General features: G+C 71.5%; 49 protein-coding genes and 2 pseudogenes (1 of these 51 cut by a window edge). 14 read left to right on the top strand and 37 right to left on the bottom strand.

The features are described 5' to 3' along the window. On the bottom strand, positions 1-40 hold the 5' end (the start) of the coding sequence (locus ACZ6CV_RS26010) for a TetR/AcrR family transcriptional regulator (protein ID WP_469253104.1). It extends 554 nt beyond the left edge of the window; the window shows 40 of its 594 coding nt (coding positions 1-40); it begins with the start codon at positions 38-40; its stop codon lies beyond the left edge, outside the window. Positions 41-208: 168 nt separating this feature from the next. Between ACZ6CV_RS26010 and ACZ6CV_RS26005 the strand changes: the two genes are divergently transcribed. Continuing rightward, positions 209-1,093, top strand: a complete 885-nt coding sequence (locus ACZ6CV_RS26005; RefSeq protein ID WP_469253239.1) for an alpha/beta fold hydrolase — start codon at positions 209-211, stop codon at positions 1,091-1,093. 119 nt (positions 1,094-1,212) lie between these two features. After that, positions 1,213-1,566 (top strand): hypothetical protein, encoded by a 354-nt coding sequence (locus ACZ6CV_RS26000; RefSeq protein ID WP_469253103.1) that lies wholly within the window; start codon positions 1,213-1,215, stop codon positions 1,564-1,566. Between the two features lie 22 nt (positions 1,567-1,588). On the opposite strand, the gene ACZ6CV_RS25995 is transcribed toward ACZ6CV_RS26000, so the two are convergent. Then, entirely contained in the window at positions 1,589-2,395 is an 807-nt protein-coding gene (locus ACZ6CV_RS25995; protein WP_469253102.1) for an SDR family oxidoreductase, read from the bottom strand. Between the two features lie 63 nt (positions 2,396-2,458). Here ACZ6CV_RS25995 and ACZ6CV_RS25990 point away from each other — a divergent pair, with 63 nt between their 5' ends. Beyond that, positions 2,459-3,244, top strand: a complete 786-nt coding sequence (locus ACZ6CV_RS25990) for a helix-turn-helix domain-containing protein (protein WP_469253101.1) — start codon at positions 2,459-2,461, stop codon at positions 3,242-3,244. Positions 3,245-3,274: 30 nt separating this feature from the next. On the opposite strand, the gene ACZ6CV_RS25985 is transcribed toward ACZ6CV_RS25990, so the two are convergent. Further along, a complete protein-coding gene (locus ACZ6CV_RS25985) occupies positions 3,275-3,904 on the bottom strand; it encodes a TetR/AcrR family transcriptional regulator (RefSeq protein WP_469253100.1) in 630 nt (209 codons plus the stop codon). A gap of 87 nt (positions 3,905-3,991) precedes the next feature. Here ACZ6CV_RS25985 and ACZ6CV_RS25980 point away from each other — a divergent pair, with 87 nt between their 5' ends. Then, positions 3,992-5,545 (top strand): MFS transporter, encoded by a 1,554-nt coding sequence (locus ACZ6CV_RS25980; protein ID WP_469253099.1) that lies wholly within the window; start codon positions 3,992-3,994, stop codon positions 5,543-5,545. 112 nt (positions 5,546-5,657) lie between these two features. Here ACZ6CV_RS25980 and serA read toward each other — a convergent pair whose 3' ends face one another. The 6 genes from serA to ACZ6CV_RS25950 form a co-directional block, all read right to left on the bottom strand. Further along, complete coding sequence (serA, locus tag ACZ6CV_RS25975; RefSeq protein ID WP_362373913.1) at positions 5,658-7,262, bottom strand: phosphoglycerate dehydrogenase; 1,605 nt, start codon at positions 7,260-7,262, stop codon at positions 5,658-5,660. Positions 7,263-7,556: 294 nt separating this feature from the next. Further along, positions 7,557-8,555, bottom strand: a complete 999-nt coding sequence (gene ilvC / locus ACZ6CV_RS25970) for a ketol-acid reductoisomerase (protein ID WP_469253098.1) — start codon at positions 8,553-8,555, stop codon at positions 7,557-7,559. A 104-nt stretch (positions 8,556-8,659) separates the two neighbouring features. Next, positions 8,660-9,187 carry an acetolactate synthase small subunit gene (gene ilvN / locus ACZ6CV_RS25965; RefSeq protein WP_055568881.1) on the bottom strand — a complete coding sequence of 176 codons (528 nt, stop codon included), beginning with the start codon at positions 9,185-9,187 and terminating at the stop codon, positions 8,660-8,662. A gap of 29 nt (positions 9,188-9,216) precedes the next feature. Further along, positions 9,217-11,064 carry an acetolactate synthase large subunit gene (locus ACZ6CV_RS25960; RefSeq protein ID WP_362373911.1) on the bottom strand — a complete coding sequence of 616 codons (1,848 nt, stop codon included), beginning with the start codon at positions 11,062-11,064 and terminating at the stop codon, positions 9,217-9,219. Positions 11,065-11,298: 234 nt separating this feature from the next. Then, positions 11,299-14,307 (bottom strand): putative bifunctional diguanylate cyclase/phosphodiesterase, encoded by a 3,009-nt coding sequence (locus ACZ6CV_RS25955; RefSeq protein ID WP_469253097.1) that lies wholly within the window; start codon positions 14,305-14,307, stop codon positions 11,299-11,301. A 387-nt stretch (positions 14,308-14,694) separates the two neighbouring features. Beyond that, entirely contained in the window at positions 14,695-15,648 is a 954-nt protein-coding gene (locus ACZ6CV_RS25950; protein ID WP_469253096.1) for a 2-hydroxyacid dehydrogenase, read from the bottom strand. 117 nt (positions 15,649-15,765) lie between these two features. On the opposite strand from ACZ6CV_RS25950, the gene ACZ6CV_RS25945 reads away from it, so the two are divergent. Together ACZ6CV_RS25945 and ACZ6CV_RS25940 are read left to right on the top strand one after the other, a co-directional pair. After that, entirely contained in the window at positions 15,766-16,791 is a 1,026-nt protein-coding gene (locus tag ACZ6CV_RS25945; protein ID WP_355811477.1) for an aldo/keto reductase, read from the top strand. Between the two features lie 88 nt (positions 16,792-16,879). Beyond that, positions 16,880-18,037: a PQQ-dependent sugar dehydrogenase gene (locus tag ACZ6CV_RS25940; protein WP_469253095.1), complete on the top strand. Its 1,158-nt coding sequence runs from the start codon at positions 16,880-16,882 to the stop codon at positions 18,035-18,037. Positions 18,038-18,041: 4 nt separating this feature from the next. On the opposite strand, the gene ACZ6CV_RS25935 is transcribed toward ACZ6CV_RS25940, so the two are convergent. The 16 genes from ACZ6CV_RS25935 to ACZ6CV_RS25860 form a co-directional block, all read right to left on the bottom strand. Then, a complete protein-coding gene (locus tag ACZ6CV_RS25935) occupies positions 18,042-18,275 on the bottom strand; it encodes a DUF6191 domain-containing protein (RefSeq protein ID WP_469253094.1) in 234 nt (77 codons plus the stop codon). A 129-nt stretch (positions 18,276-18,404) separates the two neighbouring features. Beyond that, positions 18,405-21,500: a helix-turn-helix transcriptional regulator gene (locus ACZ6CV_RS25930; RefSeq protein ID WP_469253093.1), complete on the bottom strand. Its 3,096-nt coding sequence runs from the start codon at positions 21,498-21,500 to the stop codon at positions 18,405-18,407. 70 nt (positions 21,501-21,570) lie between these two features. Continuing rightward, complete coding sequence (locus tag ACZ6CV_RS25925) at positions 21,571-21,756, bottom strand: hypothetical protein (RefSeq protein WP_469253092.1); 186 nt, start codon at positions 21,754-21,756, stop codon at positions 21,571-21,573. A gap of 195 nt (positions 21,757-21,951) precedes the next feature. Next, entirely contained in the window at positions 21,952-22,587 is a 636-nt protein-coding gene (locus ACZ6CV_RS25920) for a hypothetical protein (RefSeq protein WP_469253091.1), read from the bottom strand. A gap of 35 nt (positions 22,588-22,622) precedes the next feature. Continuing rightward, positions 22,623-23,201 (bottom strand): GNAT family N-acetyltransferase, encoded by a 579-nt coding sequence (locus ACZ6CV_RS25915; protein ID WP_469253090.1) that lies wholly within the window; start codon positions 23,199-23,201, stop codon positions 22,623-22,625. After that, positions 23,170-25,485: an MMPL family transporter gene (locus ACZ6CV_RS25910; RefSeq protein ID WP_469253089.1), complete on the bottom strand. Its 2,316-nt coding sequence runs from the start codon at positions 25,483-25,485 to the stop codon at positions 23,170-23,172. The genes ACZ6CV_RS25915 and ACZ6CV_RS25910 overlap by 32 nt, the downstream gene beginning before the upstream one ends. 256 nt (positions 25,486-25,741) lie before the next feature. Further along, positions 25,742-27,859: a phosphocholine-specific phospholipase C gene (locus ACZ6CV_RS25905; RefSeq protein WP_469253088.1), complete on the bottom strand. Its 2,118-nt coding sequence runs from the start codon at positions 27,857-27,859 to the stop codon at positions 25,742-25,744. A 221-nt stretch (positions 27,860-28,080) separates the two neighbouring features. Beyond that, entirely contained in the window at positions 28,081-29,595 is a 1,515-nt protein-coding gene (gene gatB / locus ACZ6CV_RS25900) for an Asp-tRNA(Asn)/Glu-tRNA(Gln) amidotransferase subunit GatB (RefSeq protein WP_469253087.1), read from the bottom strand. 16 nt (positions 29,596-29,611) lie between these two features. Beyond that, a complete protein-coding gene (locus tag ACZ6CV_RS25895) occupies positions 29,612-29,854 on the bottom strand; it encodes a hypothetical protein (RefSeq protein WP_355811454.1) in 243 nt (80 codons plus the stop codon). After that, positions 29,851-31,344 (bottom strand): Asp-tRNA(Asn)/Glu-tRNA(Gln) amidotransferase subunit GatA, encoded by a 1,494-nt coding sequence (gene gatA, locus ACZ6CV_RS25890; RefSeq protein WP_469253086.1) that lies wholly within the window; start codon positions 31,342-31,344, stop codon positions 29,851-29,853. Before gatA ends, ACZ6CV_RS25895 begins: the two co-directional genes overlap by 4 nt. Positions 31,345-31,348: 4 nt before the next feature. Continuing rightward, entirely contained in the window at positions 31,349-31,645 is a 297-nt protein-coding gene (gatC, locus tag ACZ6CV_RS25885; protein WP_010984178.1) for an Asp-tRNA(Asn)/Glu-tRNA(Gln) amidotransferase subunit GatC, read from the bottom strand. Positions 31,646-31,751: 106 nt separating this feature from the next. Continuing rightward, positions 31,752-33,911: a putative bifunctional diguanylate cyclase/phosphodiesterase gene (locus ACZ6CV_RS25880; RefSeq protein ID WP_469253238.1), complete on the bottom strand. Its 2,160-nt coding sequence runs from the start codon at positions 33,909-33,911 to the stop codon at positions 31,752-31,754. A 497-nt stretch (positions 33,912-34,408) separates the two neighbouring features. After that, positions 34,409-36,592, bottom strand: a complete 2,184-nt coding sequence (gene ligA / locus ACZ6CV_RS25875) for an NAD-dependent DNA ligase LigA (RefSeq protein ID WP_469253085.1) — start codon at positions 36,590-36,592, stop codon at positions 34,409-34,411. 30 nt (positions 36,593-36,622) lie between these two features. Next, positions 36,623-37,636: a methionine synthase gene (locus ACZ6CV_RS25870; protein ID WP_469253084.1), complete on the bottom strand. Its 1,014-nt coding sequence runs from the start codon at positions 37,634-37,636 to the stop codon at positions 36,623-36,625. Further along, positions 37,633-38,322, bottom strand: coding sequence for an SDR family oxidoreductase (locus ACZ6CV_RS25865; protein ID WP_469253083.1), 690 nt, complete (start codon positions 38,320-38,322; stop codon positions 37,633-37,635). Before ACZ6CV_RS25865 ends, ACZ6CV_RS25870 begins: the two co-directional genes overlap by 4 nt. 16 nt (positions 38,323-38,338) lie before the next feature. Further along, positions 38,339-38,884 carry an LOG family protein gene (locus ACZ6CV_RS25860; protein WP_469253082.1) on the bottom strand — a complete coding sequence of 182 codons (546 nt, stop codon included), beginning with the start codon at positions 38,882-38,884 and terminating at the stop codon, positions 38,339-38,341. Positions 38,885-38,935: 51 nt separating this feature from the next. Between ACZ6CV_RS25860 and ACZ6CV_RS25855 the strand changes: the two genes are divergently transcribed. Further along, complete coding sequence (locus ACZ6CV_RS25855) at positions 38,936-39,268, top strand: DUF427 domain-containing protein (protein WP_362373879.1); 333 nt, start codon at positions 38,936-38,938, stop codon at positions 39,266-39,268. Here ACZ6CV_RS25855 and ACZ6CV_RS25850 read toward each other — a convergent pair. Continuing rightward, positions 39,252-40,247, bottom strand: coding sequence for a GlxA family transcriptional regulator (locus ACZ6CV_RS25850; protein WP_362373877.1), 996 nt, complete (start codon positions 40,245-40,247; stop codon positions 39,252-39,254). The two genes, ACZ6CV_RS25855 and ACZ6CV_RS25850, sit on opposite strands and share 17 nt — an antisense overlap. 112 nt (positions 40,248-40,359) lie before the next feature. Between ACZ6CV_RS25850 and ACZ6CV_RS25845 the strand changes: the two genes are divergently transcribed. Next, a complete protein-coding gene (locus ACZ6CV_RS25845; protein WP_469253237.1) occupies positions 40,360-41,301 on the top strand; it encodes an NADP-dependent oxidoreductase in 942 nt (313 codons plus the stop codon). A 62-nt stretch (positions 41,302-41,363) separates the two neighbouring features. Here the strand turns inward: ACZ6CV_RS25845 and mnmA are convergent, their stop codons facing one another. Then, the gene (gene mnmA / locus ACZ6CV_RS25840; RefSeq protein WP_469253236.1) at positions 41,364-42,494 is read right to left on the bottom strand and encodes a tRNA 2-thiouridine(34) synthase MnmA; all 1,131 of its coding nucleotides are present in this window, start codon (positions 42,492-42,494) and stop codon (positions 41,364-41,366) included. 67 nt (positions 42,495-42,561) lie between these two features. Between mnmA and ACZ6CV_RS25835 the strand changes: the two genes are divergently transcribed. Further along, positions 42,562-43,269: an N-acetylmuramoyl-L-alanine amidase gene (locus ACZ6CV_RS25835; RefSeq protein WP_469253081.1), complete on the top strand. Its 708-nt coding sequence runs from the start codon at positions 42,562-42,564 to the stop codon at positions 43,267-43,269. A gap of 22 nt (positions 43,270-43,291) precedes the next feature. Here ACZ6CV_RS25835 and ACZ6CV_RS25830 read toward each other — a convergent pair whose 3' ends face one another. The 3 genes from ACZ6CV_RS25830 to ACZ6CV_RS25820 are packed head-to-tail and all read right to left on the bottom strand — an operon-like array spanning position 43,292 to position 45,048. Further along, entirely contained in the window at positions 43,292-44,461 is a 1,170-nt protein-coding gene (locus tag ACZ6CV_RS25830; protein WP_469253080.1) for a cysteine desulfurase family protein, read from the bottom strand. A gap of 48 nt (positions 44,462-44,509) precedes the next feature. Continuing rightward, on the bottom strand, positions 44,510-44,836 hold the full coding sequence (locus tag ACZ6CV_RS25825; RefSeq protein WP_469253079.1) for a hypothetical protein: 327 nt from the start codon (positions 44,834-44,836) through the stop codon (positions 44,510-44,512). A 59-nt stretch (positions 44,837-44,895) separates the two neighbouring features. Then, the gene (locus tag ACZ6CV_RS25820) at positions 44,896-45,048 is read right to left on the bottom strand and encodes a hypothetical protein (protein WP_355816389.1); all 153 of its coding nucleotides are present in this window, start codon (positions 45,046-45,048) and stop codon (positions 44,896-44,898) included. Positions 45,049-45,160: 112 nt separating this feature from the next. On the opposite strand from ACZ6CV_RS25820, the gene ACZ6CV_RS25815 reads away from it, so the two are divergent. From ACZ6CV_RS25815 to ACZ6CV_RS25800, 4 genes and pseudogenes are all read left to right on the top strand, one after another. Then, positions 45,161-45,793, top strand: a complete 633-nt coding sequence (locus ACZ6CV_RS25815; protein ID WP_469253078.1) for a TetR family transcriptional regulator — start codon at positions 45,161-45,163, stop codon at positions 45,791-45,793. Positions 45,794-45,886: 93 nt separating this feature from the next. After that, positions 45,887-46,732, top strand: a complete 846-nt coding sequence (locus ACZ6CV_RS25810) for an alpha/beta fold hydrolase (RefSeq protein WP_469253077.1) — start codon at positions 45,887-45,889, stop codon at positions 46,730-46,732. 63 nt (positions 46,733-46,795) lie between these two features. Further along, a pseudogene (locus tag ACZ6CV_RS25805) lies at positions 46,796-47,318 on the top strand (transposase); the annotation flags it as partial. A 411-nt stretch (positions 47,319-47,729) separates the two neighbouring features. Beyond that, positions 47,730-48,545 carry a hypothetical protein gene (locus ACZ6CV_RS25800; protein WP_469253076.1) on the top strand — a complete coding sequence of 272 codons (816 nt, stop codon included), beginning with the start codon at positions 47,730-47,732 and terminating at the stop codon, positions 48,543-48,545. A gap of 321 nt (positions 48,546-48,866) precedes the next feature. Here ACZ6CV_RS25800 and ACZ6CV_RS25795 read toward each other — a convergent pair. The 3 genes and pseudogenes from ACZ6CV_RS25795 to ACZ6CV_RS25785 all read right to left on the bottom strand — a co-directional run bounded on the left by ACZ6CV_RS25795 (position 48,867) and on the right by ACZ6CV_RS25785 (position 51,286). After that, a pseudogene (locus ACZ6CV_RS25795) lies at positions 48,867-49,634 on the bottom strand (IS5 family transposase). 22 nt (positions 49,635-49,656) lie between these two features. Continuing rightward, positions 49,657-50,544, bottom strand: a complete 888-nt coding sequence (locus ACZ6CV_RS25790) for a thioesterase family protein (RefSeq protein WP_469253075.1) — start codon at positions 50,542-50,544, stop codon at positions 49,657-49,659. Positions 50,545-50,611: 67 nt separating this feature from the next. Then, positions 50,612-51,286, bottom strand: coding sequence for a trimeric intracellular cation channel family protein (locus ACZ6CV_RS25785; protein WP_362373864.1), 675 nt, complete (start codon positions 51,284-51,286; stop codon positions 50,612-50,614). Between the two features lie 185 nt (positions 51,287-51,471). Here ACZ6CV_RS25785 and ACZ6CV_RS25780 point away from each other — a divergent pair, with 185 nt between their 5' ends. Next, a complete protein-coding gene (locus ACZ6CV_RS25780) occupies positions 51,472-51,681 on the top strand; it encodes a hypothetical protein (RefSeq protein ID WP_469253235.1) in 210 nt (69 codons plus the stop codon). Here the strand turns inward: ACZ6CV_RS25780 and ACZ6CV_RS25775 are convergent. The 4 genes from ACZ6CV_RS25775 to ACZ6CV_RS25760 all read right to left on the bottom strand — a co-directional run bounded on the left by ACZ6CV_RS25775 (position 51,647) and on the right by ACZ6CV_RS25760 (position 56,530). Next, positions 51,647-53,044 carry a M1 family metallopeptidase gene (locus ACZ6CV_RS25775; RefSeq protein WP_469253074.1) on the bottom strand — a complete coding sequence of 466 codons (1,398 nt, stop codon included), beginning with the start codon at positions 53,042-53,044 and terminating at the stop codon, positions 51,647-51,649. The two genes, ACZ6CV_RS25780 and ACZ6CV_RS25775, sit on opposite strands and share 35 nt — an antisense overlap. A gap of 125 nt (positions 53,045-53,169) precedes the next feature. Then, on the bottom strand, positions 53,170-54,411 hold the full coding sequence (locus tag ACZ6CV_RS25770; RefSeq protein ID WP_469253234.1) for an ABC transporter ATP-binding protein: 1,242 nt from the start codon (positions 54,409-54,411) through the stop codon (positions 53,170-53,172). 23 nt (positions 54,412-54,434) lie between these two features. Beyond that, a complete protein-coding gene (locus ACZ6CV_RS25765) occupies positions 54,435-55,532 on the bottom strand; it encodes an ABC transporter ATP-binding protein (protein ID WP_469253073.1) in 1,098 nt (365 codons plus the stop codon). Further along, the gene (locus ACZ6CV_RS25760; RefSeq protein WP_362373859.1) at positions 55,529-56,530 is read right to left on the bottom strand and encodes an ABC transporter permease; all 1,002 of its coding nucleotides are present in this window, start codon (positions 56,528-56,530) and stop codon (positions 55,529-55,531) included. Before ACZ6CV_RS25760 ends, ACZ6CV_RS25765 begins: the two co-directional genes overlap by 4 nt. Positions 56,531-56,544: the final 14 nt, after the last annotated feature.

Genomic DNA, 56,544 nt, shown 5'->3' with positions numbered 1-56,544 from the left:
CCAGCGCGGTGTCCATGTCGAACTGCTTCTTGCCTGCCACGTGGGGCTTCCTTGCCGGTGTGTCGGTGTCCGTGTCGCCCCTCATCCTATCTTGAACTAATCAGTTCAAGATGTGTTAGCGTCCGAGCCCCCGAGTCCCCCACGATCGACGGAGATCCTCGTGACCAACCCCGTCCCCGACCTGCCCCTGCATCACCTGGCGGGGTTCATGCACCGCTGGGTCGATGCCGACGGCGTCCGCCTCCATGCCGTCGACGGCGGCCGGCCGGGCGGCCCGGCCGTCGTCCTGCTCGCCGGTTTCCCGCAGACCTGGTGGGCCTGGCGCAAGGTCATGCCCGCCCTCGCCGACCGGTTCCGCGTCATCGCGGTCGACCTGCCGGGCCAGGGCCACTCCGAGCGGCCGGAGCGCGGTTACGACACGCACACGGTCGCCGCGCAGGTCCACGCCGCCGTCCGGGCCCTGGGGGTGTCGGCCTACTGGCTGGCCGCCCATGACGTCGGCGCCTGGGTGGCGTTCTCGCTCGCCCTCATACACGAGGACGGACCGCACGAGGACGGACCGCACGAGGACGGACCGCGCGGGGTCGCCCTGCTCGACGCCGGGATCCCCGGCATCACCCTCCCCGAGGCGATACCCACCGACCCGGACCGGGCGTGGAAGACCTGGCACTTCGCGTTCCATCTGGTGCCCGACCTGCCCGAGACGCTGCTCGCCGGCCGCGAACGGGAGTACGTGGCCTGGTTCCTGCGGATGAAATCCCTCTCCCCCGACACGTTCGACGACGCCGAGATCGACCACTACGCGGCGGCCCTCGCGGCCGACGGAGGCCTCCGCGCCTCCCTCGCCCACTACCGGGAGGCCGCCGAGTCGGCGCGCAGGAACCACGAGGCCCTGCAGCGGCGGCATCTGACCGTGCCCGTCCTCGGCATCTCCGGCAGCCACGGCTCCATCCCGGACATGGCGGCCTCCCTCAGCCCCTGGGCCGACCGCACCACGGGAGTCGTCGTGCCCGACGCGGGCCACTTCCTCCCCGACGAACAGCCCGAGGCGGTCGCCGCGGCCCTGGCCGGCTTCTTCCGCGACGGCGCCTGACGTCGCGAACACCCGCCCGAACGGTCACACCTGCGTAACCGCGGCCGCCCCCATGATCACCAGCAGGTACCGTCTCCCCGTCCGAACATTCACCCCACCTACGGGAGAACGAACACCCCATGAAACTCGGAATGTTGGCCCCCGCGATCGCCGTCACCGCCGTCACGCTCGTCGGCTCCACCCTCACCTTCGGCGGCACCGCCGTCGCCGCGACGAAGCCGGACTGCAGCCGGGGCATGTCCAATGTCGCCGCCAAGGAAGCGGTGAAGCTGCGCACCAGCCCGAAGACGAACGCCACCGCGGTCGGCCAGTGGAACAAGGGCAAGAAGGGCTTCCTCTGTCACGACGGCTACAAGTTCAAGGGCCAGACGTACAAGAAGTGCGGCAAGACGAGCAACAAGTGGGTGTACGCGATGCCGTACGGCACCAACAAGAAGGGGTACGTCCCCGTCACCTGCACCAACTGGTCGTAACCGCCCCCAAGCCCCGCTCCCCTCACGCCCGGGACGCGAGGTGCCGCCAGTCGTGCCACGTGTCGAGCCGCTGCCGATAGGCCGCCTCGACCACCGGATACGGGTACGTGCCGAGGAAGAGCCGCAGGGGCGGCGCGTCGGTGTCGACGAGTTCCAGGAGTACGGGGGCGGTGGCTCGCGCGTCCTGCGGCGTGCGGGCGGACGCACCCGCCCGGCGCGCGGCGCGGACGGGCTCGTAGGAGGGGAGCGGCTCGGTGTGCACCGCGGAGGCACCCGACCAGTCGGTGCCGTAGGGGCCGGGTTCGACCAGGGTGACGTTGATCCCGAACGGGGCGACCTCTTGGGCCAGGGCCTCGCTCATCCCTTCCAGGGCCCACTTGGAGGCGTTGTACAGCCCGAGCGTGGGGAAGCCGGCGAGGCCCCCGAGGCTGGAGATCTGCAGGATGTGACCGCTGCCCTGGGCCCGCAGGTACGGCAGGGCCGCCTGTGTGACCCACAGCGGGCCGAACAGGTTGGTGTCGAGCTGGGCGCGCGCCTGTTCCTCGGTGGTTTCCTCGATCATGCCGAACAGGCCGTAGCCCGCGTTGTTGACGACCACGTCGAGACGGCCGAAGACCTCGGCGGCCCGCCGCACCGCGGAGGTCACGGCGGTGCGGTCGGTCACGTCGAGACCGAGCGGGAGGACGTCGTCCCCGTAGGCATCCACCAGAGGCCGCAGGGTTTTCGGGTCGCGTGCGGTGGCGGCGACACGGTCGCCCCGGTCGAGAGCGGCTTCGGCCCAGACCCGGCCGAAGCCGCGGGACGCGCCGGTGATGAACCAGATCTTCATGCCGTCGAGCCTGCGCCGTACGCGCCCCGGCAGCCAGCACCCCCACGGGGTTACCCTCGCACCATGGCGGCCGACAACCTGCTGGGGGAATTCCTCAAGGCCCGGCGCGGACAGGTCACTCCGGGAGAAGCGGCGACGCCCACCGGCGGACGACGCCGGGTCGCGGGACTGCGCCGGGAGGAACTGGCCCAACTCGCCGGAATCAGCGAGCCGTACCTGGTCCGGCTCGAACAGGGCGTGGACCGGCACCCCTCGCCCCAGGTGCTCCGCTCCCTCGCGCGGGCCCTGGAGCTGGACGCCGACGCCTCGGCACACCTGCTCGCCCTGGCCGGCCCCGCAGCCGTGCCGCGGTCGCGGACCGACGTCTCCCCGGAGGTGCGGCGGCTGCTCGACGCATGGGCGGACCGCCCCGCGTACGTGCGCGACCGGCGCTTCGACGTACTGGCGGCGAACAAGTGGGCCCGCGCGCTCGCCCCCATGTACGAGCCCGGACGCAACCTGGCCGAGGCGGTGTTCCTCGACCCCGCGTCCCGTCGGCTCTTCCCCGACTGGGCGGAAGTCGCCGCGCAGACCGCGGCGGCCCTGCGCGCCGAGGCCGACCTGACGGACCCCAGGACCGCCCGCCTGGTCGCCGGGCTCGAAGCGGACGAGGAGTTCCGTCGGCTGTGGGCCAGGCACGAGACGCGGCCCGCCCGCGACGAACTCAAGCGCTTCGCGCACCCGGCCGTCGGTCAACTCGACCTGCGCAGGCAGGCGTTGACGGTCGGCGGCGCCGAGGACCAGGTGATCATCGTCTACCAGGCGGAGGACGGGAGTCAGTCGGAGCGGGCCCTGACCCGTCTGCTGTGAAGCGCACTCCCCGGCATCACGGGCGGCCTCCTACCGCCCGTCGGCCCCGGGACGGGACCCGTCCCGCTCCATCACCCGCCGCAGCCCCTCGGTCAACTGCTCCGCCGTCGTCGCCGAGTCCGGGTCGAAGAGCCACTGGACCATCAGGCCGTTGAGGAGCGTCGTGTAGAGGCGGCCTTCCGTGTCCACCACGTCCGCGGGGAGCTTGCTCTCCTCGATACCGGTGAACATGGCCGTGAGCCCGCTCCGGCCCTCCTCCTGCGCCTCGATCAGCAACTTCCGGATGCCCGCCAGGCGTTCGCCCTGGGTGACGACCTCCAGCGTCATCATCCAGATGGGGCGGGACTCGGGGACCGAGCGGATGATGCCGGCCCAGACGTCCCGGAACCGCTCCAGGCCGCCCGCCTCCTCGGCGCCGGCCTCCGCGCCCTCCCCCGCCGCCTCCCGCGCGGCCCGCGCCCTCTCGTAGTCGTCGCCCATCGGCTCGACCAGCGCGATGAACGCCTGCGCGAGCAGCGCGTCCTTCGACCCGTAGTGGTAACCGATGGAGCCGAGGTTCGTCCCGGACTCCTTCACGATGTCGCGGGCCGTGGTGCGCACGAACCCCTTCTCCAGCAGGCAGCGCTTCGCGCCCTCGAGCAGATCTTCGCGGTGTCCCATGCCGCCCACCCTAGTACCGACGTCTTACACGACTGATTTATACGCTCGTACTAGACAAGCGTTTAAGACGTCCGTACAGTCCCTGTCATGCAGACGAACCCGCGCGCCACCCGCAAGGAATGGACCGCCCTCGCCGTCCTGATGCTTCCGCTGCTCCTGGTCTCGATGGACGTGTCCGTCCTCTACTTCGCCGTCCCGCAGATCAATGCCGACCTGCGGCCCAGCGGCACCCAACAGCTGTGGATCTTCGACATCTACGCGTTCGTACTCGCCGGCCTGCTGATGACGATGGGCTCGCTCGGCGACCGCATCGGCCGCCGCAGGCTCCTCATGTTCGGCGCCGCGGCCTTCGGGACCGCCTCGCTCGTCGCCGCCTACGCGAACAGCGCCGAGACCCTGATCGCCGCCCGCGCGGTCCTCGGCATCGGCGGCGCGACCCTGATGCCGTCCACGCTGGCCCTGGTGCGCACCCTGTTCCGCGACCCCGCGCAGCGCGCCAAGGCGATCGGCATGTGGCAGGGCGTGATGGTCGCCGGCATCGCGCTCGGCTCGGTGCTGTGCGGCGTGCTGGTCGCCCACTTCTGGTGGGGCTCGGTCTTCCTGGTCAACCTGCCCGCGATGGTCCTGCTCCTGGTCCTCGCGCCCGTCCTCATCCCGGAGTCCAAGGACCCGGAGCCCGGCCGGTTCGACCTGCTGAGCGTGCCGCTCTCGATGGCCGCCGTGCTGCCGGTGGTCTGGGGGCTCAAGGAGATGCCGGTCGAGGGCGTCGAGGTCCCGTACGTCGCGTCCGTCGCCGTCGGACTCGTCTTCGCCGCACTCTTCGTGCACCGCCAGCGCACCGCGCGCTCGCCGATGATCTCGCCGGACCTCTTCCGCGGACACGGCCGCACCTTCGGCTCCGCCGTCTCCCTGAACCTCATCTCCTCGCTGGCGATGATGGGTTCGGCCTACTTCACCACCCAGTACCTGCAGTCGGTGCTCGGCAACAGCGCCATGGAGGCCGCGCTGTGGGCGCTGCTCCCCTCGGTCCTCATCGGTGCGGCCGCGCCCGTCGCCACGGCGCTCGTCCAGCGCGGCATGAACCGCGCCCACGTCGTCGCCACCGGCTTCGTCCTCTCCGCCGCCGGCTTCGGCCTGCTCGCCCTCACCGGCACCGACTCGCTGTGGCTGGTCCTGGCCGGCGCGGGCGTCCTCGCCTGCGGTGCGGTGATCATCGGCTCCCAGCTGACCGACCTGGCGCTCGGCGCGGCCCCCGCGGAGAAGGCGGGCACGGCCTCCTCACTCCTGGAGACCGGCCAGGAGTTCGGCGGCGCGATGGGCATGGCGCTGCTCGGCTCCATCGGCAACGCGGTCTACCAGAGCCGCGTCCCCGACGCGGCCCCCGCCGAGGCCCACGAGACGCTCGGCGGCGCGGTGGCGGTCGCCCAGCAGCTGCCGGGCCACGCGGCGGACGCCCTGTTGACCGCGTCCCGTACCGCCTTCACCGACGGCATGCATGTCGCTGCGCTGACGGGCATGGTGGTCCTGCTCGCGGCGGCGGCCCTGGCGTCGGCGACGCTGCGCGGGGTGCGGGTCCGGGTGCAGGAGCCGGCGCCGGAGGCCGGCGCCGAGGTAACCGTCGACGAGAAGCTGCTCGTGTGACGCGGTCGCGCACGTACGAACGCCGGACGGGCTGGAGAGTATCCAGCCCGTCCGGCGTTTGAGGACGAACTCGGCGAAGCCGGTGACCGACCCCGCCCAAGGCTCCGGAGCCCTAGTCCGTCAGGTTCACCGCGCGAGCGGACTCCGCGCCGATCTCCTCGGCCAGCTCGTTCAGGACCGGCTGCGGCACCGTGTCGTCGACGGTCAGGACGGCCAGCGCCTCGCCGCCCACGTCGGCGCGGGCGACCTGCATGCCGGCGATGTTGATGCCCGCCTCGCCGAGGACGCGGCCGACGGTGCCGACGACGCCCGGACGGTCGGCGTACCGCAGGACGACCATGTGGTCGGCGAGCGCCAGGTCCACGTCGTACTCACCGATGGAGACGATCTTCTGGAGGTGCTTGGGTCCGGCCAGCGTGCCGGAGACCGCGATCTCCTCGCCGTCGGAGAGCGTGCCGCGCACGGTGACCACGTTGCGGTGGTCCGGCGACTCGGAGCTGGTGGTGAGGCGGACCTCGACGCCGCGCTCCTGCGCGAACAGCGGCGCGTTCACGTACGACACGGTCTCGTCGACGACGTCCTCGAACACGCCCTTCAACGCGGAGAGTTCGAGCACCTTCACGTCGTGCTGGGTGATCTCGCCGTACACCTCGACGTCGAGGCGGGCCGCGACCTCGCCCGCGAGGGCGGTGAAGATGCGGCCGAGCTTCTCGGCGAGCGGCAGGCCGGGACGGACGTCCTCGGCGATGACGCCGCCCTGCACGTTGACCGCGTCCGGCACGAGCTCACCGGCGAGGGCGAGGCGCACCGACTTGGCGACGGCGATGCCCGCCTTCTCCTGCGCCTCGTCGGTGGAGGCGCCGAGGTGCGGGGTGCAGACGACCTGGTCGAACTGGAAGAGCGGGGAGTCCGTGCAGGGCTCCTTCGCGTACACGTCCAGGCCTGCGCCGGCGACGCGGCCCTCCTTGAGGGCGGAGTGCAGCGCCTCCTCGTCGACGATGCCGCCGCGCGCGGCGTTGACGATGCGGACGGTCGGCTTGACCTTGTGCAGCGCGTCGTCGCCGATGAGACCGAGGGTCTCGGGGGTCTTGGGCAGGTGGACCGTGATGAAGTCCGAGACCTCGAGCAGCTCGTCGAGGGAGAGGACCTTCACACCCATCTGGGCGGCGCGGGCGGGCTGCACGTACGGGTCGTAGGCCACGACCTTCATGCCGAAGGCGCTCATGCGCTGGGCGACGAGGGCGCCGATGCGGCCGAGGCCGACGACGCCGAGGGTCTTCTCGGCGAGCTCGACACCGGTGTACTTGGAGCGCTTCCACTCGCCGTTCTTCAGGGCGGTGTTGGCCTGCGGAATGTTGCGCGCGGTGGCCAGGAGCAGGCCGCAGGCCAGCTCGGCGGCGGTGACGATGTTCGACGTCGGGGCGTTGACGACCATCACGCCGGCCTTGGTGGCGGCGGACACGTCGACGTTGTCCAGGCCCACGCCCGCGCGGGCGACGACCTTCAGCTTCTTGGCGGCGGCGATGGCCTCGGCGTCGACCTTGGTCGCGGAGCGGACCAGGATCGCGTCGACGTCGGCGATCGCGGGCAGCAGCGCGGCGCGGTCCGCGCCGTTGCACTGGCGGATCTCGAAGTCCGGGCCCAGGGCGTCGACGGTGGCGGGCGACAGCTCTTCAGCGATGAGTACGACGGGTTTGCCGGTGGCAGCAGTGCTCACGTGAGTCCTCACAAGTCCATTGCGGACGGCCGTCCCGACGGCCGCAGGCGGTGGAGGGTGCTTGCCGCGTGGAAGACGCACGACGCTGTGGGCCCGACGCGAATGTTGAACAGAAGTGTAGTGGCGCGGAGGGGATCGCCATGCGCCTGACTGGAAGGATCACCCGTCCGTGGCTGGACACGGCGGATGAATCGAGCCCCTGGGGGTCCCCCCCTGCTCTTCAAGAGCTTGGGGGAGTCCGAGGAGCGGGTCCGGGGCGGAGCCCCGAGGCATCAGCCCCGGACCCGAGCACCCCTACGCCTCGTCGTTGACCCAGGACATGAGCTTGCGCAGCTCCTTGCCCGTGGTCTCCAGGAGGTGGTTCTCGTCCTGGGTCTTGTACTCGTTGTACTTCTTCAGACCGCCGTGGTACTCGTCCATCCACTGCTTGGCGAACGTGCCGTCCTGGATCTCCGCCAGGACCTTCTTCATCTCGGCCTTGGTGGCGTCCGTGATGATCCGCGGGCCGGTGATGTAGTCGCCCCACTCCGCGGTCTCGGAGACGGACCAGCGCATCTTCTCCAGGCCGCCCTCGTACATGAGGTCCACGATCAGCTTCAGCTCGTGGAGGCACTCGAAGTACGCGATCTCCGGCTGGTAGCCCGCCTCGGTCAGCGTCTCGAAGCCCGCCTTGACCAGCGCCGCGGTGCCGCCGCAGAGCACGGCCTGCTCGCCGAACAGGTCGGTCTCGGTCTCCTCGGTGAAGGTCGTCTTGATGACGCCCGCACGCGTGCCGCCGATGCCCTTGGCGTACGAGAGCGCCAGCTCGAAGCCGTTGCCGGTGGCGTCCTGCTCGACGGCCGCGATACACGGGACGCCGCGGCCCTCCTCGTACTGGCGGCGGACCAGGTGGCCCGGGCCCTTCGGGGCGACCATGCAGACGTCGACGCCCTCGGGGGCCTTGATGAAGCCGAAGCGGACGTTCAGGCCGTGGCCGAAGAACAGCGCGTCGCCGTCCTTGAGGTTGTCCTTGATGGACTCCTCGTAGACCTGGGCCTGGATCGGGTCCGGGACCAGGATCATGATGACGTCGGCCTCGGCCGCCGCCTCCGACGGGGTGACGACGCGCAGGCCCTGCTCCTCGGCCTTGGCCTTGGACTTGGAGCCCTCGTGCAGACCGACGCGGACGTCGACGCCCGAGTCACGGAGCGACAGCGCGTGGGCGTGGCCCTGGCTGCCGTAACCGATGACCGCGACCTTGCGGCCCTGGATGATGGACAGGTCGGCGTCGTCGTCGTAGAACAGCTCGGCCACTGGGAATCTCCTATGTGTGCTGGTGTTGCGTCCCACCGTACGGCGGGTTCAGGAAGGGAAGGTCTCGGGTCTCGGTATCCGAGAGGGGTGCCGGCGGGTGCCGGTCAGGCGCTGCGGTCGAGTGCCCGCAGGCTGCGGTCCGTGATGGAGCGGGAGCCGCGGCCGATCGCGATGGTGCCGGACTGGACGAGCTCCTTGATGCCGAAGGGCTCCAGCATCTTGAGCATGGCCTCCAGCTTGTCGCTGCTGCCGGTGGCCTCGATGGTGACGGCCTCCGGGGAGACGTCCACGGTCTTGGCGCGGAACAGCTGGACGATCTCGACGATCTGGGAGCGCGTCTCGTTGTCGGCGCGGACCTTCGCGAGGACGAGCTCGCGGGCGACGGCCGCGCCCGGCTCCAGTTCGACGATCTTCAGGACGTTGACGAGCTTGTTGAGCTGCTTCGTGACCTGTTCGAGCGGCAGGTCCTCGACGTTCACCACGATGGTGATGCGGGAGATGTCGGGGTGCTCGGTGACGCCCACGGCGAGGGAGTCGATGTTGAAGCCGCGGCGCGAGAACAGGGCGGCGATCCGGGCGAGGATGCCGGGGGTGTTCTCGACCAGGACGGAGAGCGTGTGCTTGGTGGACATGACTCGTGGTCTCTCTTTCGCTCTCGGTCTCAGTCGTCTTCGTTGTCGCCGAAGTCGGGGCGGACGCCCCGGGCGGCCATGACCTCGTCGTTCGAGGTGCCGGCTGCGACCATCGGCCACACCTGGGCGTCCTCGTGGACGATGAAGTCGACCACGACGGGCCGGTCGTTGATGGCGTTGGCCTCGGCGATGACCTTGTCGAGGTCCTCGGGGCGCTCACAGCGCAGCGCCACACACCCCATGGCCTCCGACAGCTTCACGAAGTCCGGGACGCGGGTGCCCTTGTTGGGGCCGACGTCCTCGGGACCGCTGTGCAGGACGGTGTTGGAGTAGCGCTGGTTGTAGAAGAGCGTCTGCCACTGGCGGACCATCCCGAGGGCGCCGTTGTTGATGATGGCGACCTTGATCGGGATGTTGTTCAGGGCGCAGGTGGTCAGTTCCTGGTTGGTCATCTGGAAGCAGCCGTCGCCGTCGACCGCCCAGACCGCGCGGTCGGGCATGCCGGCCTTGGCGCCCATCGCGGCGGGGACCGCGTAGCCCATCGTCCCGGCGCCGCCGGAGTTGAGCCAGGTGGCGGGCTTCTCGTACTGGATGAAGTGCGCGGCCCACATCTGGTGCTGGCCGACGCCCGCCGCGAAGATCGTGCCCTCGGGGGCGAGTTCGCCGATGCGCTCGATGACGTGCTGCGGGGAGAGCGAGCCGTCCTCGGGCTGCGTGTAGCCCAGCGGGTAGGTGTCGCGCCAGCGGTTGAGGTCGGCCCACCAGGCGGTGTAGTCGCCGGTGTGGCCCTCGGTGTGCTCGGCCTGGACGGCCTGCACCAGATCGGCGATGACCTCGCGGGCGTCCCCGACGATCGGCACGTCGGCGGCCCGGTTCTTGCCGATCTCGGCCGGGTCGATGTCGGCGTGGACGATCTTCGCGTACGGGGCGAAGCTGTCCAGCTTGCCGGTGACGCGGTCGTCGAAGCGGGCTCCGAGGGCGACGATCAGGTCGGCCTTCTGCAGCGCGGTGACGGCGGTGACCGCACCGTGCATGCCCGGCATTCCCACGTGCAGCGGGTGGCTGTCGGGGAATGCGCCGAGCGCCATCAGGGTGGTGGTGACGGGCGCTCCGGTGAGCTCTGCCAGGACCTTCAGCTCGGCGGTGGCCCGCGCCTTGAGGACGCCGCCTCCGACGTACAGGACCGGGCGCCTGGCCGCCGTGATGAGCTTGGCGGCCTCACGGATCTGCTTGGCGTGCGGCTTGGTCACCGGGCGGTAGCCGGGCAGGTCCTGCTGCGGCGGCCAGGAGAACGTCGTCCGCGCCTGCAGCGCGTCCTTCGCGATGTCCACGAGGACCGGGCCCGGACGTCCCGTCGAGGCGATGTGGAACGCCTCGGCGATGGTGCGCGGGATGTCCTCGGCCTTGGTGACCAGGAAGTTGTGCTTGGTGATCGGCATCGTGATGCCGACGATGTCCGCCTCCTGGAAGGCGTCCGTGCCGATGGCCTTGGAGGCCACCTGGCCGGTGATCGCGACCATCGGGACGGAGTCCATGTGGGCGTCGGCGATCGGCGTGACCAGGTTGGTGGCGCCGGGGCCGCTCGTCGCCATGCAGACGCCGACCTTGCCGGTGGCCTGCGCGTACCCGGTGGCCGCGTGCCCCGCACCCTGCTCGTGGCGGACCAGGACGTGGCGCACCCGGGTGGAGTCCATCATCGGGTCGTAGGCCGGGAGGATGGCTCCGCCGGGAATGCCGAACACCGTGTCGGCCCCGACTTCCTCGAGAGAACGAATGAGGGACTGCGCACCCGTGACGTGCTCGACGGGGGCGGGCTGCTGTCCTGAGGTTCGGGGCCGCGGCTGCGGATGGTGGGCCCCGGTGGCCTGCTCGGTCATCGGCATTCTCTTCTCGAAGCTGAGGGTTTTTGCGGGGGTTTTGCGGGGGTTTGGCGGGTGCCAGTGCAACAAAAAACCCCTCGTGCCGTGAGGCAAGCGAGGGGAGCGCGCCGGGTGCGGTCGCGGGGACTCCGGTGTTCGGACCGGTCAGTCCCAGCTTCAGCCGACGCGCTTTCCAAGTACGAGAATTCGGGTGCGCATGGCATTGACCCTCCCCCCGGCACGCAGTGCCTGTCAAGTAGGTGGGACGGGGGTCTCATCATGTGAACGGGCGTAGGCCGTGGGACCGCCCGTGTACACCGCCTGCGGCCCGCCGTACGCCCCCGTGGGGGCGCCCGGGTACCCGGAGGAGGCGCTGCCCGCGTACGGACCCGTGGGCCCGCCCGCGAGGACCGGCTCGGCCGGATCGAGCGGCACCGGATACTCCCCGAGGGAGAGTGCGCGGCGCAGCCGGTACTCGTCGAGCGGGCCCGCGAACGCCGCTCCCTGGCCGTGCGTGCACCCCATCGCGCGGAGCGCGGCCACCTGCTCCGGCTCGTCGACGCCGTCGGCCACGGAGATCAGCCCGAGGTCGCCCGCGATGCGCAGCAGCCCGGAGGTGATCTTGTGCAGCCGCGCGGAATCGACGACGCCCTCGACCAGGCCGCGGTCCAGTTTCAGGATGTCCACGGGGAGCCTGCGCAGCGCGGTGATCGCCGCGTAGCCGCTGCCGAAGCCGTCGAGCGCGATGCGCACACCGAGCCTGCGCAGGGCCGCGAGGCGCCGCTCCAGCTCGTCCAGGGAGACCCGGGGGTCGCTGCCGGCGAGCTCGATGATGAGCGCGCCGGAGGGCAGGCCGTGCCGGGTCAGGAGCGCCTCGATGGAGCCCATCGGCAGCGAGCGGTCGACGAGGCGGCGGGCGCTCATCCGGACGGCGACGGGCACCGCGTGACCGGCCCTGCCGCGCTCGGCGGCCTGCTCGACGGCCTCCTCGAACATCCAGCGGCCGAGCTCGGCGGCGCGGGCGGCGCTCTCCTTGCCCTCCCTGCCGTCCCGGGTCTCCGAGACCCTGAGGAACTCGGCGGGCGTGAAGAGGATGCCCTGCGCCGAGCGCCAGCGGGCCTGCGCCGCGACCGTCGTGATCCGGCCGTCGTCGAGGCGGACCACGGGCTGATGGAGCAGCGCGAACTGGCCCTCGTGCAGCGCCGCACGCAGCCGGGTGGCGAGCTCCGCCTTGCGGACGACGTCGGCCTGCATCTGTGGCGCGTACAGCTCGACGCGCCCCTTGCCCGCGGCCTTCGCGCGGTACATCGCCAGGTCGGCGTTGCGCAGCAACTCCCCCGCACCGATGCCCGGTTCGGCGAACGCGACGCCGATGGAGGCCGCCACGCGCACGTCGTTGCCGTCGATGGCGTAGGGCTGGGAGAGGGTGATTCTCAGCCGGTCGGCCAGCTCGTAGATGTGCCGTTCCCTGGCGGCCTGGTCCCTGGTCCCGTCGCCGACGATGAGAGCCGCGAACTCATCGCCGCCGAGCCGGGAGGCGGTGTCGCCCGAACGCACCGCCTCCTGAAGTCTGCGCGCCGCCTGGATGAGGAGCTCGTCACCGGCCTGGTGCCCGATGGTGTCGTTGACGGCCTTGAAGCCGTCGAGGTCGATGAAGAGCACCGCCGTGCCGCGGTCGGTCACTCTGCGGCCGGCCAGGGCCTGGCCGACGCGCCGGGTGAACAGGGCGCGGTTGGGCAGGTCGGTGAGCGGGTCGTGCTCGGCGTTGTGCTGCAACTGCGCCTGGAGTCTGACCCGTTCGGTGACGTCCCTGCTGTTGAAGATGAGGCCGCCGTGGTGGCGGTTGACGGTGGACTCCACGTTCAGCCACCCGCCGTCACCGGACTTGAAGCGGCACTCGATGCGGGTGGTGGGCTCCTCCGCGGGGTCGGCGGCGAGGAACCTGCGGATCTCGTGGACGACACGGCCGAGGTCCTCCGGGTGCATGAGCGTGGCCAGTTCGGAGCCGACGAGGTCGTCCGCCTCGCGGCCGTAGACCCCGGCGGCGGCCGGACTCACGTACCGCAGGATGCCGTTCGGCGCGGCGATCATGATGACGTCGCTGGAGCCCTGGACCAGGGACCTGAAGTGGTTCTCCTTCTGGGCCAGTTCCTGGGTGAGCGTGATGTTGTCCCTGAGCATGATGCCCTGGCGCACGACGAGGGCGAGCACCACGGCGCCACCGGTGAAGAGCACCACGCGGTCGACGCTCTGACCGCTGAGCGCGTTGTAGAGGATCCCCAACGTGCAGACGGCGGCGGCGAGATACGGGGTGAGGGCGGCGAGCGAGCCGGCGATCTGGCGGGGCGCGGCGGGGCGCGGCTCCTCGGGCTCGCTGTCGTAGGGCACGTGGGCGGAGTCCGAGCCGTGCGCCCCGCGCGCGTGCCAGGGGGCGGCCCACGGGGCGTACGCGAGGAGCAGCGAGCCCGCGAACCAGCCGGCGTCCAGGATCCGGCCCGACTGGTAGGTGTCCTTCAGCAGCGGGGTGCTGAAGAGCGCGTCGCACATCACCGTCAGGGCGAGCGCGCCGATCGCGGTGTTCACCGGGGCGCGCTGGGCGGCCGAGCGTCTGAAGTGCAGCGCGAGCACCACGCTGACCAGGGCGATGTCCAGGAGGGGGTACGCGAGGGCGAGCGCGCCCTGCAGCACGCCCTGGCCCTCGAACCTCGCGGCGCGGGCGAGGGCCAGGCTCCAGGAGAGGGTGAGGAGCGAGCCCCCGATGAGCCAGGCGTCGAGGCCGAGGCAGATCCAACCCGCCCTGGTCACGGGGCGTTTGGCGAGCACGAGAAGGCCGATGATGGCGGGCGGGGCGAAGCAGACGAAGAACACGTCGGCGAGGCTGAGCGCCGGCACCTCCGCGTCGAGCACGACCTCGTACCACCCCCAGACCGCGTTGCCGCACGCCGCCATCGCGGAGGAGAGCGCGAACAGCAGCCATGCGGGTCGAAAGCGGCTGTGCCGGGTGCGGGCGTACCGGAAGCAGGAGATCGCGGCGGCCCCGGCGGCTACACTCAGCCCGAAGTCGCCCATGACCCGGGCCAGTTGGGGCGAGCCCCAGCCGAGCGCGGACCCCGTGGCATACGCACCGCAGACCAGCAGGAGCGCCAACTGGGAGGCCGGGCCGCGGCCACCGGGCAGCGGGCGCCGGGTCGACGGCGCCCGCCGCGACAGGGCCGCCACGCCTGCGTCGAGGACGGCGGTGGAGGCCACCCGGCCGCTCACCGGGCCGCCTTGGTCCGGGCCGCTCCCGTGTCCGTCCGACCCGTGCGCCGACCGGGCCGGCACGGGCGCTGGTGGGTGCGGCGTCGGCCGCTCGCGCGGCTCCCGACTCGCCTGCGTCGGCGGGCAGGTGTGCGCCAGAGGCGTCGGCTGCGCTCCCGCCGCGTCGGATCTTTCGCCCATAGGCCGTGCATCGCCCGTCGCCCCCCTCGCAGTTCTCAACGTCTCGTCCCCGCGCCGAACGGTTCACGGCGCATCCCCAATCGGGACGATACACCAGACTCGTCACTCAGGGACATAGCTCCTCTACGCTCCGTGACGGCAGGCGAAAAAGCGAACACGAGGCGCACGCGGGCAGACGCGGAGCGTGCGCAAACCGCTCCCGGGTGATCAACTGCCCGTGGTGAGCACGACGTTGTCGAGAGGCTTCCCGGCCGCGTACGCGCTCAGCTGCGCGGCCAGCAGACGCTTGGCGCGCGGCTCGAAGGCGGAGGTGGAGCCTCCGACGTGCGGGCTGATGAGCACTCCCGGAGCGTGCCACAAGGGGTGGCCGGCGGGCAGCGGTTCCGGGTCGGTCACGTCGAGCGCGGCCGTGATCCGCCCCGACTCCAGTTCGGTCATGAGCGCTTTGGTGTCGACCACGGGTCCGCGGGCGACGTTCACGAGCAGCGCGCCGTCCTTCATGCGGGCCAGGAAGTCGGCTCCCACCAGCCCGCGGGTGGCCTCGGTGAGCGGCGTCGAGAGGATGACGACGTCCGCTTCGGGCAGCAGCGACGGCAGTTCGGTGAGCGGGTGCACGGGGCCGCGCTCCGTGGTGCGTGCGGAGCGCGCGACGCGCGCCACCCGCGCGCACTCGAAGGGGGCGAGCCGGTCCTCGATGGCGGCGCCGATCGATCCGTACCCCACGATGAGCACCGACCTGTCGGCGAGCGCCGGATAGAACCCGGACCGCCACTCCTCCCGCCGCTGCCCGTCGACGAAGCGCGGGACGCCCCGCAGGGAGGCGAGGACCAGGGTGAGCGCGAGCTCGGCGGTGCTCGCCTCGTGCACCCCGCGGGCGTTGCACAAGCGCACACCGGGCGCGAGGAGCGGGATGCCGGGCTGTACGTGGTCGATGCCCGCGGTCAGGGTCTGTACGACGCGTACCGACGTCATCGCGGACAGCGGGCGTACGGCGGTCTCCGAGGTCTGCATATAGGGCACCACGTAGAAGGCGCAGTCGGCCGGGTCCGCGGGGAACTCCGGGCCGCCCGCCCAGAATCGGTAGGTGAATCCCGCGCCGGAGGCCTCGGGCAGCCCCGGGATCTCGTGCGCCTCGTACGGAAGCCATACGTCTGTCGTCATGGCTGGAGGCTAATGCGCGCCGCTCACGCACCGCCCGCGGGGAGGCAGCGCCCGGAGCCGGCACGGCAGCGGTTAGTTTTGATGATCTCCGGACGAGGAGTGGGAGGGTACGGCCAGGTGGAGCGCAGGACGATCGGCGCGGGGGCGCTCGAAGTGGGCGCCGTCGGACTCGGCTGCATGCCGATGAGCTGGGCGTACACCGGCTCGCGGCAGCGCGGCGACGCGTCGCTGCGCACGGTGCACGCGGCCCTCGACGCGGCGGCCGCCGCGGGGCGCGGGGTGACGCTGCTCGACACCGCGGACATGTACGGGCCGTTCACCAACGAGCTGCTGATCGGCCGGGTGCTCAAGGAGCGGCGCGCGGAGGCGTTCGTGTCGACGAAGTGCGGGCTGCTCGTCGGCGAGCAGCACATCGTCGCCAACGGCCGCCCCGGCTACGTGAAACGGGCCTGCGACGCGTCGCTGCGGCGGCTGCAGACCGACACCATCGACCTGTACCAGCTGCACCGCCCCGACCCCGAGGTGCCGATAGAGGAGACCTGGGGCGCGATGGCCGAGCTCGTCGCGGCCGGGAAGGTGCGGGCGCTCGGCCTGTGCGCAATGGGGGCGCGTTCGCACCGGCGTGCGGCGCCGGGCCGGCCGGGCCCTGGCCTGTACGACGGAACGGTCCGGCAGTTGGAGCGGATCCAGCAGGTCTTCCCGGTCACCGCGGTGGAGGCCGAGCTGTCGGTGTGGTCGCCGGAGGCGCTGGACACGCTGCTGCCGTGGTGCGCGGCGCGCGGGGTCGGGGTGCTCGCGGCGATGCCGCTGGGGAACGGTTTCCTCACCGGGACGCTGACACCCGGCCAGGGGTTCGAACCGGACGACCTGCGCGCCCGCCACCCCCGCTTCACCGCCGAGATGATGGCGGCCAACCAGTCGCTGGTGGTGGGGCTGCGCCGGGTGGCGGAGCGGCACGGGGCGACGCCGGCGCAGGCCGCGCTGGCCTGGGTCCTCGCGCAGGGTCCGCACGTGGTGCCGATACCCGGGGCCAAGCGGGAGCGCTGGGCGGTGGAGAACGCGGCCGCGGCGGCGGTGCGGCTGACGGAGGCGGACCTGGCGGAGATCGCCGCGCTGCCGGCGGCGCTGGGGTCGTGGGACTGAGTCCCGATGGCGTGGCGGGGGAACGGGACCCCCCGGGGCGCGAGCGGTGTATGAACAGGAGAAGCGCTGCGTCGAAGGGACCCTGATCGTGCAACGACCTGCTGTCACGGCCGTGCTGGCTGCCGCCGCCCTCGTGTTCGCGGCCGGGTGCTCGTCCGGCGACGACGAGCCGACCCACCGCGAGAGCCCGCCCGGGCGGGAGGGATCCGGTCCGCCCTCCACCGGCAGGGCGGGCGCCGACGCCCCGCCGGAGAAGGGGTCCGCGAAGGTCACCCGCACCCTCACCACGGACCTCAAGTCCCCCTGGGGCCTCGCCCCGCTGCCCGGCGGCGACCTGCTGGTGTCCTCGCGGGACGAGGGGACGATCACCCGGGTCGACGGGAAGACGGGCGAGAAGAAGAAGGTCGGCTCGGTGCCCGGCGTCTCCCCCGGCGGCGAGGGCGGCCTGCTGGGCCTCGCGCTCTCCCCGACGTACGCGTCGGATCACCTGGTGTACGCGTACTTCACGACGGAGTCCGACAACCGCGTCGCCCGCATGCTGTACGACGAGAAGAAGCCCGCCGGCCAGCAGCTCGGCGCGCCCGACACCGTCTTCAAGGGCATCCCCAAGGGCATGATCCACAACGGCGGCCGGATCGCGTTCGGCCCGGACAAGATGTTGTACGCGGGCGCGGGTGAGACCGGCGAGACCGGCCTCGCGCAGGACAAGAAGTCGCTCGGCGGCAAGATCCTCCGCCTCACCCCGGACGGCGACCCGGCGCCCGGCAATCCCTTCGGCGACTCCCCCGTCTATTCGTACGGACACCGCAATGTGCAGGGCCTGGCCTGGGACGAGCAGAAGCGGCTGTGGGCCTCGGAGTTCGGGCAGGACACCTGGGACGAGCTGAACGAGATCAAGGCCGGCGGCAACTACGGCTGGCCGGAGGCCGAGGGCAAGGCGGGCGAGAAGGGTTTCCGCGATCCGGTGGCGCAGTGGAAGACCTCGCAGGCCTCACCGAGCGGCATCGCCTATGCGGAGGGTTCCGTCTGGCTGGCGGGCCTGCGCGGCGAACGGCTGTGGCGCGTCCCGGTGCGGGGCGTGAAGGGGGAGCCGGAGCCGCAGGACTTCCTGAAGGGGGCGTACGGCAGGCTGCGCACGGTGGTGGCCGCGGGCGGCGACAAGCTGTGGGTGGTCACCAACGAGACCGATTCGCGGGGGACGCCCGAGAAGGGGGACGACAAGATCCTCGAGGTGGAGGTGAAGTAGTCGGTCAGCTGTCGGCGGCGGGTTCGTCGGCGGTCGTCGGCCGTTCGGTGGCCGAGGGGTCGTCGGGCCGCGGGGACGGGACCGGTGGGCGTACGACCACCTTGCCCGAGGTCAGGTCTATCGGCCCGCGCCCCGGGTCGCCGTCGGCGAGGTCGACGCGGGTCAGCTCAAGGCGCCTCTGCTCGTCGTCCGTGTGCTTGCGCCCCGGCGCGAACAGGGCCTCGATCGCGTTGAACACTGCGCCTCCCAGGAGCCGGGTCTCTGCCGTCAAGCGTAAGCGAGCGGGCCCGGAACCGGCCGGGGCCGGGAAGGCGCAGGTCAGCGGCGACTGCGACCGCCGGGGGCGGAGCGGGGGCGGGCGCGGGGATCAGTGCGGGGCGGGCTCGCCGGCCGTCGGGAAGAGCCGGAGCCGGTGGGCGAGTGCGGCGGCCTCGCCGCGGCCGGTGACGGACAGCTTGGCCAGGATGTTGGAGACGTGGACGCTCGCCGTCTTCGGGGAGATGAAGAGCTCCTCGGCGATCTGGCGGTTGCTGCGGCCCACCGCCACCAGGCGCAGCACGTCCCGTTCCCGGCTGGTCAGGCCCAGCGCCTCGGCAGGGTCGGCGGGGGCGGCGGGAGCGCGCGTGGCCTCCGCGGGGTTCAGGGTCAGGCGGGCGCGCTGGGCGAGGCCGGTGACGGAGTCCGACAGGGGCCGGGCGCCGAGCCGGTCGGCCACCTCCTTGGCGAGGCGGAGCAGGTGGGCGGCCCGGTCGCGGTCGGTGGTGTCCGGGGCGAGGAGGGCTTCGGCCAGGCGCAGGCGGGCGAGGGCGAGGTCGTGGGGGCGGTCGAGGGGAGTGAGGGCGGCGACGACGGCGCACCAGTCGTCGGGGCCGTCACGGCCTTCGGCGCGGAGCAGTTCGGCGCGGGTCCACTCGTCGTACACCCGCCAGAGCGGGATGGGGGTGGCGAGGGTCTTGGCGGCGGCGCGGATGCGTTCGACGGCGGCGGGACGGCCCGCCTCGGCGGCGGGCAGGCCACGGGTGTCGGCCTCCATGGCGGCGGCGGCCAGGAGCAGGGGCCAGGCGTAGCGCTGGGTGCCCACGGGGAAGCCGGTGGCGAGGGCGCGCTCGACCTCGGCGCGGCCGTCCAGGATGCGGCCCTCGCCGGCCGCGATGCCGACGGCGATGCGGATGAGCGGCAGGATGTACTGGGGCTGCGGGTCGTGGCTGCCGTAGTGGTGGTGGGCGGACTGGATGTGGCGGGTGGCGGCGGCGTAGTCGCCGCGGAAGAGCGCCAGGCGGGCGGAGCACATCTCGGCGGTGCCGCGGGGCTTGGCGCTCTGCGCGCGGCGCTGGGTCCGGGCGGCGGCTTCGGCGCCCTCGTCCCAGCGGCCGACGGAGAGCAGCGACTCGGCGGCGTTGGCCCAGACCCAGCCCTCGGTGTCGACCAGGCCGTACTTCCGGCAGAACTCGATGCCCTCCATGGCGACGCGTACGGCCTCGGCGGAGCGGCCGACGCCCTCCAGGGCCGAGGGGAGGTTGATGTGGGCCCGGCTCAGGTCGGTGACCAGGGCCTCCGCGATGACGCGCTCTCTGACCTCGTACATCTCGGCGAGGCCGGCCTCGGGGTCGCCCGCTTCGATGAGGAGGTTGCCGCGGGTGAGGCGGGCGTTGAGCTCGATGGAGTCGGCCTTGACCATGCGGGCGTACTCGACGGCGCGTTCGGCGGCGGCCATGGTCTCGGGGCCCGGGTCGTGGAGCATGCCCCAGGAGGCGCGGTGGACGAGCACGTCCGCGTGCACCTCGGAGGGCGGCAGGCCGCGCATCAGCTCCTGCGCCTTGGCGATCTCCGTCCAGCCGTCGCCCCGGCCGAGGGTGGAGACGAGGCGGGAGCGGGACACCCAGAACCAGGCGGAGCGCAGCGGGTCCTGCTCCTCCGCCAGGAGCCGCAGGGCACGCTTGGTGATCTTCAGGGCGCGCTCGCGTTCGCCGCAGAGGCGTCCGGCGACGGTGGCCTCGGCCATCAGGTCCAGGTACTGCAGCGGGGTGGCCGGGTCGCAGCCGCAGGCCGGGTAGCCCTCGACGAAGTCGGCGGGGCGCAGGGCGTCGCGGACGGCCTCGGGGGCGTCGTCCCACAGCTCCATCGCCCGTTCGAGCAGGCCCAGTTGCTCGGCGTAGGCGTGCCGGTGGCGGGCCTCGACGGAGGCGGCGAGCACGGCGGGCAGCGCCTTGGCGGCGTCGTGTGCGTGGTACCAGTAGGCGGCGAGGCGGGCGGCGCGCTGGTCGGCGGAGACCAGGGCGGGCTCGGCCTCCAGGGCCTCGGCGAAGCGGCGGTTGATACGGGAGCGTTCGCCGGGCAGCAGGTCGTCGCTGACGGCCTCGCGGACCAGGGAGTGCCGGAAGCGGTAGCCGTCGCCGTCCGGTGAGGCGTGCAGGATGTTGGCGCCGACGGCGGCCCGCAGCGCCTCGATGAGGTCGTCCTCGCCGAGCCCGGCGACCTCGGCGAGCAGGGCGTACTCGACGGTGGAGCCGCCCTCGGCGACGATCCGCGCCACCCGCTGGGTGTCCTCGGGCAGTTCCTCGACGCGGACCAGGAGGAGGTCGCGCAGGGAGTCGGAGAGGCTCGCGCAGCTGCCGCCGTGGGAGGCGACGGCGAGCTCCTCGACGAAGAAGGCGTTGCCGTCGGAGCGGTCGAATATGTCGTCGACCAGGCCGGGTTCGGGTTCGGCCTCGAGTATCCCGGCCATCTGGCGGGCGACCTCGTCCCTGCTGAAGCGGCCGAGTTCGACGCGGCGCACGGTGCGCAGCCGGTCGAGTTCGGCGAGCAGGGGGCGCAGCGGGTGGCGGCGGTGGATGTCGTCGGCGCGGTAGGTGGCGAGCAGGACCAGGCGGCCGCCGCGCAGGGTGCGGAAGAGGTAGGCGAGGAGGTGGCGGGTGGAGGCGTCGGCCCAGTGCAGGTCCTCCAGGACGACGACCAGGGTGCGGCGTTGGGAGAGGCGTTCCAGGAGGCGGGCGGTGAGTTCGAAGAGCCGGGCCATGCCCTGTTCGTCGGAGCGGCCGCCGGCGGCGTGGCCCTGGTGGTGCGGGGCGGGCGCGGCCAGCTCGGGCAGCAGTCGGGCGAGCTCTTCCTCCTGGCCCTCGGCCGCGGCGGCCAGTTCGTCGGGGAGCCGGCGGCGCAGCGCGCGCAGGGCGGTGGCGAAGGGTGCGAAGGGCAGGCCGTCGGCGCCGATCTCGACGCAGCCGCCGAGCGCGACGACGGCGCCCTGCCGCTCGGCGGCCGCGGTGAACTCCTCCACCAGGCGGGTCTTGCCGACGCCGGCCTCCCCGCCGAGCAGCAACGCCTGCGGCTCGCCCGGGCCGGGGCCCCCGGCGCTCTCGCGCGGGGTGCCCGTGGCGCGGGCGAGCGCTTCGTTCAGTACGCCCAGTTCATCGGCGCGGCCGACGAACACGGGGCTGACAGACCTGGTCTCCACAGCGGCGAGCATCGCACAGCGTGCCGACCGCGCGGCACCCGATATCCGAGGAGCGGACACCGGGTTGACCGGCCCTTGCACGTCAGGCGGTCCGCGTGAGGCGGATCGTGCGCAGCCGGAGCGTCGCGCTCACCCGCCCCTCTCCTTCGTGGCGGGCCGATCGACGGGCGGCGGCGCGGACCTTGCGGGCCTCGTCGACCTGGCGCTCCCGGTCGGCCACCCGGGCCAGCTCGGCGGCGCGCATCTGGTGCATCTCGTACTCGAACATCTCGTACCCCTCGGGTCGTGGTCGGTATCGCCGGTGTCGTTCCCTGCGATGTCTCCACTTTCGTTTCCCAGGGGGGTCGCCCACATCGGGCGGCTGCCGGATCTCCGCAGCGCCGGGGGCCTTAGACGCGACGAGGGGCGGGGCGGGGGCCTTAGCCCCTGCCCCGCCCCTGCCTTATGCGCGGGCGGGGACGGCTCAGGAAGGTGCGGACGGCAGTCCGAGCAGCAGGTCGCTGTACTTGGCGACGGCGAGGAGCAGCCCGATCACGCCGAGCGCGACACCCGCCCACGCCACGGACTTGATCCACGGCGCCTGCTCCTTGCCGGGGGCGCCGAAGGCGGGCCTGACCAGGACCACGAAGCCGACGATCAGCGCGGAGACCGCGAAGATGCCGGCGATCAGCGCGGTGGCCTGCCAGGAGTCGCCGTACATGGCCTGGAGCTGGTCGGAGACGCTGGCGGACTGCTTGGTCTCCAGCTGGCCCATGATGTTCGAGCGGGCCCCGGCGATGGTGCCGAGCCAGCCGCCGGAGAGGCCGATCACGCCGAGCGCGGCGGAGACGACGGCCGCGGCGCCCTGGCCGACGCCGGTGGACCGGGCGGCCGGGCCCGTCGTGTCGTACGCGTCGTCGGCCTCGACCGCGTCCTCGTCCACCTCGGCGTCGGCCCCGGAGACGGCGTCGGACGGCTCACCGGACTTGGTGACGTCCGCCTTCGGTGCCTCGGTCTTCGCTTCCGACGTGTCGGAACCGGTCACTTCCTCGGTCTGGTCGGCGTCCTTGGCTCCGGTGGCGGCCTTGGTCCCGGTCGCGTCGTCTGTCTTGGTACCCATGCTGCGCACCGTACGGACGGAGTCTGAGAGCTCTCTTAACGAGCGTCGGCCCCGGGCCCCGAGCCGTCCCGCGCCGCCCGCCACTCGGGGGCCAGGACGGACCAGACCTCCATGTCGTGCCGGATCCCCTGCCAGGGGAAGCTCTCGCGCAGCACGCCGTCCAGGGTGAAGCCGAGGCGTGCGGCGGCGGCCTTGCTGCGCTCGTTGCGCGAGGAGACCAGCCACTCCACGCGGTGCATGCCGCGCTCGTCCACGGCCCAGTCGATGAGGAGCTTCGATGCCCTGTTGACCAGGCCGCGGCCCGCGGCCGACGGCTCCAGCCAGACGCCGACCTCGCAGCCGTCCACGCTCGTGTCGAAGATCCGGAAGAAGACCCCGCCGACGAGCGTGCCGTCCAGCCAGATGCCGTGGAAGCGGCCGGTGTCGGCGGCCTGCCGGTCGGCGCGCGACTGCAGAAAGGTCCGCGCCCCTTCCAGGTCCCGCACGGTGCTAGTGAAGGGCACCCACGGCCCCGCGTACTCCCGCGCCCGCTCGACGTGTTCGAGGAACTCCTGCGCCTGCCAGGGCTCGATCGGCCGCAGCTCAGCGCCCTCGCCCAGCGATATCGCGAACATCGTGCTCCCTCTCCCCGTGCGCGTCGTCGGCCACGTCGCGCTGTCCGGGGATCCTCGCACGGGCGTCGCGCGGGTTCGAACGACATTGGGGCGGCTCGATGGGGATCCTCGCACGGGCGTCGCGCGGGTTCGAACGACATTGGGGCGGCTCGATGCTGATGCGCGGCAGGAGGCGGTCCAGGCGGCGCGGCAGCCACCAGTTGGCGCCGCCGAGCAAGTGCATCAGGGCGGGTACGAGCAGGGTGCGCAGGACGAAGGCGTCGAGCGCGACGGCCGCGGCGAGCGCGATGCCGAACATCGCGATGACCCGGTCGCCGCTGAGCACGAAGGCGAGGAAGACCGAAATCATGATCACGGCGGCGGAGTTGATGACCCGGCTGGTCTCGGCGAGCCCGACGCGGACGGCCCGGCGGTTGTCGCCGGTCTCCAGCCACTCCTCGTACATCCGGCTGACCAGGAAGACCTGGTAGTCCATGGAGAGCCCGAAGAGGACCGACACCATGATCACCGGGAGGAAGGGCTCGATCGGGCCCGCCCTGCCGAGGCCGAGCAGCTCGCTCCCCCAGCCCCACTGGAAGATCGCGACGACGACGCCGAACGCGGAGCCGACCGCGGCGACGTTCATCACGGCGGCCTTGAGCGGGATGCCGAGGGAGCGGAAGGCGAGCAGGAGCAGCACACAGCCGAGCCCGATGACCACACCCACGAAGAGCGGCAGCTTGCCGACGATGATCTCCGCGAAGTCGTCGTAGCTCGCGGTGACCCCGCCGACGTGCAGGTCGAGCGTGCTGCCCGCCTCGGCCCCGGGCAGCACGTCGTCGCGCAGCCGGTCGACGAGTTCACTGGTCGCCTCGGACTGCGGGGCGGCGTCGGGGACCACGGTGAGCTGGACCGTGCGGCCGCCGTCGTCGTACGTCACCGGGCTGACGGAGGCGACGCCGGGCGTCGACTTCAGCGTCGTGACGAGGTCGTCGACGGCGACCCGGTCGCCGGCTCCGTAGACCTCGCCGACCAGGGTCAGGGGCCCGTTCACGCCGGGCCCGAAGCCGTCGGCCAGCAGGTCGTACGCCTGCCGGGTGGTGGCCTTCGCCGGGTTGTTGCCCTGGTCGGACGTGCCCAGGTGGAGGGCGAAGGCGGGCAGCGCGAGCACGGCCATGACGAGGACGGCGAGGCCGCCGAGGAGCCGGGGCCTGCGCTCCACGAAGGCGGCCCAGCGGGCGGCGAACCCGGTCGGCAGCTCCGGTTCGGGCCCGTGCTCGGCGAGTCTGCGGCGCTCGCGGCGGCTGAGGGCGCGCGGTCCGATCCAGGCGAGGAGCGCGGGCAGCAGGGTCACGGAGGCGGCGACGGTGAGGACGACGGTCAGCGAGGCGGCGATGGCGACGCCGTTCAGGAAACTGAGCCGCAGGATGAGCATGCCGAGCAGGGCGATGCAGACGGTGGCGCCCGCGAAGACGACCGCGCGCCCGGTGGTGGCGACGGCGCGCTCGGCGGCGACCGCCACGGGCAGGCCGCGTTTGAGGCCCTTGCGGTGCCGGGTCACGATGAACAGGGCGTAGTCGATGCCGACGCCGAGCCCGATCAGGGTGCCGAGCATCGGGGCGAAGTCCGCGACGGTCATCAGGTGGCCGAGCAGGACGATGCCCGCGTACGCGGTGCCGACGGAGACCAGCGCGGTGGCGATGGGGAGCACGGACGCGGCGAGCGAGCCGAAGGCGAGGAAGAGGACGACGGCGGCGACGGCCACCCCGACGACCTCGGCGAGCTGGGCGCTCTTGGTCTCGGTGAGCCCGACGGCGGTGCCGCCGAGTTCGACCTGGAGGTGGTCGGAGGCGGCAGCCTTGGCGGTGTCCACGACGGCCTGGGCATCGGCCTTGACGATGTCGTCGGCCTGTTCGCGGAAGGTGACGGTGGCGTACGCGGTGCGGCCGTCCGCGCTGATCCGCCCGGCGGCCCCGCCCTCGTACGGGCCGGTCACCGAGGCCACGGCGGGCAGTGCGGAGATCTCCCGCAGCGCGTCCGTCATCGTCTGTTCCACGTCGGCGGCGCGGACGGAGGTGCCCGGTCCGGTGTGCCAGACGACGGTGTCGCTGTCACCGCCGAGGCCGTGGAAGTTGTCGTCCAGGAGCTGGGCGGCGCGGCCCGACTCGGTGCCGGGCACCTCGTAGTCGTTGGAGTACGCGGACCCGGCGACCGCGGCGGCCGATGCGGTGGCGCCCAGGGCGAGGAGCCACAGCAGGACGACGACGAGGCGGCGCCTGACGCACCACCGGGCGAGTGCTGCCACGGACGGACTCCCTGGATGACGTGTGGATCTTCACCGGGAGCAGCCGTCGACCAACTGAGGCCCGCAAAAGAACGCATGAGTGACGACATATGCGCCGGAGTCACTTTGACAGCGCTAGAAGATCAATTGTCGCTTTCGTGGCCATACTCACAAGGGCACAAGGGCGGCACATCGGCCGCGCGAGGCACACCGGACCGCACGACCGGCCCCGCACGCCCCGCCCGTCGCCTCGCGCGCCGCGCGTTCTCCGCGGGCCTCAGCCCGAGACGCTCGCGCGTCCGTTCTCGATGTGGCCCATGAGGCGCCGCCGGAACGCCGGGTCGCCGTCCGCGGTCACCTCCACGTCGTACCAGCCGTGCTCGCCGGCGGTGTGCCAGGCCACGGTGCGGCTGCTGCCCGCCCTGACGCGCACGGTCCGCGTCCGCGACCGGACGTCCGCCTCGTCCACGTAGCCGAGCGGCGCGACCGTGAAGACGAGGGTGCGCCGGCCGCGGTTGGCGAGGGTCAGATGGATCTCGCGGTGGGTGATCGCGGAGCTGAGCCGCGCTCCCCCGCCCTTGCCGCCCCCCGCCTCCTTGGCGCCCGCGAACTCGCGCCGGAAGCCGTTCGGCCCGGTGATCGTGAAGGCGTACGTGTCGCCGGGCACCGGCACGGTCCAGGAGCCCGTGCGCAGCACGTCCTGGTGCTGCGGCAGGGCGAACTCACCCGCGTACGGGTAGAGCGCGAAGTGGGCGCTGGAGCTGCCGCCGTTGCGCAGCCGCACGGTGAGCGCGCCGTCCTCGCCGGGCCGGGCGTCCGCGTCGGGCTGGTAGGGCAGCGGGCGGGCGCGGCGGGTGCCGGGCTCCTGGACCGGCATGGACTGCTTCAGCGGCGGCTGCGGGGCCCAGCGTCCGCTGAACTCCGGGATGGCGCCCGGCTGTTCGAGGTCGGGGCGGCGGTGGCCGCGCCGGAAGTCGAAGGCGCCGGTGAGGTCGCCGGTGACCTTGCGGCGCCAGGCGCTGATGTTGGGCTCGCGCACGCCCGTCCACTTCTCCAGGAAGCGCACCACGGAGGTGTGGTCGAAGACCTCGGAGCAGACGTAGCCGCCGACGGTCCACGGCGAGACGACGAGCATCGGCACCCGCACGCCGAGCCCGGTCGGTCTGCCCTCCCAGCGCTCCTCCCGCTCCTCGGCGCTGTCGCCGCCGGGCACGGGCGGCGGGACGTGGTCGAAGAAGCCGTCGTTCTCGTCGTAGTTGATGAAGACGGCGGTGCGGCGCCAGACCTCCGGGTGGGAGGCGAGGGCGTCGAGCACCTTGTAGACGATGGTCGCGCTGTGGATGGGCGAGGAGACGCTCGGGTGCTCGGAGTCCTGGGCGGAGGGCACCAGATAGGTGACCTTCGCGAGCCTGCCGCCGGCCACGTCCGCGGCGAACGTCTCGGCGAGCGCGCCGGTGGGCACGCGCCGCAGCCCGCGCTCGAAGAGCGAGCGCTCGCGCCTGTCGAGCGTGGCGACGCCCTCCTCCAGGGTGGCGAGCAGCGCGGCGCGCTCGGTCTCGTTCGCGGCGGCGCGCACCTTGGCGTAGAAGGCCTCCATGAAGGTGAGGCCGGTCTTGGCCAGGACCTTGCGGGCGATGGCCTTGAAGGTGGTGAAGAACTCGATCTGGTTGTCGGTGAAGTTCTCCCACTCGGTGTACGTGCGCCAGCTCACGCCCGCCTTCTCCAGGCGCTCGGCGTACGTGCCCCAGCCGTAGCCGGGGTGGGTGCCCTCGTCGTACGCGTCGTTGCCGACGGCCCGCCTGCCGTTCGCCTCGTACCCCGTCTTCCCGCTCCACAGGTGGTTGCGGTTGGGGCTGGTGGAGCTGTGAATGGAGGAGTGGTAGGCGTCGCAGACGGTGAAGGTGTCGGCGAGTTCGTAGTGCAGCGGGATGTCCTCGCGCGTGTAGTACGCCATGGTGGCCGCCGTCTTGGCGGTGATCCAGCCGTCCATCCAGCCGTCGTGCCAGGCCTTGGCGCCGCCGCCCCAGGAGTGGTCGAGCGCGCCGATGTACTGGAGGTCCTTCTTCTGGGTCTGCGCGGCCTGCCGGACCGGGAAGGGCAGGATGGTGCGCAGGGCGCCGGGCTGCTCGAACACCGGCTTGCCGCCCGGGAGTTGGACGGCGTTGCGGTCGCCGAAGCCGCGTACGCCGCGCAGGGAGCCGAAGTAGTGGTCGAAGGACCGGTTCTCCTGCATGAGGATCACCACGTGTTCGATCCTGTCGAGGCCGCCCTCGCGCGGCGGCTCGTGCGCGAGCGCCTCCTGCAGCGACGGCGGCAGGAAGGAGCCGACGGCGGCGACGCCGAGCGCGCCGCCCCCGATCGCCATCAGGCGTCTGCGCGAAATCTCCGGCGTCACGTGGGCCTCCCAGTGGTCCTGGCCGACATCCAATGGTTCTCTGCTGATCCATTGGCCTGTACGACGGGGACGCTAGTGACGCCCGGTTTCGATGGGAAGGCTGCGGGTCGAAGTCGGGGTGAACGTCCAAAAGGTCTCGGCCCAGGAGGTGTTGGGAGTACGCGAAAGGGGGCGCCGCACCCGTCGGATGCGCCGCCCCCTTCGTCCCGGAGAGAAGACCGTCAGCCCTCGCTGACGCCCAGCTTCTCCAGGATCAGTTCCTTCACGCGGGCCGCGTCGGCCTGGCCGCGGGTGGCCTTCATGACCGCGCCGACCAGGGCGCCGGCGGCCGCGACCTTGCCGCCGCGGATCTTGTCCGCGACGCCGGGGTTGCCGGCGATGGCCTCGTCGACGGCGGCCGTCAGCGCGCCCTCGTCCGAGACGACCTTCAGGCCGCGCTTCTCGACGACCTCGTCCGGCGTACCCTCGCCCTTCAGGACGCCCTCGATGACCTGGCGGGCCAGCTTGTCGTTGAGGTCGCCCGAGGAGACGAGCTCGGTCACCCGGGCGACGTGCGCCGGGGTGATGGCGAGCTCCTCGAGAGCGGCGCCCGACTCGTTGGCGTGGCGGGACAGTTCGCCCATCCACCACTTGCGGGCCGACGCCGCGTCGGCGCCCGCCTCGATGGTGGCGACGATCGGCTCGACCGCGCCCGCGTTGAGGATCGACTGCATGTCGTGCTCGCTGATCCCCCACTCCTCGCGGAGGCGGTTGCGGCGCACGCGCGGCATCTCGGGCAGGCCGGCCCGCAGCTGCTCGACCCACGCGCGGGCCGGGGCGACGGGGACCAGGTCGGGCTCCGGGAAGTACCGGTAGTCCTCGGCGTTGTCCTTGATGCGGCCGGAGGTGGTGGAGCCGTCCTCCTCGTGGAAGTGCCGGGTCTCCTGCACGATGGTGCCGCCGGAGCCGAGCACCGCCGCGTGGCGCTGGATCTCGAAGCGCGCCGCGCGCTCAACGGAACGCAGCGAGTTGACGTTCTTCGTCTCGCTGCGGGTGCCGAACTCCTGCTGCCCCTTGGGGCGCAGCGAGAGGTTCACGTCGCAGCGCATCTGGCCCTTGTCCATCCGGGCCTCGGAGACGCCGAGCGCCTTGATGAGCTCGCGCAGCTCGGCGACGTACGCCTTGGCGACCTCGGGAGCGCGTTCGCCCGCGCCCTCGATCGGCTTGGTGACGATCTCGATGAGCGGGATGCCGGCGCGGTTGTAGTCGAGCAGGGAGTGCGAGGCGCCGTGGATGCGGCCCGTCGCGCCACCGACGTGCGTCGACTTGCCGGTGTCCTCCTCCATGTGGGCGCGCTCGATCTGCACCCGGAAGATCTCGCCGTCCTCCAGCTGGACGTCCAGATAGCCGTCGAAGGCGATCGGCTCGTCGTACTGCGAGGTCTGGAAGTTCTTCGGCATGTCCGGATAGAAGTAGTTCTTCCGGGCGAACCGGCACCACTCGGCGATCTCGCAGTTCAGCGCGAGGCCGATCTTGATCGCGGACTCGACGCCGATCTCGTTGACGACCGGCAGCGCGCCGGGCAGGCCGAGACAGGTCGGGCAGGTCTGGCTGTTCGCGTCCTGCTTGAGCGTGGTCGAGCAGCCGCAGAACATCTTGGTCTTGGTGCCGAGCTCGACATGGACCTCCAGGCCCATGACGGGGTCGTACGTCGCGAGGGCATCCTCGTACGACACCAGGTCAGAAGTGACAGTCACGGTGAAACTTTCCCTCTCAGCCCAGCAGGACGTCGTCGTCGCCCAGCTTCTTCAGCTCGCGGTAGAGCAGAGCGAGGCCGGTGACGATGGCGGCGGCGGAGACAGCGGCGTCGATGAGTCGGAGCGTGTCGTGTTCCTTGCGGGCCATACGGGCCTGCTTGACCACGGAGATCGCGCCGAAGGCAGTGGTGCCCATCGACAGGTACGCGCCGGGCTTCGACTTCTTGAAACCCTTGGCCTTGGCAGTCATGGGGCTCATAGTGACGGTGCCTCCTCAAGCAGCGGGTGACCCCACCTTTCCACGAAGGCGGCCTCGACGGCAGCACCGACCTTGTACAGCCGGTCGTCCTTCATGGCGGGGGCGATGATCTGCAGTCCGACGGGCAGGCCGTCCTCCGGCGCGAGGCCGCAGGGCAGCGACATGGCGGAGTTGCCCGCCAGGTTGGTCGGGATGGTGCACAGGTCCGCGAGGTACATCGCCATCGGGTCGTCGGCGCGCTCGCCGATCGGGAAGGCGGTGGTCGGCGTCGTCGGCGAGACGATCACGTCGACCTGCTCGAAGGCGGCCTCGAACTCGCGGGTGATGAGGGTGCGGACCTTCTGGGCGCTTCCGTAGTACGCGTCGTAGTAGCCGGAGCTGAGCGCGTACGTGCCCAGGATGACGCGGCGCTTGACCTCGTCGCCGAAGCCGGCCTCGCGGGTCAGCGCGGTGACGTCCTCGGCCGAACGGGTGCCGTCGTCGCCGACGCGCAGGCCGTAGCGCATGGCGTCGAAGCGGGCCAGGTTGGAGGAGCACTCCGACGGCGCGATCAAGTAGTACGCGGAGAGCGCCAGGTCGAACGTCGGGCAGTCCAGCTCGACGATCTCGGCGCCGAGCTCCTTGAGCAGCGCGACCGACTCGTCGAACCGCTGGACGACGCCGGCCTGGTAGCCCTCGCCGCGGAACTGCTTGACGACGCCGACGCGCATGCCCTGTACGGAGCCGTTGCGCGCGGCCTCGACGACCGGCGGGACCGGGGCGTCGATGGACGTCGAGTCGAGCTCGTCGTGTCCTGCGATGACCTCGTGCAGCAGCGCGGCGTCCAGGACGGTACGGGCGCAGGGCCCGCCCTGGTCGAGGCTGGAGCTGAACGCCACCATGCCGTAGCGGGAGACGCCGCCGTAGGTCGGCTTGACGCCGACCGTGCCGGTGACGGCCGCGGGCTGGCGGATGGAGCCGCCGGTGTCGGTGCCGATGGCGAGGGGGCTCTCGTACGCCGCGAGGGCCGCGGAGGAGCCGCCGCCGGAGCCGCCCGGGATGCGGGTGAGGTCCCAGGGGTTGCCGGTGGGGCCGTACGCGCTGTTCTCGGTGGAGGACCCCATGGCGAACTCGTCCATGTTGGTCTTGCCGAGGATGACGACGTCGGCGGCCTTCAGGCGCTTGGTGACCGTCGCGTCGTACGGCGGGATCCAGCCCTCGAGGATCTTCGAGCCGACGGTGGTCGGCACGCCCTCGGTGGTGAAGATGTCCTTGAGCGCGAGCGGGACGCCTGCCAGCGGGCCGAGCTGCTCGCCCCGGGCGCGCTTCTCGTCGACGGCGCGGGCCTGCGCGAGGGCGCCCTCGCGGTCGACGTGCAGGAAGGCGTGCACCTTCTCGTCGACGGCCTCGATGCGGGCCAGGTGGGCCTCGGTGACCTCGACGGCGGTGAGCTCGCCGGCGGCGATCCTCGACGCGATGTCGGCGGCGGTGAGCTTGATGATGTCCGTCATGTTCTTAGTCCTCCCCCAGGATCTGCGGCACCTTGAAACGCTGCTGCTCCTGGGCCGGGGCGCCCGAGAGCGCCTGCTCGGGGGTGAGCGACGGACGGACCTCGTCCGCGCGCATGACGTTCGTCAGCGGCAGCGGGTGCGAGGTCGGCGGTACGTCTTGGTCGGCGACCTCCGAGACGCGGGCGACCGCGCCGATGATGTCGTCGAGCTGTCCGGCGAAGTGGTCGAGCTCCTCGGCCTTCAGCTCCAGACGTGCAAGGCGGGCGAGGTGGGCGACCTCCTCGCGCGTGATGCCAGGCATGCGGCGATCCTCAGGGGTGGTGAGTGTGTGGGTTGTGGGCCCAATCCTATGGGTCGGCGCGGGGTGCCCGTGAAACGGTTTCCCCGCCGCCGCTCCGAGGCCCCGCCTACTGCACCACGTGACCCGACGACTGGCCCATGTCGGAGCCCTCCGCGGAGGCCGCAGCGGCCTCCGCGGCGACGTCGGCCGGGCGGCGCCAGCCGCGCGAACCGCGCGCCCGCAGCCACGCCGTCGCCTCGTCCGCGGGCATCGCCGCGGCAACCAGCCACCCCTGCACCGCGTCACAGCCGAGGTCCCGAAGCCGCTCCCACGTCTCGTCGTCCTCGACGCCCTCGGCGACGACCAGCAGTCCCAGCGAGTGGGCGAGGTCCACGGTGCAGCGGACGATCTCGGCGTCTTCGTTGTCGACGGCGAGGCGGGCCACGAAGGAGCGGTCGATCTTCAGCTCGCTGACCGGGAGCCGGCGCAGGTGGACCAGCGAGGAGTAGCCCGTGCCGAAGTCGTCGAGGGACATCTTGACCCCGTGCCCGGTGAGCCCGGCCAGCGTGTCCGCGGCCCGCTGCGGGTCCTCCAGGAGCACGTGTTCCGTGATCTCCAGCTGCAACGCGCCCGCGGGGACCCCGTGCCGGGCCAGCCGGGCCGCGACCGCTCCGGCGAAGCCGGGGGTGTGCACGTCGCGCGGCGAGACGTTGACGGCGACGGGCACCTTCAGCCCCTGGGCCTGCCACTTCGCGACCTGGCCGAGCGCGGTCTCCAGGACGTACTCCGTCAGGTGCGGCATGAGGCCGGAGGACTCGGCGATGGCGATGAACTCGTCGGGCGGCACCTTGCCGCGCTCGGGGTGCACCCAGCGCACCAGCGCCTCCAGGCCCGCCACCTTGCCGTCGAAGCGGACCTTGGGCTGGTAGTGCAGCTCGACGTCGCCGGCGTCCAGGGCGCGGCGCAGGTCGCCCAGGAGGCCGAGCCGGTCGGGGGTGTTGGAGTCCCGCTTGGACTCGTACACCTCGACGCCGGTGCGGTCTCGCTTCGCCTGGTACATCGCGACATCCGCCCGCCGCAGCAGCCCCTCCGCGTCGAGCGCGTGGTCGGGGAAGACGGCGAGGCCCGCGCTGGCCTCCAGGACGAGGGTCAGGCCGTCCAGGTCGAGCGGGGAGCCGAGCGCGGCGACCAGCTGGCGGGCCGCGCGCGTGGCCGACGTGGTGGAGTCGGCGACCGGCAGGAGCACGGCGAACTCGTCGCCGCCGAGGCGGGCGGCCTCCGCGCCGCGCGGCAGCGCGACCCGCAGCCGGTCCGCTATCTGCAGCAGCAGCCGGTCCCCCGCGAGGTGGCCGAGGGTGTCGTTGACCGACCGGAAGCGGTCCATGTCGATCAGCAGCAGGGCGGCCCGCGCCCCGATCCGCTCCGCGTCGTCGAGGGCCGTCCAGGTGCGCTCCAGGAGCCACTGGCGGTTGGGCAGGCCGGTGAGCGGGTCCCGCAGCTGCTCCTCGGCCCGCGCGCGGGCGATCCAGAGGGTGGAGTCGAGCGCGACCAGCGGGATGGCGAAGAGGGGCAGCAGGATCGGCAGGGAGATCGCCACGACACAGATCAGCGGGGCGATGCCGAGCAGCGCGATGCCGAGGAGCCCCTGGCGGACCAGGGCGGTGCGGGTGACGGTCGGCAGGGCGCCGGTGCGGGGCGCGTGGACGTACCAGAGCAGGACGCGGGTGACGGCGAGGTAGGCGACGGCGACCAGGGCCACCTGGGGGGCGGTGTAGAGGTCCCAGGTGTCGGGCAGCCAGGGGGACTCGGCGCTCGGCGACGTGCCGAACGCGGCCAGGGCCAGCGCGCCCGCGCCGATGCCGAGGATGTCGACCGCGCCGTGCAGCACGCCTCGGCGCCAACGGTGCCTGCGGGCGACGCCGACCAGGACGACGACGGTGAGGCTGACCATGCCGGCGGGCACCCAGCCGTAGAGCAGCAGGACGGCTACGGTGAGGGCGCCGCCGGAGCCGGTGCCGCCCCACCAGCGGTCGCGGCCGAGGGCGACCAGGTGGCCGACGATGAAGCCGGTGAGGATGGCCAGGGACCAGCCCGCGGAGCCGGTGGGGAACAGCGCGTGCCGGCCCGTGAAGGCCTGGAAGAAGCCGGTGCCGAGCAGCACCGCGGCAGCGGTGACGATCGCGACGGGCAGCAGCGGCCAGGCGTCGCGGGCGTCCTGTGCGGTGGGTCCGAGCGCGCCGGAGGTGGCCGCCGCCGGGCTCCCGGCGGGGCTGCGCGCGCCGGAGATCCAGGCCCGCTCACGGGGTTCGACCGCGGTGCTCAGCGTGCCGGATCCACAGCCGCCGACGGCGGTCGACGCGGGGTGCGGTCCGGTGGCCGGTGCTGTCCGGCGGCCGCGCAACCAGGCGTTCGGCGCGCGCCACAGGCGCGCGCGCAGCCGTGAGTCCGGGGCGGCGCTCTCGGTCGGTTCCATTCCCGTCCCTCTCACAGCCGGCGGTGCCCACGCCACGCGGACTCGGCCCTGGGTCGGCCGCGTCCCCTCGTACTTCCCCGGTCCTCGCGAGCAAGGAGACGCGCTGCTCCCGGACCCGCGCCGAGCGGGGATGCCCCTTTCCTCGCTCTTGTTGAGCAGGAGATACCCCGTTCGCAGCGGGGCACGGCAGGCGCACACCTCAACAGTAGGCCGCAGAAGGCTTCCACGGGCAGCGGTCGACTACGGTTGCCCGAATGCGACCCGGCCACCCGTATGCATCTGATATGCGCTGAACGGGTGGCCTTCAACCGCTACTCCTCGGTCGGAAGCGCGACTTCCGTTGCCGCGTCCGGTCCTTGTTCGAGCAGGACGACGAAACCGTCCTCGTCGAGAACCGGAACCTTCACCTGCATGGCCTTGTCGTATTTGGATCCGGGGTTGTCACCGACGACCACGAACGACGTCTTCTTGGAAACGGAACCTGTCACCTTTGCGCCACGGGACTGCAGCGCCTCTTTCGCGCCATCCCGTGTGTAGTGCTCGAGGGTTCCGGTGACGACCACCGTGAGGCCTTCGAGCGGACGCGGACCCTCGTCCTCGCCGCTCGACTCCTCCTCCGTGCGCACCCCGGCAGCCCGCCACTTGCGCAGGATCTCCCGGTGCCACTCCTCGGCGAACCACTGTTTGAGTGAGGCCGCGATGGTCGGGCCGACGCCCTCCACCGCGGCCAGCTCCTCCTCGGTGGCCTGTTCGATGCGGTCGATGGAACGGAACTCGCGGGCCAGCGCCTCGGCGGCCACCGGGCCGACGTGCCGGATCGAGAGGCCCGTGAGGATCCGGGCGAGCGGCCGGTCCTTGGCCGCCGCGATGTTCTCCAGCATGGCGAGGGTGTTCTTCTTCGCCTCGCCCTTCTGGTTGGCGAAGAAGGTGACGACCTTCTCCTCGCCGGTCTTGGGGTCGCGCTTGGGCAGCCCGGAGTCCTGGTCGAGGACGTACGACTTGATGGGGAGCAACTCCTCGACCTTGAGGTCGAAGATGTCGCCCTCGTCGCGGATCGGCGGCTCGGCGGGCTCCAGGGGGCGGGTCAGGGCGGCCGCCGCGACGTATCCGAAGTTCTCGATGTCCAGGGACTTGCGGCCCGCGAGGTAGAAGAGACGCTCGCGCAACTGGGCGGGGCACGACTGGGCGTTGGGGCAGCGGAGGTCGATGTCGGCCTCCTTCATGGGCCGCAGCGCCGTGCCGCACTCGGGGCACTCGGCGGGCATCACGAACTCGTGCTCGCTGCCGTCCCGCAGGTCCACGACGGGGCCGAGGATCTCCGGGATGACGTCACCGGCCTTGCGCAGCACGACCGTGTCACCGATGAAGACGCCCTTCTTCTTCACCACGTCCTGGTTGTGCAGGGTCGCGAACTCGACCTCGGAGCCGGCCACGGTGACGGGCTCCACCTGTGCGTACGGCGTGACGCGGCCGGTGCGGCCGACGCCGACGCGGATGTTGATGAGCTTGGTGTTGACCTCCTCCGGCGCGTACTTCCAGGCGATGGCCCAGCGCGGGGCGCGCGAGGTGGAGCCGAGGCGGCCCTGGAGGGGGATCTCGTCGAGCTTGACGACGACGCCGTCGATCTCGTGCTCCACGGAGTGGCGGTTCTCGCCGAAGTACGCGATGAAGTCGCGCACGCCGTCGAGGCCGTCGACGACCTTGTTGTGCCGGGCGGTGGGCAGGCCCCACTCGTGCAACAGCTCGTAGGCATGGCTGAGGCAGTCGATGTCGAAGCCCTCGCGGGCGCCGATGCCGTGCACCACCATGTGCAGCGGGCGGGTCGCGGTGACGCGCGGGTCCTTCTGGCGCAGCGAACCGGCCGCGGCGTTGCGCGGGTTGGCGAAGGGCTTGTCGCCCGCCTCGACCAGGCGGGCGTTGAGCTCCTCGAACTTCTCCATCGGGAAGAAGACCTCGCCGCGGACCTCGACGAGGGCCGGGACGCGGTCGCCCTTGAGGCGCTGGGGGATGTCGGCGATGGTGCGGACGTTCGGCGTGATGTCCTCGCCGGTGCGGCCGTCGCCGCGGGTGGCGGCGCGGGTCAGCCTGCCGTCCTCGTACGTGAGGTTGACCGCGAGGCCGTCGACCTTCAGCTCGCACAGCAGGTGGAAGTCGGGCGAGCCGACCTCCTTGGCGACGCGGTCGGCCCAGGCGGCCAGCTCCGCGTCGTCGAAGGCGTTGTCCAGGGAGAGCATGCGCTCCCGGTGCTCGACGGCGGTGAACTCCGTCTCGTACGCACCCGAGACCTTCTGGGTGGGCGAGTCCGGGGTGCGCAGCTCCGGGTGCTTGTCCTCCAGGGCTTCGAGAGAACGCAGGAGTTTGTCGAACTCGGCATCGCTGACGACCGGTTGGTCCTTCACGTAGTACCGGAAGCGGTGCTCCTCGATCTGTTCGGCCAGCTGGGCATGCTGGTCCCGTGCCTCGGCGGGCACAGATCCTTGCTGTTCGACAGCCACCGTTTCGTCCTCCCGTTACGTCATACCCAATTACTCAGGGTTGTCTGCGAGCGATCTCGCCGCCTTGACGCAGTGGGCGAGCGCCGCGCGTGCGTACGCGGGAGACGCGCCCGCGAGTCCGCACGACGGAGTGAGCGTGACCGACTCCGCGAGTGATCCCGGATTCAGCCCCAGCCTGCGCCACAACGTCCTGACACCCATGACGCTACCGGCAGGGTCTGACAATCCGCCGTCCACGCCCGGCACGACACCGGCGAAGAGCCGCGTGCCCCCCTCGACCGCCTCGCCGATCACCTCGTCGTCACGCTCGGTGAGGAGAGCGAAGTCGAACGAGATCGCGTCGGCGCCGGCCCGGCGCAGCAGCGCGAACGGCACGTCCGGCGCGCAGGAGTGGACGACCGCGGGCCCCTCGCCGCGCACGTCCAGGACGTCGCGCAGGGTGCTCTCGACGAGCTGGCGGTCCACGGCGCGGTGCGTGCGGTACGTGCTGGCGGTCTTGACCTGGCCGCGCAGGACGGCGACGAGCGAGGGCTCGTCGAGCTGCAGCACCACCTGGGCGCCGGGCACCCTGCGGCGCACGTCCGCGAGGTGGGCGCGCAGTCCTTCGGCGAGGGATCCGGCCAGGTCGCGGCAGGCGCCGGGGTCGGAGAGCGCGGCCTCGCCGTTCCTGAGCTCCAGGGCGGCGGCGAGCGTCCACGGGCCGACGGCCTGCACCTTCAGCGGGCCCCGGTACCCCTGGGTGAACTCCTCCAGGGCGTCGAGGTCTTCGCCGAGCCAGGCCCTGGCCCGCCGGGTGTCCCGGCCGGGGCGGTCGCCGATCCGCCAGCCGCTGGGCTCCACGCGCGCGTACAGGTCGACGAGGAGTCCCGCCGTGCGGCCGATCATGTCGGCGCCGGGCCCGCGCGCGGGCAGCTCGGGGAGGTACGGCATGCCCTGTTCGGGCCCGTCGAAGGTGCCGGTCACGGTCTTCGCGGCCTCGCGGGCGTCGCCGCCGGGCATCGACCCGATCCCGGTGGCCGGGACCGGGGTGAAGGCGTCGCTCATCGTCCCGGCCGCACCGTCAGGTCGTTGACCTCCGCGTCGCGCGGCAGGTCCAGGGCCATGACGATCGTCGTGGCGACCGACTCGGGGTCGATCCAGCGGGACGCGTCGTACTCCTTGCCCTCCTGCTGGTGGACCTTGACCTGCATGGCGCTCGCCGTGCGGCCCGGGTAGACGGAGGTGACCCGGACGCCGTTGCCGTGCTCCTCGTGGCGCAGCGAGTCGGCGAGGGCCTTCAGGCCGTGCTTGGAGGCGGCGTACGCGGACCACTCGGGGCCGGCGTTCAGGCCCGCGCCGGAGTTGACGAAGACCACGTGGCCCTGGGCGAGCCGGAGTTGGGGCAGGAAGTGGCGGGTGAGTTCGGCGGGGGCGATGAGGTTGACGTTGAGCTGGTGGCGCCAGGTCTTGGGGGTGAGTTCGCCGACCGGGCCGAGGTCGACGACGCCCGCGATGTGGAGCAGGGAGTCCACCCGCTCGGGCAGCGACTGGTGGCCGAAGGCCCAGGACAGCTTGTCGGGGTCGGAGAGGTCGCCGACGAGGGTGCCGGCGCCGGGGAACTCGGCGGCGAGCTCCTTGGCGCGGCCCGCGTCCCGCGCGTGCAGTACGAGGGCGTCGCCGCGTGCGTGGAGGCGGCGGGCGACCGCCGCGCCGATGCCGGAGCCCGCCCCGGTGATCACATGTGTTGCCATACCGGCCATGCTCGCATCACTGGGTGCCCGCGGATTCCTCCAGGTAGGCCAGCGCGCCGACGGGCTCCTCGGCGAAGAAGACCAGGTCGGTGAGCGGGACGGGCAGGAAACCCTCGTCCTCCATGCGGCGGAACTGCTCCTTGAGGCCGTCGTAGAAGCCCTCGGAGTTCAGCAGGACCACCGGCTTGGTGTGCTTGCCGTGCTTCTTCAGCTCCAGGATCTCGGTGGCCTCGTCGAGCGTGCCGGTGCCGCCCACCATGATCACGATCGCGTCGGCCTTCGCCAGGAGCAGCGCCTTGCGCTCGGCGAGGTCGCGCGCGATCACCATCTCGTGCGGCTCGGCGACCTGCCGGGCCTTGGTGGCGAGGAAGTCCACGGAGACGCCCACGAGCCGTCCTCCCGCCTGGTGCACGCCGTCCGCGACGACCTTCATCAGACCGCTCTCGGAGCCGCCCCACACCAGGGTGTGGCCGCCCTTGCCGAGCAGTTCGGCGAATTCGCGGGCCGGGCGGGTGTAGCGCTCGTCGAGATCGGCGGCGGAGAGGAAGACGCAGATGTTCATGCGCCCACGGTACGTTCCGTCCCGGAAGCACTCGTCGAAGGAGGGCACCTCATGGCCGCCGGACACCGGATCACTGTCGAGCAGGGCACGGAGCACGTGCGCGTGGAGCACGACGGGCAGGTCGTCGCCGAGAGCCGTCGTCCGCTGCTGCTGAGCGAGACGGGCTACCCGGTGCGCTACTACCTCCCGCCGGAGGACGTGCGCACGGACCTGCTGACTCCGTCGGACACCACGACGTACTGCCCGTTCAAGGGAACGGCCTCCTACTGGTCGCTGCCGGGCTCTGCCGACTCCGTGTGGGGATACCCGGAGCCGAAGTCGGCGGTGGCCGCGATCAAGGACCACTTCTGCTTCTACGAGGCGGAGGTCACGAAGCAGCCGTGAAGGTCCGCCGGTAGGCGGCCGGCGAGACGCCGAGCACGGCGCGCATGTGCTGGCGCAGGGAGTTGCCGGTGCCGAATCCCGCCCGGTGGGCGACGACGTCCACGGGCAGGTCGCTCGACTCCAGGAGCTGGCGGGCCAGCTCGATCCGCTGGGCGGTGAGCCACCGCCCCGGGGACATGCCGACCTCCTCCTGGAAGCGCCGCGTGAAGGTCCGCAGGCTCATGCGCGCGTGGGCGGCCAGTTCGCCCAGGGACAGCGGCTCCTGGAGCCTTTCCAGGGCCCACGCGCGCGTGGCGGCCGTCGTGGCGAGCGTCGGCTCGGGGACGGGCCGCTCGATGTACTGCGCCTGACCGCCGTCGCGCCAGGGCGGTACGACGCACACGCGCGCCACGTGGTTGGCGACGGCGGCGCCGTGGTCGCGCCGCACGAGGTGCAGGCAGAGGTCGATGCCGGCCGCGACGCCCGCCGCGGTCAGCACGTCGCCGTCGTCCACGAAGAGCACGTCCGCGTCGACCTTGATCCTGGGGAAGGAGCGCTGGAAGTCCTCGGCGACGTGCCAGTGGGTCGTCGCGGGGCGGCCGTCCAGGGCGCCGGTGGCGGCCAGCACGTACGAGGCGTTGCAGAAGGACACGATCCGGGTGCCGGGCCTGATCCTGCGCAGGGCCGCGGTCACCGCCTCCGGCAGCTCCCCGCCCGCCATCCCCCGGTCGAAGGTGCGGGTGGGCGTGATCACCACGGTGTCCGCCGTCTCCAGGGCCTCGGGCCCGTGCTCGGCCGCCACCGTGAACCCCGAGTCGGTGCGCACCGGGCGTCCGTCCACGGTGCAGACGACGACGTCGTAGAGCGGCTCCGCGCGGTCGTTCAGCGCGTTGCCGAAGACGCGGGAGGGGATGCCCAGCTCGAAGGCGTACGCGCCGTCCAGGGCGATGACGGCCACCCGGTGCGCACCGCTGCGGTCGCCGAGCCCATTGAGGTTCATGGCCGAATCCTGTCACATGATGGCCAAACTGCCAGCACCGCACGGGCCCGCACCGCCGCACTCTTGATCCCACCAGCCCTTTTGTCGCCAGAGAAAGCTCAGGACCATGAAGATGCGTGCCGTCAGCCCCCGCGCCTGGGGCGCCCCCGAGAACCTCGTCCCCGTGGAGGTGGACCGCCCCGAGCCCGGCCTCACCGAGATCCTGGTCCGGGTGCACGCGGCGGGCGTCAACCCCATCGACTGGAAGACCCGCGCGGAGGGCGCCTTCGGCACCTGGGGGGACACCCCGATCCTCGGCTACGACGTCTCGGGCGTCGTCGAGGAGGTCGGCCCCGGCGTGACCCTGTACCAGCCCGGCGACGCGGTGTTCGGCATGCCGCGCTTCCCCGAACAGACCGGCGGATACGCCGAGTTCGTCGCGGCGCCCGCGCGCCGCTTCGCCCCCAAGCCGCGGGGCATCGACCACGTACGGGCCGCCGCGCTGCCCCTCGCCGCCCTCACCGCCTGGCAGGGCCTGGTCGAGACGGCGGGGCTCCGGGCCGGGCACCGGGTGCTGATCCACGCGGCCGCGGGCGGCGTGGGCCACCTCGCCGTGCAGATCGCCAAGGCGCACGGCGCGTACGTGATCGGCACCGCCCGCGAGGAGAAGCACGCCTTCCTGCGGGGCCTCGGCGCGGACGAGGTCATCGACTACACGCGCGTGGACTTCACCGAGGCGGTGCGCGACGTCGACATCGTCCTGGACGGCGTGGGCGGCGCGTACGGCGCCCGGTCCCTGGAGGTCATCCGGCCGGGCGGCCATCTGGTGACCCTGCCCGACCCCGGCGGCCTGCCGGACCAGGACCGCGCGCGTGAGCGCGGCGTGCACACGGGCTGGACCCTCGTCGAGCCGGACCGCGCGGGTCTCCTGGAGATCGCCCGCCTGGTGGACGAGGGGAAGCTGCGCGTCGAGATCGACACGGTCCTCCCCCTGGAGGAGGCGGCCAAGGCCCACGCGCGGGGCGAACAGGGCCGCACCCAGGGCAAGATCGTGCTCCAGGTCGCGGACCGCTGAGGGACGCGCGAGCCCGGCCCGACCCGAACGAAAGGCCCTGGGGCCCGTCCGCCGGACAGGCCCTAGACGCCCGCCGTCGCCCGCTCCGTCGTCGCGATCGTCGCCGAGCCCACCACGCGCGTGCCGTCGTACAGCACGATCGCCTGGCCGGGGGCGACGCCGCGCACGGGCTCGGCGAAGGAGACCCGCAGCTCTCCTTCGACGAGCTCGGCGGTCACCTCCGTCTCGCCGCCGTGCGCCCGCAGCTGCGCCGTGTAGGTGCCGGGCCCGGTGGGGGCGAGGCCGCACCAGCGGGGCTTGATCGCGGTCAGCCCGGTCACGTCGAGGGCGGCGGCCGGGCCGACCGTCACGGTGTTGTTCACCGGGGAGATGTCCAGGACGTAGCGCGGCTTGCCGTCCGGGGCGGGGGTGCCGATGCGCAGGCCCTTGCGCTGGCCGATGGTGTAGCCGTACGCCCCCTCGTGGCTGCCGAGGACCGCACCGGACTCGTCCACGATGTCGCCCTCGGCCTTGCCGAGGCGGGAGGCGAGGAAGCCCTGGGTGTCGCCGTCGGCGATGAAGCAGATGTCGTGGCTGTCGGGCTTCTTCGCCACGGCGAGCCCGCGGCGCTCGGCCTCCGCGCGGATCTCCTCCTTGGTGGTGACCGTGTCGCCCAGGGGGAACATCGCGTGGGCCAGCTGACGGTCGTCCAGGACCCCGAGGACGTAGCTCTGGTCCTTGGCCATGTCGGAGGCGCGGTGCAGCTCGCGCGAGCCGTCCTCGTGGACGATCACCTTGGCGTAGTGGCCGGTGACGACCGCGTCGAAGCCGAGGGCGAGGGCCTTGTCGAGCAGCGCGGCGAACTTGATCTTCTCGTTGCAGCGCAGGCACGGGTTGGGCGTGCGGCCCGCCTCGTACTCGGCGACGAAGTCCTCCACCACGTCCTCGCGGAACCGCTCGGCGAGGTCCCACACGTAGAACGGGATGCCGATGACGTCCGCGGCCCGGCGGGCGTCGCGCGAGTCCTCGATGGTGCAGCAGCCCCGCGCGCCGGTGCGGAACGACTGCGGGTTCGCCGAGAGCGCGAGGTGCACTCCCGTCACGTCGTGCCCGGCCTCGGCGGCGCGGGCGGCGGCGACGGCGGAGTCGACGCCGCCGGACATGGCGGCGAGGACACGGAGGGGGCGCTGGGCACGCTGCGGGGTCTCGGTCAAAGTCATAGCCCGTACAGGGTACGGGGCAACGGGAACCGGACGCCCCCGAGTAAGCGTTGACGATCACATGGGGGAAGAAACCGAGGGTGCGGGCAAGGGGCCGGGGCGGCGCGGCATCGACCGGCGCACCCTGCTCATCGGCGGCGCGGCGGCGGCGGCCGGCTCGGCGCTCCTCGCCAGGGACGAGCTGGGGCGGCTGTGGTGGCGGCTGCCCGGCGTGGTCAAGCGGCGCGAGGAGGGCGAGGTGGACGCCCGCGGCGTGCAGTGGGTCGCGGCGTCGGACTACAACTGGCGGCGCGCGGACCGCCCCGACGACTACCCGATCGACCGGGTGGTCATCCACGTCGTCCAGGGTGGGTACGACACGGCGCTGCGCGTCTTCAAGGACCCCTCGCACGGCGCCGCCGCGCACTACGTGGTGCGCAAGGACGGGCACATAGCGCAGATGATCCGCGAGCTGGACGTGGCGTTCCACGCGGGCAACAAGAGCTGGAACGAACGCAGCATCGGCATCGAGCACGAGGGGTTCGTCGACAAGAAGTCCTCGTTCACCGATGCGATGTACGCGGCGTCGGCGCGGCTCACCGCCGGGATATGCAGGCGGTACGACTTCCCCGTGGACCGCAAGCACATCGTCGGCCACGTGGAGGTGCCGGGCACGGACCACACCGACCCGGGGCCGCACTGGGACTGGGACCGGTACATACGGCTGGTGCGGGAGGCACGGGAGCGCCCGGAGCGGCCCACGAAGAAGCCGGTGCCCGGCAAGTCCTAGCCGAGCCGACGCCCGGCGAGGCCTAGCTCAGCCCCGCCGAGCGCGCCCGCTCCACCGCCGGGCCGATCGCCGCGGCCACCGCGTCGACGTCCCGTTTGGTCGAGGTGTGGCCGAGCGAGAAGCGCAGGGTGCCGCGGGCCAGGTCGGGGTCGGTGCCGGTGGCGAGCAGGACGTGGCTGGGCTGGGCGATGCCCGCCGTGCACGCGGACCCGGTGGAGCACTCGATGCCCTGCGCGTCCAGGAGCAGCAGGAGCGAGTCGCCCTCGCAGCCGGGGAAGGTGAAGTGCGCGTTGGCCGGGAGCCGACCGCCGGGCGCCGGGTCGCCGCCGAGGATCGCCTCGGGGACCGCCGAGCGGACCGCGGCCACCAGGTCGTCGCGGAGCGCGCCGACCTCGGCGGCGAACCGCTCGCGGTGGGCCGCGGCGTGCTCGCCCGCGACGGCGAACGCGGCGATCGCGGGCACGTCCAGCGTCCCGGAGCGCACATGCCGCTCCTGGCCACCGCCGTGCAGCACCGGTACGGGGCTGTACTCGCGGCCGAGCAGCAGCGCGCCGATGCCGTACGGCCCGCCGATCTTGTGGCCGGAAACGGTCATCGCGGCGAGTCCGGAGGCGCCGAAGTCGACGGGAATCTGGCCGTAGGCCTGCACGGCGTCGGCGTGCAGCGGGACGCCGAACTCCTGGGCCACGTCGGCGAGTTCGCGGATCGGCATGATGGTGCCGATCTCGTTGTTGGCCCACATGACGGTGGCCAGGGCGACGTCGTCGGGGTCGCGCTCGATGGCCTCGCGCAGCGCGTCGGGGTGGACGCGGCCGTGCCGGTCGACCGGCAGGTACTCGACGGTGGCGCCCTCGTGTTCGCCGAGCCAGTGCACGGCGTCGAGGACGGCGTGGTGTTCGACGGGGCTGGCGAGCACCCGGGTGCGGGCGGGTTCGGCGTCGCGCCGGGCCCAGTACAGGCCCTTCACGGCGAGGTTGTCCGCCTCGGTGCCCCCCGAGGTGAAAACGGTCTCACTGGGGCGTGCGCCGAGCGACTCGGCGAGCGACTCGCGGGCCTCCTCGACGGTGCGTCGCGCCCGCCGCCCCGCCGCGTGCAGCGAGGAGGCGTTGCCGGTGACGGCGATCTGGGCGGTCAGCGCCGCGATCGCCTCCGGGAGCATCGGAGTGGTCGCTGCGTGGTCGAGGTAGGCCATGGTGCGCACGATTCTACGAGCCGTGCGGTGCCCCGTGCCCCGGCGGTATCAGCCTGCGAGACCCCAGGACACGGTGTTGTCCATCGAGACGAGGACGGCGAGCACGACGAGGTCGGCGATGCCGAGCCCGAGTCCGAGCAGCGCGCGGCCCCGGCGGGCGGTGCCGCGCCAGAGCGCGATGCCCGCGAGGACGATCGCGACAGGGCCGAGGAAGACGTTGAGGACCAGCAGGCCGAGCAGGCCGAGGACGAAGGAGGCGACGGCCATGCCGTTGGTGTCCCGGCGGCCGGTGGGGCGCTCGGGGGCGCTTTGGGCGGTGCGCTCGGTGGGGTGCTCGGCGGTGCGCTCGGTGGGGCGTTCTGCGGTGAGTTCCATGGTGCGACTCCTGACAGGTGGAGGTGTCGTACGGAGCGGATCAGCGGCGTCCGGCGGTGTCAGCGGTGCCGCGCGTGGCGCTCGCGGAGGGCGAAGACCAGGAGCCACACACCGATGACGACGGCGGCGATCAGACTGACCGGAAGCGGGGCGTGGGCCACGGAACCCATGGCGACACCCAGCAGCAGGAGGGCGGCGACAAGGAAAAGCATGGAGATCCCTCTCTCGGTTCGGTGAACGATTGTGGTTACAGTTGTTCACTGACTTAGAGAGTACTCCCTCTCCGGCTTTCAAAACTCGGAGAACAGTTGTTAACTGCATGGCATGAGTCACACCCCCGGCACCCGGCAGGCCCAGAAGCAGAAGACCCGGCAGGCCCTCCTCGAAGCGGCGCTCCAGCTGCTGGAGGAGCAGAGCCTCAGCAGCCTGGGCCTGCGCGAGGTCACCCGCGCCGTGGGCGTCGCCCCCACCGCCTTCTACCGGCACTTCCGCGACACCGCCGACCTGGGCGTGGCCCTGGTCGAGGACACCCTCGGCAGCCTGCACACCACGCTGACCTCGATGCTGGCGTCGGAGACCGGTGACAGCGAGCAACGCATCGCCGGGACCGTGGAGTTGATAGCCGGATACGTCCACGCACACCCCGCCCACGTCCGCTTCATCGCCCGCGAGCGGCACGGCGGCGTCCGGGCGGTACGGGACGCGATCGGCGCCCAACTCGCCCTGTTCGCCCGGGAGGTGGCGCACCAGTTCGCGGCCGAGTCGCCCACATCGGAGTGGTCCGAGGACGACCTGCTGATGCTGGCCGGAATGTACGTCGACCACATGGTGATGACCGCGTCGGCGTTCCTGGACGCGGGCCCCGGCACGGCGGAGGAGGCACGGGTGGCCGACGTGGCCCGCAGACAGCTGCGCCTGGTGGGCCTGGGCCGCGAACACTGGACGGACGAGCACTGAGCCGCTCCCACCCCGGACGTCCAATGCCCCCCGGCCACTCGACCCCGCTCCGGACGCTCGACGCGCCCGTAAGGAGCTACTAGCCTCACGGTCATGACAGCTGCACGCGTGAGCGACTCCTGGGATCTCGACCGGACCTACGCCGGCCCCACCGGCACCGTGCGCTGGGCCGCCCTCGGCCCCGCCGACGCCCCGCCCGTCGCCCTCGTCCACGGCACGCCCTTCTCGTCGTACGTGTGGCGCGCGCCGGCCCGCGCGCTCTCCCGCGAACACCGCGTGTACGTATGGGACTTGCCGGGATACGGCGTCTCGGAGATGCGGGCGGGACAGGACGTGTCGCTCGCGGCGCAGGGGCGGGTGCTCGCCGAACTCATCGGCCACTGGGGCCTGGACCGGCCCGCCGTCGTGGCCCACGACTTCGGCGGCTGCGTCGCGCTGCGGGCCCATCTGCTGCACGGCGCCGCGTACGAACGCCTCGCCCTCGTCGACCCGGTGGCCCTCGCCCCCTGGGGCTCCCCCACATACCGGCTGCTCGGCGCGCACGCCGACGTCTTCGGGCAGCTGCCGCCGCCGCTGCACCGGGCGCTGGTGCGCGAGTACGTGTCCTCGGCGAGCCACCGCGGGCTCGCCCCCGCGGTGCTCGACCGGCTGGTGGCGCCCTGGTGCACCGAGGAGGGCAGGCCCGCCTTCTACCGGCAGATCGAGCAGAACGACCAGCGGTACACCGACGAGATCCAGGGCCGGTACGGGGAGTTGGGGCTGCCGGTGCTGATCTGCTGGGGCGCCGAGGACACCTGGATCCCGGTGGCGCGCGGCCACGAGCTGGCCGCGGCGATCCCCGGCGCCGAGCTGCGGCTGATCGAGGGCGCGGGCCACCTCGTACAGGAGGACGCACCCGCGGAGCTCGCGGGCGAGCTGACCCGCTTCCTCACACGCTGACGTCTCCCGCAGACACTAGGTGTATTGACCCGCACGTTTGTTCACGCGGGTGATGGGTGGGTGGCCGCCGACGGCACGAGGGAGAGGGTCTTCACCGCCCTGCTTGCCCAGGCCGACGCCGAAGGTGACCTCGACTGAGTCGTCGCGGTCGACTCCGCCATCGTGCGCGCGCACCAACACGCCGCAAGGGCCCGTCAAAAGGGGCCCCGGCCGGCGAGCCGGAAGACCATGCCCTCGGCCGGTCCCGCAGTGGACTGACCACGAAGATCCACCTCGTCGCGGACGGGAGCTGCCGACCGCTGGCATTCGTCGTCACGCCGGGCAAGGCCGGTGACGTACCCGCATCCGAGCACGTCATGGCCCGCCTGCGGGTACCACGACGGATCGGCCACCCCAAGACCGCCACTGGCCTTCGACCGCGACGCCTACAAACACCGCAACACCGTGCATCAACAAGCTCAAACAATGGCGAGGTTTGGCCACTCGCTGCGACAAGCCCGCCACCAACTACCTCGCCGGACTCCACCTCCATCTTCATCTGGTCGGCGAGGTGATCCGAAGGAAACGGCCTAGCGCCCTTGGGTAGTTAAACCAGACAATCTTTTGATGTGGGGATGACTGGTGCGGTGTCCAACTCGTCCGGGGGCTCGGGGTTGTTGAGGCGTGAGTCGGTGGGGGTGGTCCGAACTGATTCGGTCAGAAGATCTTGGTGGTCCTCAGAGCTGTGCGAATCTCGCTTACGGTCTCGGATGAAAGATCAGCTTTGGACACCTGACCAGGTCCGGAGCTGTCGGGGCACCACGCAAGGCGCCCCGGCCATTCACCTGAGGGGAAACTTATGCGTGCCCGTATCGCTGGCCGTGCGTCCTTCGTAACGCTGGCTGCCGCTGCCCTGGCAATGGGGACTGTGTCCGTGAGTCACGCCGACTCAGTGGACAGTCCGCAGATCGTTGATGAGGCCACGTATACAAGTGCGGGAGGGGTGGACCCCAGGTCCATGCTCCCCAAGGGCGAAGCCGCCCCTGCCGAGGGTGCGGAGGTCGACGCCTTCGCAGATCTGCTCGTTAACACTTCGGGGCTCGAACTGCACCAAGGGCCTATCAAGGAGGAATACGAAGAGATCGGTCAGACGCTGCGGTTCACCATGGGCGACAAGGACTACGCCCATCCTCTGATCGTCACCCGGGTGACGGTGAAGGGAGATGTGCCCGAGTCCGTCATCGCCTCTGAGGGGGATATGACGCACCGCACTACGCTCCCTAATGGAGACCAGCTCATGACCGCCCAGGGCGGCGATGGAATCATGGTGGCCACGCTTTCCAAGACTGGCCAGTTGACGACGTGGTCGGCGCCCGGCGCCACCGGGGCTGCTCCGTTCACCGTGGAAGAACTCACGGAGTGGGCGACCGCCGTCGATGCCCAGCAGCCGGGCCGTATCACTGTCGCTTCTGCCATGGCACTTCGCGCCAAGCCCAGCTGCCAGCTGATCATCACGAAGCCGTTCACGCACGGAGGCGCCAAGCACATACAGGCTGAGGCCTCGATGCTCTGTACCCAGAAGGGCAAGGGCAACTTCACCGCCGTCCTGCGGCAGTATCACGGGCTCGGCGTGTGGAAGGAAAAGGACATCAAGGCCTACACCAATAGTCAGGGCAAGACCTTCCCGCTGCTCATGAGCTTTACCTGCCGCAAGCTCACGACGTCCAAGTGGATCTACCGCACGGACGTCGCTAACGCCACGCTGCGCAATGGCAACGGGTATTGGGGCAGGCACAACGTTCACTCGGCTACGTCGGGCATTCACTGCGCCTGACGACTCGGCGCGGTTGTCGAGTGCGGTGTGGGTGGCCTGGGTTGGTGCCACACGTCCTGTGAAAGGCCCTGCTAGCGTGTGGGTCATTGAGGCGAGGGTGCTATCGGAGGGAGTCGGGTGCACAGGCAGCGGGCGAGTCGTCCGGACTCGGCAGATCTGGCGGTTGCCGGCTGTGGGTGGGTCCTGATCGTCGCGGTAGTCGCCTTGCCAGGGCTCCTCACGAATGACGGTCCGCTGACGGTGTATTTGGCCGCTCTTGGCATGGTGATTGGGACTCTCTGGGCCAGGAAGAGGCTCCGGCGCTAGGCCGTTTCCTTTGGGTCACCTCGCCGACCAGATGAAGATGGCGGCGAGGTGCAGACCGGCCAGGTAGATGGTGGCGGGCTTGTCGCAGCGAGTGGCCAGGCCTCGCCATCGCTTGAGCTTGTTGATGCACCGCTCGACGGTGTTGCGCTGCTTGTAGTTCTCGCGGTCGAAGGCCGGTGGACGGCCGCCGAGCCGCTTTCGGTTGGCAGCCTGGGCCGCCGACTGCGGGATCACCACCCGGATTCTCCGCTGTCGAAGACGGAGGCGGATCGCCCGGGACGAATATGTCTTGTCGGCCAGGACAACTTCCGGCGTGACCCTCGGGCGGCGGATCCGTCTGGGCACCCGTAAGGGGGCCATGACGTGCTCGGATGCGGGTACGTCACCGGCCTTGCCCGGCGTGACGACGAATGCCAGCGGTCGGCAGCTCCCGTCCGCGACGAGGTGGATCTTCGTGGTCAGTCCACTGCGGGACCGGCCGAGGGCATGGTCTTCCGGCTCGTCGACCGGGGCCCCTTTTGACGGGCCGCAAGCGGGACGGTGAGGACCCTCTCCCACGTGCCGTCGGCGGCCCACTTCCGCAGCCGGTTGTGAGCGCCCTTCCACGAGCCGAAGTGTGGGCAGGTCCATCCACGGCGTGCCGGTGCGGTACTAGAACACAATCGCGTCGATCACCTGCCGGTGATCACGCCACCGCCCACCCCGCCGAGGGGTCCGGTCCAAGAGCAACGGCTCGATGCGGGCCCAATGGGCGTCAGTCAACGACACACCTAGACCAACGATCCAATGACCTGAAAAGAACGCCCTAGCCCAGCCGCACCCGCGCCAGTTGCCGCGACTGGGCCACCAGGCGGTCCGCGCTGTCCCAGACCTCCGCGTCCTCCTCCAGGAAGCCGCCGGCGAGGTTGCGGGTGGTGATGGCGACGCGCAGCGGGCCCGGGGCCGGGCGGTGGCGGACGTGGACCGTCAGTTCCACGGTCGGCACCCAGCCGGTGAGACCCATCTCGAAGGCGGTCGGCGGCAGCGCGTCGACGGTGAGCAGCAGCGACAGCGGGTCCGCGGGGCGGCCGTCCGCGAGGCCGAACCAGCCGCGCATCTCGCCCTTGCCGGACGGCTGTCCGAGCGCCCAGCCGAGCGTGGCCGGGTCGAGCTTGAGGAAGAGGCGGTCGGCGATGGCCGAACTGCCGGGCACCGGACGGTGGTCCGGAGCGTCTTGCGCGCCGAAGCACTGGTCGAGCGGCGGGAGGACGGGCGGCCGCGCGGTGGTGCGGACGTCGTCGGGCAGCGCGTCGAGGTCGCCGTACGAGGCGAGGACGCGGATCCGCTCCACCTCGCGGCCCTCCTCGTCGTACTGGAAGAGCGAGGCCTGGCCGGTGGAGAGCGAACGGCCCGCGCGCACCACGTCGGTGCGGACCACGGCGGGGCCGGGGTGCGACGCCGTGAGGTAGTGCGCGGAGACGGTGAAGGGGTCGGCGTGCGGCAGGGCGTCCGCGAGCGCGCGGCCGAGCACGGCGAGGAGATAGCCGCCGTTGACGGCGTTGATGATGGTCCAGCCCGCGGAGAGCTCGGTGTCGTAGACCCCCGGCTCCCGGCGGGTGAGCGCGGTGTCGCGGTCGAACTCGCTGTCGCCGATGGTCGCGTGCGCCGTTCCCGGGATGGAGGACACCGCCGCCTCCGATGCTGCCGTTGCCATGCCAGCAACGTACAACAGGAAACTACTGAGCGGTAGCTTTTTCTGCCCACCCACCCTTCGGCCACCGCTACGGCGTCTCCTTCGCCTCCGCCTCCACCGCGGTGGACCGCCGGTTCCAGGCGCGTGGGGCCCGCCAGTGGTAGTGCAGCGCGAGGAGCCGCAGGACGAACGCGGTCACGGCGGCGAAGCCGCTGGTGAAGGCCGTGAGGACGCCGAACTCGATGCACAGGGCGACCATCGTGGCGCCCACGATGGCGGGCACGGCGTACAGGTCGCGGTCCCAGCGGACCAGCGAGGGCACCTCGTTGGCGACGATGTCGCGCAGCACGCCGCCGCCCACCGCGGTCATCAGGCCGAGGGCGGCCGACGCGGTGAGGCCGAGGCCGTAGTCGTACGCCTTGGTCGTGCCCGAGACGCAGAACAGGCCGAGCCCGGCCGCGTCGAAGACGTTCACGGCGAGCTGGGTGCGCTCCACCTCCGGGTGCAGGAAGAAGACCAGCGCGGCCGCGAACAGCGGGGTGATGAAGTAGCCGAGGTCGGTGAAGGCGGCCGGCGGCACCGCCCCGATGACCAGGTCGCGGAAGAGCCCCCCGCCCAGCGCGGTGACCTCGGCGAGCACGGCGATGCCGAAGACGTCGAAGTTCTTGCGCACGGCGAGCAGCGCGCCGGAGATCGCGAAGACGAAGATCCCCACGATGTCGAGCGAGTGCTGGACGGAGGGGGTGAACAGATCCTGGAGCACGCGCCATTCTTACCCGCGCACGGCGCGGCACCGCCGCCACCGTCACCCGGAGTTGGGACTTTGAGGCCCCAGTGGCCCGTATGCCAGGGGCCGACCACGGAAAAGTCCCAAGAAAGACTTCAATGAGAAAGTCGAAGGAGTGTGGTTCGGAGCGGCCGGACCGTTCGGCGGAGGGAGTGCGGGAGATGAAGTTCGTGCTGGAGGTCGACCTGGGTGAGGCGGCCTTCGAGGGGAAGGCCGCCGACGAGCTGGGGCGGATCCTGCGGTACTGGGGCGGCAACCTGAAGCACTACGAGCTGCAGCCCGGCGCCGGTGAGGCCGTGTACGACTCCGGGTACCGCGAGGTCGGCGGCTGGCGGATCACCGCGCCGGAAGCGCCGGCTTCCCCTTCGTGAACAGCCAGGTGCGGAAGAGCCCGTCGAGCTGTTCGCCGGAGATCCTCTCGGCGAGGCGGACGAAGTCGGCGGTGCTCGCGTCGCCGTACCGGTGCTCCTTCACCCAGGTGCGCAGCAGCCTGAAGAAGTCCTTGTCGCCGATGCGCTCCCTGAGGACCTGCAGGGTCATCGCGCCGCGCTGGTAGACGGCCGAGGCGAACATCGTGTCGCGCTGCGGGTCGCCGACGACGGTCTGCCAGAACGCGGAGTCGGCGGGGCGGGAGTCGTAGGCGGCCCGGAAGGCGTCGTGCGCCGAGCCGCGCCCCTTGTGCTCGCCCCACAGCCAGGGCCCGTACGTCGCGAAGCCCTCGTTGAGCCAGATGTCCTTCCACCGGCTGGGCGAGACGGCGTCGCCGAACCACTGGTGGGTCAGCTCGTGCACGATCGTGCCCTCCGAGCGCACCGCCGAGTAGATCGGCTTGGTCTGGGTCTCCAGGGAGAAGCCGGCCTGCGGCATGTCGTCGACGATCGCGCCGGTCTCCTCGAAGGGGTACGGGCCGAACACCTCGGACCAGTGGTCGGTGACCTCGGCCGTGATGCCGTACACGTCGACGTCGCCGGCGGGCAGCGTCGGGTCGACGGCCACGTAGATCGGCGTGCCGGCCGGGGTCTTCCCGGTCCGCACGTCGAACTTCCCGATGGTGGCGGTCGCGAGGTAGGTCGCCATCGGCTTGGTCGAGCGCCAGTGCGCGACGCGCTGTCCACCCTTGCCGTACGTGCCCACCAGGCGGCCGTTGGAGACCGAGGTGAGGCCCTTGGGCGCCGTGATGCGGATGTCGAAGGCGGCCTTGTCGGAGGGGTGGTCGCTGGACGGGAACCAGGTGGACGCGGCGTTGGGCTCGCAGGCGACGAAGACGCCGTCGGCCGTCTTCATCCAGCCGTAGTCGGAGCCGAAGACGATGGGGCCGGTGAGCGGTTCGGGCACGCCGCCGTAGGTGACCGTCACCGTGAAGGTCTTGTTCTCGCGCAGGGCCTCGCGCGGCGTGATGCGGATCTCGTCGCCGGCGCGGGTGAACCGCGCGCGTCTGCCGTTCACTTCGATCCGGGTGACCGTGAGCTTCTGCAGGTCCAGGTCGAAGGAGGTCAGGTTCTGGGTGGCGCGCGCGGTGATCGTGGTGCGGCCGTCGAGGCGGTCGGTGCCGGGGTCGTACGCGACGTCGAGACCGTAATGGCGTACGTCGAAGCCGCCGTTGCCGAGCTGCGGGAAGTACGGGTCGCCGATGCCGTCGGCGCCGGGGTGGGGCGCGGGGGCGGCGGCGATGAGACAGAACGAGAGCGCCGCGGTGGCGAGCGTGCCCAGACGTGCCGAACGGGAGAGTGCCATGAGTCTTCCCTTCGAACGCGTTCCGATGGGGTCCGTGTCCGTGGCGACGGACACGGAGACTCTGCACTCTCCCGCTGGGGCATGTACATGACCTGGGGCGCGTACTTCGCCCGGGTCAACTTGACTTACGACTCAGTCGACTTCTGGCCCTCGCCCTTCGCGGCGTCGGCCTCGGGAGCCTCGGTCTTCGTGACGGCAGGCTTCTTCGTGACGGCAGGCTTCGGCTCCGCCTTCGCGGGCTCCGCCTTCGCGGGCTCCGCCTTCGCCGGCGTCTCCGTCGCCTTCGGCGTCACCGTCACCACCTCGATCGCCTCCTTGGCCACCGAGAGCAGCTCGGTGTCCTCGGGCGCCTGGTCCGCGGCGTTCTCCGGGTGGTGGCAGGCCACCTGGTGCCCGCCGGCGAGCGCCACCAGCGGCGGCTCCTTCGTCTTGCAGACCTGCGTCGCCTTCCAGCACCGCGTGTGGAAGCGGCAGCCGGTGGGCGGGTCGATCGGCGAGGGGACGTCGCCGCGCAGCAGGATGCGCTCGCTCTTGACGCCGCGCCGCCTCGGGTCCGGCACCGGCACCGCGGAGAGCAGCGCCTTGGTGTACGGGTGCATCGGCGTGGAGTAGAGGTCCTTGCGGTCCGCCAGCTCCACGATCTTGCCGAGGTACATCACCGCGATGCGGTCCGAGACGTGCCGGATGACCGACAGGTCGTGCGCGATGATCACGTACGTGAGACCGAGCTCGTCCTGCAGGTCGTCCAGGAGGTTGACCACCTGGGCCTGGATGGACACGTCGAGCGCGGAGACCGGCTCGTCCGCCACGACCAGCTTGGGCCGCAGGGCGAGCGCCCGCGCGATGCCGATGCGCTGGCGCTGGCCGCCGGAGAACTCGTGCGGATAGCGGTTGTAGTGCTCGGGGCTGAGCCCGACGCGCTCCAGCATCTCCTGCACGGTCTTCTTCACGCCGCCCTCGGGCTTGACGCCCTGGAGCTGGAAGGGCATGCCGACGATGGTGCCGATGGTGTGCCGGGGGTTCAGCGACGAGTACGGGTCCTGGAAGATCATCTGCACGTCGCGGCGGAACGGCCGCATCCGTGCGGTGTTCAGATGCGTGATGTCCGTGCCCTCGAACTCCACGCGGCCGCTGGTCGGTTCGAGCAACCGGGTGATCAGCCGGCCCATCGTCGACTTGCCGCAGCCGGACTCGCCGACCACGCCGAGCGTCTCACCGGGGCGTACGTCGAAGGAGAGCCCGTCGACCGCCTGCACGGCCGCCACCTGGCGCTGGAGCAGCCCCTTCTTGATGGGGAAGTGCTTCACCAGGCCGTCGACCTTGAGCAGCGGCTCGGGCGAGCTCTTCGTCTGCGCCGGGATCGTCATCTCCTGGCCCTTCACGTCATCGTTCACAGCTTCGGCGCAATCTCTTCGGTCCAGATCCGGGTGCGCTCGTCCTGCGACATGTGGCAGGCCGAGTAGTGCCCCTCGGCCACGAGCCGCAGCTCCGGACGCTCGCGCCGGGTGATCTGGTCCTTGGGGATGTCCGCGTAGGGGCAGCGCGGGTTGAAGGCGCAGCCGCTCGGCAGGTTGATCAGGCTGGGCGGGGAGCCCTTGACCGGGATGAGCCGCTCGGTCTCCTCGCGGTCGATGCGCGGCATCGAGCCCAGCAGGCCCCAGGTGTAGGGGTGCTGCGGCTCGTAGAAGACCCGCTCGGCGGTGCCGCGCTCGACGCACCGGCCGCCGTACATGACCAGGAGCTCGTCGGCCATCTCGGCGACGACGCCCAGGTCGTGCGTGATCATGATGACGGCGGAGCCGAACTCCTTCTGCAGATCCCGGATGAGGTCGAGGATCTGCGCCTGGACGGTCACGTCGAGGGCGGTGGTCGGCTCGTCCGCGATGAGCAGCTCGGGGTTGTTCACGAGCGCCATGGCGATCATCGCGCGCTGGCGCATGCCGCCGGAGAACTCGTGCGGGTAGGAGTCCACCCGCTTGTCCGGCTGCGGGATGCCCACGCGGTCGAGCATCTCGATGGCGCGCCTGCGGGCGGTCTTCTTGTCGACGTCGTTGTGGACCCGGTACGCCTCGGTGATCTGCTTGCCGATGGAGTAATACGGGTGCAGCGCGGAGAGCGGGTCCTGGAAGATCATCGCCATCTCGCGGCCGCGCAGCCTGCGCACCTCGTCCGCCGGGGCGCCGAGCAGCTCCTTGCCGTCCAGCCAGATCTCACCGGAGATCTGCGCCTTGCGGGCGCCGTACTGCCCGGCGGTGTGCAGCCCGAGGATGCCCAGCGAGGTCACCGACTTGCCGGAGCCGGACTCACCCACGATGCCGAGGGTCTTGCCCTTCTCCAGCTGGAAGCTGAGCCCGTCGACGGACTTGACCACACCGTCGTCGGTCGGGAAGTGCACCTTGAGGTCGCGCACCTCGAGGAAGGCGGAGGGAGCGGCCGCGGCGGCGACGGGCTCGCCCACCGCGGCTCCGCTCTTGGACAGTTCGGTCATCCCAGCCTCACTCGCGGGTCGATGACGGCGTACATAAGGTCGACGACGAGGTTGGCCACGGCGATCGCGAGCGCCGCGCACAGGGTCACGCCGAGAATCACGGGCAGGTCCTTGCTGCTGATGGCCCTGACCGCTTCGAGGCCGAGCCCCGGCAGGTTGAACGTGGACTCGGTGAGCACGGCGCCGCCCATCAGGACGCCGAGGTCGAGTCCGAAGACGGTGAGGATCGGCGTCATCGCGGAGCGCAGCGCGTGCCTGCGGATGACGGTGGCCTCGCCGAGCCCCTTGGCGCGCGCGGTGCGGATGTAGTCCTCGCCGAGCACTTCGAGCATGGTGGCGCGGGTGAGACGGGCGTACATCGCGGCGTTGAGGAAGGCGAGCACGATCCACGGCAGGATCAGTGTCTGGAGCCAGACCCCTGCCGAGTCGTCGGTACTGAGGCTGTCCGCGATCTTCACCCAGCCGAGGTTGTGGACGAAGATGCCCATCGCGATCATGCCGGTGAAGAAGACGGGGAGCGAGACGCCGCCGAGGGCGACGGTCATCGCGGAGCGGTCCCAGATGGAACCCCGCTTGAGGGCGGAGACCACACCGGTGGCGACACCCGCGGCGAGCCACAGGACGCAGGCGCCCGCGGCGAGCGCGCCGGTGACGGGCAGCGCGTCCTTGAGGGTCTCCCAGACGGGCGCCTCGGTGCGGAAGGAGTAGCCGAAGCAGGGCGCCGGGCAGTGCGTGACGTCACTGCCGTTGACGTAGTCGCGGCCCATCGGGATGCCCTTGATGAACTCCCAGAACTGGACGAGCAGCGGGTCGTCGAGTCCCAGTTTGGTCCGGATGCCTTCGATCTGCTCGGCTCCGGTGGCCTTGCCGGCGAAGAGGACGGCGATGTCCTGTCCCGCCCACTTGGGCAGCATGAAGAAGACGGTGAAGGTCGCGAGCAGTACGACCAGCACCATGATGATTACGGCGATCAGGCGCCGGATGAGATAAGCAAGCACTGTGCGCGGCCCGG

The sequence above is a fragment of the Streptomyces sp. NPDC041713 genome (assembly GCF_055591085.1).
The sequence above is the reverse complement of the archived record's forward strand: the minus strand, read 5'-3'. Positions and strand labels throughout refer to the sequence as shown.

Excerpts from the sequence above, each read along its gene's own strand:
- ACZ6CV_RS26005 (WP_469253239.1), top strand. The coding sequence starts at position 209 with ATGCACCGCTGGGTCGATGCCGACGGCGTCCGCCTCCATGCCGTCGAC.
- ACZ6CV_RS26000 (WP_469253103.1), top strand. The coding sequence starts at position 1,213 with ATGAAACTCGGAATGTTGGCCCCCGCGATCGCCGTCACCGCCGTCACG.
- ACZ6CV_RS25995 (WP_469253102.1), bottom strand. The coding sequence starts at position 2,395 with ATGAAGATCTGGTTCATCACCGGCGCGTCCCGCGGCTTCGGCCGGGTC.
- ACZ6CV_RS25990 (WP_469253101.1), top strand. The coding sequence starts at position 2,459 with ATGGCGGCCGACAACCTGCTGGGGGAATTCCTCAAGGCCCGGCGCGGA.
- ACZ6CV_RS25985 (WP_469253100.1), bottom strand. The coding sequence starts at position 3,904 with ATGGGACACCGCGAAGATCTGCTCGAGGGCGCGAAGCGCTGCCTGCTG.
- ACZ6CV_RS25980 (WP_469253099.1), top strand. The coding sequence starts at position 3,992 with ATGCAGACGAACCCGCGCGCCACCCGCAAGGAATGGACCGCCCTCGCC.
- ilvN (WP_055568881.1), bottom strand. The coding sequence starts at position 9,187 with ATGTCCACCAAGCACACGCTCTCCGTCCTGGTCGAGAACACCCCCGGC.
- ACZ6CV_RS25960 (WP_362373911.1), bottom strand. The coding sequence starts at position 11,064 with ATGACCGAGCAGGCCACCGGGGCCCACCATCCGCAGCCGCGGCCCCGA.
- ACZ6CV_RS25950 (WP_469253096.1), bottom strand. The coding sequence starts at position 15,648 with ATGACGACAGACGTATGGCTTCCGTACGAGGCGCACGAGATCCCGGGG.
- ACZ6CV_RS25930 (WP_469253093.1), bottom strand. The coding sequence starts at position 21,500 with ATGCTCGCCGCTGTGGAGACCAGGTCTGTCAGCCCCGTGTTCGTCGGC.
- ACZ6CV_RS25925 (WP_469253092.1), bottom strand. The coding sequence starts at position 21,756 with ATGTTCGAGTACGAGATGCACCAGATGCGCGCCGCCGAGCTGGCCCGG.
- ACZ6CV_RS25920 (WP_469253091.1), bottom strand. The coding sequence starts at position 22,587 with ATGGGTACCAAGACAGACGACGCGACCGGGACCAAGGCCGCCACCGGA.
- ACZ6CV_RS25915 (WP_469253090.1), bottom strand. The coding sequence starts at position 23,201 with ATGTTCGCGATATCGCTGGGCGAGGGCGCTGAGCTGCGGCCGATCGAG.
- ACZ6CV_RS25895 (WP_355811454.1), bottom strand. The coding sequence starts at position 29,854 with ATGAGCCCCATGACTGCCAAGGCCAAGGGTTTCAAGAAGTCGAAGCCC.
- gatA (WP_469253086.1), bottom strand. The coding sequence starts at position 31,344 with ATGACGGACATCATCAAGCTCACCGCCGCCGACATCGCGTCGAGGATC.
- gatC (WP_010984178.1), bottom strand. The coding sequence starts at position 31,645 with ATGCCTGGCATCACGCGCGAGGAGGTCGCCCACCTCGCCCGCCTTGCA.
- ACZ6CV_RS25870 (WP_469253084.1), bottom strand. The coding sequence starts at position 37,636 with ATGAGCGACGCCTTCACCCCGGTCCCGGCCACCGGGATCGGGTCGATG.
- ACZ6CV_RS25865 (WP_469253083.1), bottom strand. The coding sequence starts at position 38,322 with ATGGCAACACATGTGATCACCGGGGCGGGCTCCGGCATCGGCGCGGCG.
- ACZ6CV_RS25860 (WP_469253082.1), bottom strand. The coding sequence starts at position 38,884 with ATGAACATCTGCGTCTTCCTCTCCGCCGCCGATCTCGACGAGCGCTAC.
- ACZ6CV_RS25855 (WP_362373879.1), top strand. The coding sequence starts at position 38,936 with ATGGCCGCCGGACACCGGATCACTGTCGAGCAGGGCACGGAGCACGTG.
- ACZ6CV_RS25850 (WP_362373877.1), bottom strand. The coding sequence starts at position 40,247 with ATGAACCTCAATGGGCTCGGCGACCGCAGCGGTGCGCACCGGGTGGCC.
- ACZ6CV_RS25845 (WP_469253237.1), top strand. The coding sequence starts at position 40,360 with ATGCGTGCCGTCAGCCCCCGCGCCTGGGGCGCCCCCGAGAACCTCGTC.
- ACZ6CV_RS25835 (WP_469253081.1), top strand. The coding sequence starts at position 42,562 with ATGGGGGAAGAAACCGAGGGTGCGGGCAAGGGGCCGGGGCGGCGCGGC.
- ACZ6CV_RS25830 (WP_469253080.1), bottom strand. The coding sequence starts at position 44,461 with ATGGCCTACCTCGACCACGCAGCGACCACTCCGATGCTCCCGGAGGCG.
- ACZ6CV_RS25825 (WP_469253079.1), bottom strand. The coding sequence starts at position 44,836 with ATGGAACTCACCGCAGAACGCCCCACCGAGCGCACCGCCGAGCACCCC.
- ACZ6CV_RS25820 (WP_355816389.1), bottom strand. The coding sequence starts at position 45,048 with ATGCTTTTCCTTGTCGCCGCCCTCCTGCTGCTGGGTGTCGCCATGGGT.
- ACZ6CV_RS25815 (WP_469253078.1), top strand. The coding sequence starts at position 45,161 with ATGAGTCACACCCCCGGCACCCGGCAGGCCCAGAAGCAGAAGACCCGG.
- ACZ6CV_RS25810 (WP_469253077.1), top strand. The coding sequence starts at position 45,887 with ATGACAGCTGCACGCGTGAGCGACTCCTGGGATCTCGACCGGACCTAC.
- ACZ6CV_RS25800 (WP_469253076.1), top strand. The coding sequence starts at position 47,730 with ATGCTCCCCAAGGGCGAAGCCGCCCCTGCCGAGGGTGCGGAGGTCGAC.
- ACZ6CV_RS25790 (WP_469253075.1), bottom strand. The coding sequence starts at position 50,544 with ATGGCAACGGCAGCATCGGAGGCGGCGGTGTCCTCCATCCCGGGAACG.
- ACZ6CV_RS25780 (WP_469253235.1), top strand. The coding sequence starts at position 51,472 with ATGAAGTTCGTGCTGGAGGTCGACCTGGGTGAGGCGGCCTTCGAGGGG.
- ACZ6CV_RS25775 (WP_469253074.1), bottom strand. The coding sequence starts at position 53,044 with ATGGCACTCTCCCGTTCGGCACGTCTGGGCACGCTCGCCACCGCGGCG.
- ACZ6CV_RS25770 (WP_469253234.1), bottom strand. The coding sequence starts at position 54,411 with ATGACGATCCCGGCGCAGACGAAGAGCTCGCCCGAGCCGCTGCTCAAG.
- ACZ6CV_RS25765 (WP_469253073.1), bottom strand. The coding sequence starts at position 55,532 with ATGACCGAACTGTCCAAGAGCGGAGCCGCGGTGGGCGAGCCCGTCGCC.